The following is a 57,671-nucleotide window of genomic DNA, read 5'->3' as shown; positions in this document are numbered from 1 at the left end:
GACTGGCCCCGCCACAGGAGATCGACGCGGAGGGCGTCGGGGCCCGGCTCCGGTGCCGAGCCCACCTCGGGCAGGCCGAGGACGGAGTGGCCGGGGAGGACGGCCTTGACGTTGCCTCCCACGACGTTGGCGAGCTCGCCCAGGGCGTCCTGGACGTCCTCGGCGTCGAGCACCGGGGGAGCGTGCTCGGCGAGCAGGCAGCGGGCGAGCTGCTCGGCCGTCGAGCGGCCGCAGGTGAGGACGACGGAGCCGCTCCACGCGCCGACGATCTCGACCCACGAGCTGACCGCATCGTCCGGGAGCCCGCCGGGCAGCGGCACGAGGAACTCGTCGTCCCCGATCAGGGCCGACCACGCCTCCTGCGCGATGCTCTGGACGGTCTCCTCGTCGATGAGCTCGGTGATCAGCAGCGGCGCGTCGCTGGTGCGACGCCGATCGCCGGTGTCGGTGACGGACCCGGTCACAGGACGACCTCCTCGGGCAGCAGGCCGAGGAGCGCGAGCTTGTCGCGGATCGCGTCGGCGGTGAACGGCTTGATGACGTACTCGTGTGCGCCGGCGGCCAGGGCGCGCACGATCTGTCCGTGCTCGCTCTCGGAGGTGACCATCATGATCGTCACCTGCCGCCAGGCCGGGTTGGAGCGGACGGCGGAGACGAACTGGAGCCCGTCCATGACCGGCATGTTCCAGTCGACGCAGACCAGGTCCGGGACGTAGCCGCCCTCGAGGACGTCGAGTCCCTCGCGACCGTGGCCGGCCTGCTGCACCTCGTAGCCGAGACCCTCGAGGATCCCGGCGACGATCCGGCGCATGACCTTCGAATCGTCGATCACCAGAGCGCGCACGATCACTTTCCCTTCAGCGGGCGGTAGGCGGAGCTGCGGCCGACGACGACCCGCTCCCAGGAGTCGTCCACCCCGAGCGTCGTCTCTGCCGCACCGAGGAACAGCCAACCGTCGGGGCGCATGAGGTCGCGCACGCGGCGGAGGATCGCCTGCTTCGTGGGCAGGTCGAAGTAGATGAGGACGTTGCGCAGGTAGACGACGTCGAAGGGGCCCATGCGGGGCAGCGGCGCCGCCAGGTTGCACTCCGACGCGGTGACCATCCGGCGCAGCGCCGGCGCGACCTCCCACTCGTTCCCGGCCCGCACGAAGTGCCGGACGAGCATGGGCGCGGGCAGGCCGCGGTTGACCTCGAGCTGGGAGAAGCGCCCCGCCCGCGTCCGCGTGACCATCTCGCGGGAGAGGTCGGTGGCGGTGATCGAGACGCGGGTGGCGGCGTTGGGGAGGGCGTCCTCCAGGAGCATCGCGATCGTGTACGGCTCCTGGCCGCTGGAACAGGCGGCCGACCAGATCTGCAGCCGCTCGTTGGGTCCGCGCGCGGCGAGCAGGGACGGCATCACCGTCGAGGTGAGGGCGGTGAACGGGTCGCCGTCCCGGAACCAGGAGGTCTCGTTCGTCGTCAGCGCCTCGACGATGCGCCGGTTGCAGTCGGCGTCGGGCCGGGTGCGCACCGACTCCACGAACTGGGTGACGTCGGGCATGCCCTTCTCCCGCGCGATGGGCAGCAGGCGCGCCTCGACGAGGTACTCCTTGCCCGGCTGGAGCACGATCGCGCTCTCCTTGTGCACGAGCGCGCGCACCCAGTCGAAGCTGGTCGTCGTGAGGGTCATCGGGCACCGCCTGCGAGGGTCGCGACCGGGCGGGAGGGCGGGACGACGCCGGACAGGTGCCGGGCGATGGCCTCCGGGATGCGCTCCAGCGGCAGCACCTCGTCGGCGTAACCGGCCTGGCTGACGGCCCCGGGCATCCCCCAGACGACGGACGTGTTCTGGTCCTGGACGAGCACGGTGCCTCCTGCGGCGCGGATCTCCCCGGCACCGTTGCGGCCGTCGGCGCCCATGCCGGTCAGGACGACGGCCAGCACGGCGCCGTCGAACGCGGTCACGGCCGAGCGGAAGAGCGGATCGACGGCCGGCCGGCAGAAGTTCTCCGGCGGGCCCTGGTTGAGCCCGGTGTGCAGCGGCTGCCGGCCGCCGCGGGCCGATCCCCGGACGACGAGGTGGTGGTCGCCGGGCGCCAGGTGGACGGTGCCCGGCAGCAGCGTGGTGCCGTCGGAGGCCTCCACCACGCGCAGCGGGCAGAGCCGGTCCAGGCGCTGGGCGAACTGCCGGGTGAACACCGGCGGCATGTGCTGCACCACGAGCACCGGGACGGGCAGCGCGGCGGGCAGCTGGGGGAGCACCTTGGCCAGCGCCTCCGGCCCCCCGGTGGACGAGCCGATGACCAGCACGGCGGGCTTCTTGCCGGGGCCGGTGCGGGGCGCGCCGGGGGGAGGGGGCGGCACCGGCGCGGCGGCGCGGGTGGGGCCCGCGGCGACCGGCCGGCCGGTGAGTGCCTTGATCTTCGGGATGAGCTGCTGACGCACGCTCTCCATCGACTGCCCGACGCTGCCGACGTTGGCCGGCTTCGTCACGTAGTCGTTGGCGCCGGCGGACAGGGCGTCCAGGGTGGCGGAGGCGCCGCGCTCGGTCAGCGTGCTGAACATGACGATCGGCACCCGGCTGCGCATGCCCCGGATGGCGCGGACCGCCTCGATGCCGTTCATCTCCGGCATCTCGATGTCCATCGTGACGAGGTCGGGCTTGAGCTGCTCGAGCTTGCCGACGGCGATCCGGCCGTTGACCGCGGTGCCGACGACCTCGATGTCCGGGTCGGCGGAGAGGACGTCGGTCACGATCTTCCGGACGACGACGGAATCGTCGACGACCATCACCCGGATCGGGTTCACGCGTGTCCTCCAGTTTCCCCGCAGGGCTCAGCCCGGCAGGCTGTCCTGTTCTGTATCGGCACCGGCGAGCAGCCCTTGAGCGGGCGTTCGATGATCCTTTTCCCGGGTGGCGTGGAAGACGCCGTCCGCGGTGCCGTCAGGGAAGAGCTTCGGGTGTGCGCAACCAAAAGGAAAGGGCGACCGCGAACTCGTTACGCAATTCCGCGATGACCGTTCCCGAATGGTCGAGTGAGCAATTCGGCCACGTGTCGACAATGGCGTGCGGTCGCCGGCCCGACACCGCGTCGGCGCAGGTCAGGACGCCGGCCCGCCGAACGGCCGGCGTCCGGGTGTCGCGCAGCGACCGGCGCCCACCGCCGCGGCGATGCGGCGAGCGGACCGGCCGGCTGGGGGAGCCGCGCAGCCGGCGTGGCCCCCGGGACGCTGCGAGGGGCTCAGGCCCCCGTGACGCGGCGCCAGGGCGCCTGCAGGACGGCCTGCGACCCCTCGTCCAGCAGGTCGGCCATGGCGATGCCCTGCACGCAGCCCGCGACGGCGTTCCAGACGCCCGCGGCGCCGTCGTGCCGGTCGAACCCGCCGTCGACGAACGCCTGCACGGCATGCAGCTGCGCCGTCGCGAGGGCGCGGGTCCGGCCCGAGACGTGCGCCGCCCACGACGCCTCGTGCATGGCGGTGGCCCAGGGGCGGTGCTCGGCCCGGCCCTCGTCCACGGCCGTGCGCCAGGCGCCCCGGCCGGCGTCGTCGAGGGTGCGGATGCCGTCGAGCAGGCCGGCGAGCGCGTCGGCGGACGGGCCGAGGTCGGTACCGACCTCCGGCACGCCGGCCAGGCCGCGCTCCACGGCCAGCTCGTAGGGGCCGGTCAACTCGTGGCGGGCCAGCGGCGGGAGGACCCCGGCGGCCCAGTAGCCGACCGCCGCGTCGGCCAGCACGGCGGTGGCCTCGTCCCGCTCCTCGGTGGCCAGCTCGCCGGCGGCGTCGTGCTCCGGGCCCAGCACGTCGTCCCGGAGCAGCCGCTCCAGGGTGGGGGCGTCGCCGATCGTGCCCTGCTCGAGCTGGGCGACCAGCACGGCGGCGCGGTCGCCGGCGGCGGCGCTGCGCAGGTGCGGCACGGAGACGGCCAGCTCCCGGGCGCGCCGGCCACGGACGGCGTGCCCGCCCCGCTCCTCGCGGCTCAGCCCGCGGCCCGGGTGCACGCCCGCGAGGCCGGCGAGCGCACCCGCGTCGGCCCCCAGACCGGTGAGGAGGACGCCGGCGACGGCACGGCCGGCAGGCAGCCGCACCAGGTCGAAGCCGAGCGTCGCGGCACTGACCAGGGAGTAGGGCACGGTCGCCTCCTGAGGTGGGTTCCCCCCATGCTGACGGTGATCGGCCCGGAACGCCATGCGACCGTCACCCCTTCGCGGGAGGGGAACGGCGCACTGGTCGCGTGTTCGGTGTTCCTCCGTGTATGCCTCGTCGCTCTCAGTCATCGGTTTCCCGTGAAACGCCACCGGCCCCCGCCGTCCGCGCGAGGCCGGGGGCGGGGGCCGGGCGGGGCAGCTGGGTCCTCGTTCAGGCGCTGACGGCCTTCTGGACGTCCAGGGCCAGCAGCAGCTGGCCGTGCAGCTTGTAGGCGCCGCGGATCAGGTCGCGGGCCTGGCCCTCGAGCGTGTCCGGCGGCGCCTCGAAGTCGGCCGCGTCCACGTCGACGACGTCGGCGATCGAGTCCACCAGCATGCTGACGGCCTCACCGTGCAGCCGGACGACGATCACGACCGGGTCGGTCCCCTCCGGGCGCGGCGGCCGGCCGAGCCGCTCGCGCAGCTCGATCGCGGTCACCACCTGACCACGCAGGTTGATCAGGCCGGCCACGGCGGTGGGGGCGAGGGGCACCCGGGTGAGCTGCTGGCTGCGCAGCACCTCCTGCACGTGCTCGACCTCGATGCCGTAGAGGTCCCCGTCCAACCGGAAGGTGGCCAGCTGCCCGCTCGTCGCAGGGGCGGGGGCAGGGGCGTGGGCGGGCGCGGTCACGTCAGACCTCCAGCAGTGAGGCGGGGACGCCGTCGGGCGTCGTGGGGGCGGGGGAGGAGTAGAAGGCCGGGTCGGCGGCCAGGATCGCGGCGCGCACGTCGAGCAGCTCGGTGACCTTGTCGCCGAGGACGGCGGAGCCGAGCAGGCCCAGGTCGTCGATGTCGCTGCGGACGGCCGCCTCGCCGTCGACGATGTCGAGGATCTCCTCGACGACGATCGCGACGCTGCGCCCGTGGTCGGCGTAGACGATGACCTCGAGCACCTCGCGGTCGGTCTCGCCGTAGGCGCCGAGGTGCCGGTCGAGCCGCACGATCGGCAGGATCGCGCCGCGGTACTGGACGACCTCCCGGTTGCCCACCTTCTCCACCGCGTCGGTCCGCACCTGCTCCAGGCGGGTGACGGTGTCCAGCGGGATGGCCACCCGCCGGCCGCCGCCGATCGCCGCCAGCAGCATGCGCTGGCGCTCGGTCTCGCTCGCCGCCGCGGCGTGGGCGGCGGCCTTCTGCGACTCCTGGCGCTCGTTGGTCTCCGCCCGCAGGGCCCGGCGGGCCAGGGCTTGGACGTCGAGGATCAGGGCCACGGTGCCGTCACCGAGGACGGTCGCCCCGGAGTAGAGGCCGATCGCCTTCATCTGGCCACCCACGGCCTTGACGACGATCTCCTCGGTGTTGATCACCCGGTCGACGACGAGGCCGAAGCGGCGCCCCTCCGACCGAAGCACGGCGATGACGACGTGCCCGTCGTGCCGCTCGGAGGTCAGCCCGAGCACGTCGGTGAGCCGGACCAGCGGGAGCAGTTCGCCGCGGAGGCGGTAGACCTGCGCGCCGCCGACCTCCTCCACCGCGTTGGCGGCCTTCTCGGCGTCCAGGCTGACCAGCTCCTGCAGGCTGATCTGCGGGATGGCGTAGCGGTCGCCGGCGCACTCGACGGTCAGGGCGGGGACGATCGCGAGCGTCAGCGGGATGCGCAGCCGGCAGACCGTGCCGACACCGGCGTCGGACTCGACCTCGATGGTGCCGCCGATCTGCTCGATGTTGGTCTTGACCACGTCCATGCCGACGCCGCGGCCGGAGACGTTGGTGACCGCGGCAGCGGTGGAGAAACCGGGCAGGAAGATCAGCTGCAGGATGTCGGTGGGGCTCATCCGGGTCAGCGCGTCGGGCGTCACGAGGCCCCGCTGGACCGCCTTCTCGCCCAGCTTGACGGGGTCGATGCCGGCGCCGTCGTCGGCCACCTCGACCACCACCTGGCCGCTCTCGTGCCGGGCGCGCAGGGTGAGGACGCCCTCTGTCGGCTTGCCGGCCTTCTTGCGGGCCTCGGGCGCCTCGATGCCGTGGTCGACCGAGTTGCGCACCAGGTGCGTCAGCGGGTCCTTGACCGCCTCGAGCAGGGTCTTGTCGAGCTCGGTGTCCTTGCCCTCCATCTCCAGGCGGACCGACTTCCCGCACTGGATGCCGAGGTCGCGGACGACGCGCGGCAGCTTCGACCAGATGTGGTCGATCGGCTGCATGCGCGTCTTCATGACGCCCTCCTGCAGCTCGCTGGCGATGAGGTTGAGCCGCTGGGAGGCGCGGATCAGGTCCGTGTCGGTCTGGCGGGCGACGTTCTGGACGATCTGGTTGCGGGTGAGCACCAGCTCGCCCACGAGCAGCATGAGCTCGTCGAGCAGGTCGACGTCGACGCGGATGGTGCTGTCGGCCACGCCACGCCGGGTCTGGCCGTCACCGCCGCCGGAGGGGGTCTCGGCGTCGGCCTGGTCGGCGGCGGGAGCCGGCGCGGCCGGCTTCTCGACGGTGGGCTCGGGCATGACTGCGTTGGCTCCCTCGGGCAGCTCGTCGGCGAGGACGTCCGCGACGGCGTCGTCCTGCGGCCCAGTGGCGGACGCCGCCGGGGTGGTGGCCGCGCGCCGGGTCGCCGGCTTCCGCGCGGTGGTCTTCTTCGCCGGGGCCTTGGCGGTAGTGGCCTTCGCCGGGGCCTTCGCGGCGGTCGTCTTCACCGCAGCCTTGGCGGGGGCCTTCGCCGCAGCCTTCGCGGGGGCCTTGGCCGGCGCCTCGGCCCGGGGGGCCGGGATGGCGGCCGGAGCCGGGGCGTCCTCCATGGCCGCGGTGATCGCGGCGACGACGTCGGCGACCTCGACCCCACCCTCGCCGCCGCTGGCCTCGATGGCGGTCAGCAGGGCGCGGACGGTGTCCACCATCCGCAGCAGGACGCTCGTGCGCATCGGCGTCAGGGCCAGCTCGCCGTCCCGCAGCCGGGAGAGCATGTTCTCGCCGACGTGGGTCACCTCCTCGAGCCGGTTGAAGGCGAGGAAGCCGCTGGTGCCCTTGATCGTGTGGATCGTGCGGAAGATGCTCGACAGCCGCTCGCGCGAGTTCGGGTCCTGTTCCAGCGCGACCAGGTCCGAGTCCAGCTGGTCGAGGTTCTCGTGGCTCTCGACCAGGAACTCCTCGACGATGTCGTCAAGACCGTCCACCGTTGGTGCCTTCTCTCTCACGTCGCGAACCGGTCGGGAACCGGTCCGGTTGGGTCATCGGCCGGTGCCGGGCGGAGTGAAGGTGAATCCGCCCGGCACCGCCGTCGATGCAGTTATCGGCACCCGCGGGGCGGAGCCGACCCCCGGACGGGCGGAATGCGGCCCGTCCGGGGATGTCGCGCTCAGTAGGTGAAGTTGCCGACCGTGGTGCGCAGGTCGGCGGCCATGCGGGAGAGCTCGTCGACCGCGGTGCGGGTCTGGGTGAGCGCCTGCGTGGTCGACTCCGCCGCCGTGGAGACGCCGGTGATGTTGCTGGCGATCTCCGTGGTTCCGCCGGCAGCCTCCTGCACCGACCGCGACATCTCGTTCGTCGTGGCCGTCTGCTCCTCCACCGCCGAAGCGATGGTCGTCTGCCGGTCGGAGATCTGCGCGACGATGGTCGAGATCTCCTCGATCGCCGCGACCGCGGCGGTGGTGTCGCCCTGGATCGACAGCACCCGGCGGGCGATGTCCTCGGTCGCCTTGGCCGTCTCCTGGGCCAGCTCCTTGACCTCGTTGGCCACGACGGCGAAGCCCTTGCCGGCCTCGCCCGCACGGGCCGCCTCGATGGTGGCGTTGAGCGCCAGCAGGTTGGTCTGCTCGGCGATGCTCGTGATCACCTTGACGACGTTGCCGATCTCGGCCGAGGACTCGCCGAGCTTGGCGACGGTGGCGGTGGTCGTCTCGGCGGCGGTGACGGCGCGGGCCGCGACCTCGCTGGCCTCGGCGGCGTTGCTGGCGATCTCGCGGATGGAGGCGCCCATCTGCTCGGCGCCGGCGGCGACGGTCTGCACGCTGCGGGAGACCTCCTCGGCCGCCGAGGACACCACACCGGACTGCGCCGAGGTCTCCTCGGCCGAGGCCGAAATCTGCGCCGACGACGCCGACAGCTCCTCGCTCGAGGCCGCCACGGCGTCCGCCGAGGCGGCCACGCCACCGAGCACGGTCCGCAGGCTCTCCTGTGCACGGCCCAGCGAAGCGGCCATCCGCCCGAGCTCGTCACCCGAGTTCACCTCGGGGGCCACGGTCAGATCGCCGGCGGCGAGAGCGTCCACCGACTTCTGCACCGACCGCACGGTCGTGATGAGCTGCCGCACGACGAGGAACGCCAGCAGCGCTGCGGCGCCGATACCGACCGCGAGGGCGATCCACAGCGTGTAGCGCGCCGATGAGGCCAGTTCCTGACCTTCGGCGGCGTCCGCCCGGGCGTCCACGCCCTGGCGGGCCTGCTCGTCACCGAAAGCGTCCGACAGAGCCCGCCCGGTCTCGGCGAGCGGGCCGCTGACGACCTGCTGGGCGGCAACGAGGTCGCCACTCGCGGCGACCGGGTACAGCTGCTGCTCGACCACGGTGAAGTAGGCGTCCGCCGCGTCCTGGACCGGAGCGAAGTCGCTCGGGTTCCCCAGGGTGTCCACGTAGACCTGCATCTCGCCGGCGAACTGCTCCTGACGGGCCTGCAGGTCCGCCCGCAGACTTTGCTGCACCGTCGCGTCGGACATGCCGAACACGTTGTTCCGGGCGCGGATCCCCTGGAACGTCCGCTGCGCCTCACCGAGACGCTCGAGCGGCACGATCGAGTCTTCGTAGAGCATGTCGCCCGCGTCGGCCAGGGTGCCGATCCGCTGGACAGCCAGTGCCGTCAGCCCGAACGCGACGATGGCGAGCACGGCGAGCGCGGCGCCGATCTTCACGCCGATCGGGCGATCGGTGAACCAACCAGCCCGACCGGAGCGGGTGGAGTTGGCAGGAACGGTCATGGTCTTCTCCAGGAATGGGATGGGCGCGCACGGCGGACGGGGCTTCGTCGCGCCGGAATGGATGTGGCCGGTGCGGCCCATCCGGTGTGCGGGGGAGTAACAGGCCGAAAGGTAGGGCATCACCGAGTCAGGTTCGTCCGATATGGCGCGTGTCGCGAACCCCCGGAAAGATTGGTGGTTGACCGCATTTGTCGTGTCGACATGACGCCATTTGTTTGCGGCATCGAGTCTTGGATGCGCTGTGGGATGAAACTCCCTGGACCCGCGCACCGACCCGCCTCCGGGAATGGAGTCCGCACCTCCGGGGCGCGCCCGCACGCCGCCGGCCATCCGCCCTCGGACCCCGCGAACGACGTCGGGGTGGCGACCGGGGGACCGGTCACCACCCCGACGGGCGAGCGAGGGCAGATCAGTAGCTGAACCTCCCGACGGTGGTGCGCAGGTCGGCGGCCATCCGGGACAGCTCGTCGACCGCCGTACGGGTCTGCGTGAGCGCCTGCGTGGTCGACTCCGCCGCGGTCGAGACGCCGGTGATGTTCGTGGCGATCTCCGTGGTCCCGTCGGCGGCCTCCTGCACCGACCGGGACATCTCGTTCGTCGTCGCGGTCTGCTCCTCCACCGCCGAGGCGATGGTGGTCTGCCGGTCGGAGATCTGCGCGACGATCGAGCTGATCTCGTCGATCGCGGCCACCGCGGCGGTGGTGTCGCCCTGGATGGCCAGGACGCGCCTCGCGATGTCCTCGGTCGCCTTCGCCGTCTCCTGCGCCAGCTCCTTGACCTCGTTGGCCACGACGGCGAAGCCCTTCCCGGCCTCGCCCGCACGGGCCGCCTCGATCGTGGCGTTCAGCGCCAGCAGGTTCGTCTGCTCGGCGATCGAGGTGATCACCTTGACCACGTTGCCGATCTCGGCCGAGGACTCTCCGAGCTTGTCGACCGTGGCCTTTGTCGTCGCCGCAGCGTCCACCGCACGGCCGGCCACCTCGCTGGCCTCTGCCGCGTTCGAGGCGATCTCGCGGATGGAGGCGCCCATCTGCTCTGCACCCGCTGCGACCGTCTGCACGCTGCGCGAGACCTCCTCCGCGGCGCTGGCCACGACCCCGGACTGCGCGGAGGTCTCGTCCGCACCCGACGAGATCTGGGCCGAGGACGCGCTCAGCTCCTCCGAGGAGGCCGCCACGGCATCGGCCGAGGCGACCACCGAGGCCATCACCGACCGCAGGCTCTCCTGCGCGGAGTCGAGGGCGGCGGCCATCTGGCCCACCTCGTCCCGCTGGTCCACACCGGTCGGCTGCGAGAGGTCCCCCTCGGCCAGCCGGGCTGCGGACGCACGCACCCGGACCAGCGGCCGGGTGATGACCCGAGCTGTCACGACACCCACGGCGACCGCCAGCAGCGCGCCTGCGACGAGGACGACGATCAGCGCGGTACGGGTCGACGCGTAGCTGTTCTCAGCCGCGTCCGCGGCGGCCGATGCAGACGTCATCTGGGATTCGGTGAGAGCCTGCAGGTTCGCGACCATCTGCTCGGTGAGCGGTGCGATCTCGGTGGACCGCTTCGTGTTGAACTCCTCGATCCGCCCGGCGGCCATCAGCGCGTCCATCTCACCGGCGAGGGAGAAGTACCGCTCGACGCCGTCGAGCACACCCCGCACGAGCTCCGCCTCCTCGGCCGGGAGACCCGGGAGGTCCAGGTACTCCTGGCCGGCGGCGAGGAGGGCCTCCCGTGCGGCCTCGCGGTCCTCGGTGTAGCCCTGCTTGAGCTCCGGGGTCGATGCGTAGGAGCGGCTGGTGCTCGTGAAACGCACGTTCATGAGCTGGTACCGCATCTCCTCGGCCAGCTGGGTGCCGACGACGTTGTAGCTGTGCATGGCCTCCGTCCGCTCGGCCGCCTTCGACAGCGAGCTCAGGCCCATGACGCCGATGGCGATGGCAACCGCGACGGCGACCGCGACGGCTGAGGTGATCTTGACGGGGACGCGTAGATCGCGGAACCACCGGGTGGGGGTGGCACGGCTCGTGCTCATTGCTCTCTCTTTCCGAGGATTGCGGGTGTGCCGATTCGGTGGGCGCCCGGCCGGACAGGTCACCGATCGATGACCATTCGCGTCGACCGGCCCGGGCGCGACTGCCAGAAAACTAGGAGAGGGATCAGGACTCCCGATCGTCGTTCTCGCCCGTGTCGCGAACGGTGGCGAAAAAGGTCGGCGACCTTCTCGATGCTGTCGACAAGACGATGCCCATCCGGACGCGGGGTGCCCCATTGAATGGTCCGCGCCGCGAGAGTGGGAAGGGTGTTCGCCCGGCCCCCGGTGCGACGTGGATCGGTCACCGCACCGTTGCTGTCGACCTGGCATGACATCCGGTAGCGGCGGGAGCGAATCACCGTGCCCGGCCACGCGCTCCCACGTCACCCACGCCCCCGGGCTCTGGACGTCAGTAGGTGAACCTCCCGACGCTGGTCCGCAGGTCTGCCGCCATGCGGGACAGCTCGTCGACCGCGGTGCGGGTCTGGGCGAGCGCCTGGGTGGTCGAGCCGGCGGCGGTGGAGACGCCGGTGATGTTCGCGGCGATCTCCCCGGTGCCGCTGGCCGCCTCCTGCACGGAGCGCGACATCTCCTGCGTGGTCGCCGTCTGCTCCTCCACCGCGCTGGCGATGGTGGTCTGCCGGTCGGAGATCTGGGCCACGATGCTGGAGATCTCCTCGATCGCCGCGACCGCCGCGGTGGTGTCGCCCTGGATCGACTGCACCCGGCGGGCGATGTCCTCGGTGGCCTTGGCCGTCTCCTGGGCCAGCTCCTTGACCTCGTTGGCCACGACCGCGAAGCCCTTGCCGGCCTCGCCCGCACGGGCCGCCTCGATCGTGGCGTTCAGCGCCAGCAGGTTGGTCTGCTCGGCGATGCTCGTGATCACCTTCACCACGTTGCCGATCTCCGTCGAGGACTCGCCCAGCTTGGCCACCGTCGCGGTCGTGTTCTCCGCGGCCCGGACCGCTCGTCCGGCCACCTCGCTGGCCTCGGCGGCGTTCTGCGAGATCTCCCGGATCGAGGCACCCATCTGCTCCGCACCGGCAGCCACCGTCGCGACGCTGCGCGACACCTCCTCCGCGGCACCGGACACCACCCCCGACTGCGCGGAGGTCTCCTCCGCCGACGCCGAGATCTGGGCCGAGGAGGCGCTGAGCTCCTCCGACGACGAGGCGACGGCCCCCGCGGAGGAGACGATGTCCTCGATCGTCTCCGCCATCGTCTCGGCCGCCGTGTTCAGCGCGGCCGCCATCTGGCCGACCTCGTCGGCGCCCCGGACGGGCAGCCGGACGGTCAGGTCGCGGGCGGCCAGCCGGTCCAGGGCGACCCGCACCTGGCGGACGCCGCGGACGATCCCCCGTGAGACGACCCACGCCAGGGAACCGCCGAGCAGGACGGCGAGGGCTGACACGGTCAGCGAGGTGATGATGGTGTCGGTCGTCGCCTCCGCGACATCGGCCTCGGTCTGAGCGACGCGTGCGTCCACGGACTCGACCAGCTCGACCATCGCCTGGTCCAGGACGTAGAAGACGTCCCACTTGTCGCCGGTGGACAGCGCGTCGCCGTCGTCGAGCCGCCCCTGGGCCCACAGCGCGAAGATCTGGTCGTTGTACTCGCTCATGGCCGTCCAGTTCTCCTGGATGACCGCCAGGCTGGCCTCGGCGTCGGCGTCGAGCTGGCTGCGGTCGATCTCGAAGAGCCGCTCGAAACCCTCGGCGCCGTCCCGGTAGTTCGCCAGGTTGTCACCGTCCGGCGCCGCCGCGGTCTCGCCCCCGACCACCCGGGCGTTCCAGGCGGTGATGTTCTGCCAGTTGGCGGCCCAGAGCAGGTCGTAGCGCGCCTGCTCCACGGTGCGCTGCACGGCGACGGCAGCCGTCGACTCCTCGTGCAGTTCGCCCACCCGCTGGGTGCCCTGGACGCCGGCCACGGTGGCGGCCACCGTGCCAAGCACCAGCGCGGCGCCGATGGCGAAGATCCGGGTGGCGATGCCGCGGTCCCGGTACCAGTGACGGGTCGGGGCGCCTTCTCGGTACTGCGCTCCTCGTGCCTTTGACATGGTGCCCATTTCCTCGAACGTCGGTGCGCCTCCCGGTACTGCCGGGATCGGCGGAACGCGTGGTGCGTCGCGAGGAAATGGTGCAGGCCGTCGGGCGAATTGCTTAGCGCTGAGACATGCGTGTCGTGTTCCCGGGCGAATTCGGTGGGTCACCTTTCTCGGACGGGGGACAAGTCGACGCGAAATGGCGGCACCGAGAACGCGGAGGAGCGCGCGACCCGTCGGGTCGCGCGCTCCGTGTCCGCCGTCCGGCTCAGCGCCGCTGCACGACGCCGTCCGGTGGTGCGCCGGTCAGTAGGTGAACTTCCCGACGGTGGTGCGCAGCCCGGCGGCCATCCGGGACAGCTCGTCGACCGCGGTGCGGGTCTGGGCCAGCGCCTGGGTGGTCGACTCCGCCGCCGTGGAGACGCCGGTGATGTTCGTGGCGATCTCGCCGGTACCGTTCGCCGCCTCCTGCACCGACCGCGACATCTCGCTCGTGGTGGCGGTCTGCTCCTCCACTGCGGAGGCGATGGTGGTCTGGCGGTCGGAGATCTGCGCGACGATGCTGGAGATCTCCTCGATCGCGGCCACCGCGGCGGTGGTGTCGCCCTGGATGGCGAGGACGCGCTTGGCGATGTCCTCGGTGGCCTTGGCCGTCTCCTGCGCCAGCTCCTTGACCTCGTTCGCGACCACCGCGAAGCCCTTGCCGGCCTCCCCGGCCCGGGCCGCCTCGATGGTGGCGTTGAGCGCCAGCAGGTTGGTCTGCTCGGCGATCGAGGTGATCACCTTGACCACGTTGCCGATCTCCGCGGAGGACTCGCCCAGCTTGGCGACGGTGGCGGTGGTCGTCCCCGCGGCGGTGACGGCGCGGGCCGCGACCTCGCTGGCCTCGGCGGCGTTGGAGGCGATCTCCCGGATCGAGGCACCCATCTGCTCTGCTCCCGCGGCCACCGTCTGCACGCTGCGCGACACCTCCTCCGCAGCACTCGAGACCACACCCGACTGTGCCGAGGTCTCCTCGGCCGACGCCGAGATCTGCGCCGATGACGCCGACAGCTCCTCCGACGACGCCGCCACGGCGTCGGCGGACGAGACCACTCCCGACAGCACCTCCCGGAGGCTCGCCTGGGCGGCATCCAGCGCGGCGGCCATCTGGCCCACCTCGTCACGGGAGGTGACGTTGCTGCGGACGGTCAGGTCACCGGTGGCGAGAGCCTCCAGCGCCAGCTTGACCTTGCTGACGGGCCGGGTGATCGACCGCATCGTCAGCCAGCTGACCGCACCGATCAGCCCGAGCCCGGCCAGCGCGATGAGCAGGCTGACCAGCTGAGACTGGGCGATGGCGTCGTCGAGCTTCTGCTGGGCCAGTTCGCTCTCGGCGTCCAGCGCGTCCTTCGCGGCGCTGACCGCTCCGTCGGTGAGGTCGTTGGCGGCCTGGATGTCCTCCCAGCGGAGGAGCGCGCTCGCCTGGTCGGCGACTGCCCCATTCACGAAGGCGCCGATCGCGTCGGTGTACGAGCCGTAGCTCTCGGCCAGGCCGGCCACCGTCTCGGCGCTCTCGCCGGTGAGCTCGATGGTCGCCAGCTCGGCCAGCAGGGCTTCGGGGGTGGCGATGTCGTCGGCGAGCTCCGCGAGCTGCGCGGCGGGGTCGGGGCGGACGATGGCCTTGAAGCCGTCGACCTTCAGCTCGCTGGCGCGGGTGTCGAGCTGCAGGACCAGGGCCTGCGCGTCCTCGAGGTTGGCGAGCTCGGCGCTCGCGTCGCTCACGGTGGCGTTGCCCACGAGCATCGAGCCGAGCATTCCGCCGCAGGACAGGACCACGGCGCCGGTCAGGACACCGAACTTCACTGCCAGCGGCCGGTCGGCGAACCAGCCGGCTCGCCGGCCGGGAGCAGAGGGGGAGGGAGGGGCATTCACGAGGGACCGTCCTGGGATGAGAATTTGTGCGCGTGCCGGATGGCGGGACACCGAAAGTGTGGTCACTCCAGCCACCCGGCGAGGCTTGAGGCCCTATGGTCGAGATGAATCGTGACGACCAGGTCGGGTCAGCGCATTCCGCACCGTGACATGTCGACACGGCACTTTCCTGAGGTGCGCCGCAGAATGGCGCGGGAATGGTCCGACCTGCGCGGATGCCGGGTACGGGGGCGAGATGTCGACCCCGGGGAGACGGTGAGCGCCCGTTCGGGACTTTCGTCCTCTTCCGCCGTCCGCGACACGGCAGGGATCAGTCGAGCAGGTCGGCCAGTCGCTCCAGCACGGCGAGCGCTTCCGTGGTGTCCGCCACCCGGTGGCGCGCGTCGGTCTGCCCGTCGCCCACCTTGACGGTCACGTCGGCGGGTCCGAGCGCGCGGAAGGCGTCCTCGTCGGTGACGTCGTCGCCCAGGTAGAGGGTCGCGGCGGCACCGAGTTCGCCGGCGAGGCGGGTCAGGGCGCTGCCCTTGTCCGCATCGGTGACCGCGACCTCGAGCACCTCCTTGCCCGGCTTCAGCGTCAGTGACGAATCAGTGGCCCGCCGGGCATCCGCGAGCAGGTCCGCTGCCGCCGCGCGGTCGGCGACCTCGCGGACGTGCACCGCCACGCTCGCCGGCTTGACCTCCAGCCGCGCACCGGGCACGGCCGAGACCAGCGGGGCGAGCCGGGCCGCCAGGGCATCCCGCCGGTCGGCCTGGTCGCCGGACAGCGGGCCGTCGAACTCCGCGCCGTGGCTGCCCACCCACCGGTAGGGACCGGACAGCCCGCTGGTGCCCTGCAGGTCGGCCACCCCACGGCCGCTGACCAGCGCCACCGTCACGCCCCCGACCGCGGCGAGGCGGGGAAGCACCTCGGCGACCCCCGGCTGCGGCACGGCAGCCGACGGGTCGCCCACGAGCGGCGCCAGGACGCCGTCGTAGTCGCTGGCGACGAGCAGGGGCCGCCGGCCGGCGAGGGCGACGAGCGCGGCGTCGAGCTCCTCGGACGCCGACGTCATCCCTGCGCCCCGCCGCGACCGGTGGAGAGGGGCGTGGCCGCCCGCCCGACGGCACGGCCGCTGGGCTGACCGCCGTCCTGGTCGCGCAGCGCGTCGAAGAACGATGACGCCCAGTGCTCGAGGTCGTTCTTGGCCAGGTGACGCCGCATGGCCCGCATCCTCGAGGCGGCCTCGCGGGAGTCCACCCGCAGTGCGCGCAGGAGCTGGCTCTTCACCCCCGCGATGTCGTGCGGATTCACGAGGAACGCCTGCTTCAGCTCGGCCGCGGCACCGGCGAACTCCGACAGCACCAGCGCCCCTCCGAGGTCGGAGCGGGCCGCCACGTACTCCTTGGCCACCAGGTTCATCCCGTCGCGGTACGGGGTGACGAGCATGACGTCGGCGGCGCGGTAGAGCGCGGCCAACTCCTCCCGCGGCATCGACTGGTTGAAGTAGTGCACCGCCGGCCCGGCGATGGAACCGAAGACCCCGTTGATGTGGCCGACCTGCTGCTCGATGGTCTCGCGCATGTTGACGTAGTGCTCGACCCGCTCCCGACTGGGCGTGGCGACCTGGACCAGCACGGTGCCGGGCGTCTCCACCTGTCCGTCCTCGAGCAGCTCCTCGAAGGCGTTGAGCCGGACGCTGATCCCCTTGGTGTAGTCCAGCCGGTCGACGCCCAGGATGATCCGTTCGGGGTCGCCGAGCTCCTTGCGGATCTCCTCCGCCCGGGCCAGCACCTCCGGTGAGCGTGCCAGCTGGTCAAAGGCGGCGACGTCGATCGAGATGGGAAAGGCTTTCGCCGTCACCGTGCGGCCGTCGTACTCGATGACGTTCTTGCGTGACGGCAGGTCGTGCAGGCGGCGGGCCAGCTGGACGAAGTTCGCCGCCGCAGAGGGACGCTGGAAGCCGACCAGGTCGGCACCGAGCAGCCCCTCGACGATCGCGGAGCGCCACGGCAGCTGGGTGAACAGCTCGTACGGCGGGAACGGGATGTGCAGGAAGAACCCGATGGTGAGGTCGGGCCGCTGCTGGCGCAGCAGCGCCGGGACCAGCTGCAGCTGGTAGTCGTGCACCCAGACGATCGCGTTCTCCGCCGCCACCTCCGCCGTCCGCTCGGCGAACCGCTTGTTCACCTGGACGTAGGTGTCCCACCAGTTCCGGTGGTACTCAGGCTTCTCGACGACGTCGTGGTAGAGCGGCCACAGCGAGGCGTTGGACATGCCTTCGTAGTAGCGGTCCACCTCGTCGTCGGTGAGGGCGACCGGGATGAGCGACATGCCGCCGGACTCGAACGGCTCCGGTGCCTCGCCGGCGGATCCCGACCAGCCGACCCACGCGCCGCCGCGGCCGGCGACGAAGGGTTCGAGCGCGGTGACGAGCCCGCCGGGGCTGCGCTGCCAGCGGGGCTTCCCGTCGGGCCCGGTGACCTGGTCGACCGGCAGCCGGTTCGCGACCACCACCACCGGGCTGTCGGCTCCGACGCCCGGCTCGGTGTGCTCGCTGTTGTCCGCCATACCGCCCACGACCCTACTGAGCCGCGATCGCTCCCGCCCTCCGGGTCCCGCCGCACCGCCCGTGGGGGATCAGCCGGACATGAGCAGATAGCCGGCCGCCGCGGCCCCCATCCCGACCACGAGGGTCGCCGCCAGGTGGCCCACCGCGCGGACGAGCGTCCGCTCCTCGGCCAGCCGCAGCACGTCCGCGCCGAACGTGGAGAAGGTCGTGAGAGCTCCGCAGAACCCGGTGCCGACCAGCGCGACGACGGCGGGGGCGGGGTCGGCCGAGCCGAGGAGCGCCCCCAGCAGGGCGCTGCCGGCCACGTTCACCGCGAACGTCCCGCGGGCGGGCTCGCCGCCCCGGCGCGCGGCCAGCCGGGTCACCAGCAGCCGGAGCGGAGCCCCCGCCGCCGCGCCCAGGACCACCAGGAGCGGCGTCACCGGACCACCCGTCGCACCGCCAGCGCACCGAGGGCGACGGCGGCCACCCCGCCTCCCACGGACCCGAGCACGTACCCGGCGGCTCCGGCGACGGCGCCGTCCTCGACCAGCTCCACCACCTCGACCGCGAAGGCCGAGTACGTCGTGTAGCCGCCGAGCAGGCCGACCCCCACGAACGGCCGGACCCACGCCGGCTCGGGCGGACGGGCGGCGAGGACGGCGTAGAGGGCGCCGAGCAGGAAGCAGCCACTCAGGTTGACCAGCAGCGTCGCCCACGGCCAGCCCGGAGCGGCGGCGAACCCCTCGGCGACCGACCAGCGCGCCAGCGCCCCGAGGGCGCCGCCGAGCGCCGTCAGCAGGTACGCCATCGGCGGTGCGCCCTCCCTGTGTCCGGGCCGGTCATCACGTCGGGCAGCATGCCCTGCGAGAGGGTCGCACGACGGCGGCCCCGTGCCCGGGAGGAGACCGGCGTGGGACCGCTGCAGGGTGTGCGGGTGGTGGAGTTCGCCGGGTTGGGGCCGGGGCCGTTCTGCGGCATGCTGCTGGCCGACCTGGGCGCCGACGTCGTCCGGATCGACCGTCGCGGGGCCCGCGGGGGCCTGCTCGGGTCACTGGGGGCGACGTCGCTGCTCGACCGCGGCAAGCGCTCGATCGCCCTCGACCTCAAGGAACCCGCCGACATCGCCGTCGTCCGCGCGCTGGTCGAGCGCTCCGACGTGCTGCTCGAGGGGTTCCGCCCCGGCGTCATGGAGCGGCTGGGCCTCGGCCCCGAGGAGCTGCTGGCGCTGCGGCCGTCGCTGGTCTACGGCCGGATGACCGGGTGGGGGCAGACCGGGCCGCTGGCGAGCACCGCCGGGCACGACATCGGCTACATCGCGCTGACCGGGGCGCTGTTCGCCACCGGCCGGCCGGACGAGCGGCCCGCGCCGCCGATGAACCTGCTGGGCGATTTCGGCGGCGGGGGAGTGTTCCTCGCGCTCGGTGCGCTCGCCGCGCTGCTGCACGCCCGGGCGACGGGGGAGGGGCAGGTGGTGGACGCCGCGATCGTCGACGGCACCGCCGTCCTCACCACGATGATCCACGGCATGCTCGACGCCGGGGTCTGGCGTGACCGGCGGGGCGTGAACCTGCTCGACACCGGCGCCCCGTTCTACGACGTCTACCGGTGCGCCGACGGGCAGTTCCTCGCTGTCGGAGCGCTGGAGGATCAGTTCTACGCAGCCCTGCTCGAGGGGCTCGGGGTGGCCGGCGACGAGTCGCTGCCCGACCGGTCCGACCCGGGCCAGTGGGGAGCCCTGCGCGAGCGCTTCACCGAGCTCTTCGCCGCCCGGACCCGCGACGAGTGGTGGGCGGTGTTCTCCGGCACCGACGCCTGCGTCGCGCCGGTCTGGTCGCTCCTGGAGGCCACCCGCGACGGGCACAACCGCGAGCGGGGGGTGTTCACCGAGGTCGACGGGGTCGTGCAGCCCGAGGTCGCACCCCGCTTCTCCGCCACCCCCGGTCGCGTCGGCTCGGTGCCCCACCCCGGGCAGCACGACGAGGAGATCCGCGCCGAGCTCGGCCTCTGAGCGAGCACCCTCTCCTCCCCAGCCACTGGTGAGCCGGCGGGGGGCCCGGGGGACGCCCCCACCGGGCGGCGTCCTCCCTCACCGGACGGCGTCCTCCCTCACCGGACGGCGTCCTCCCTCACCGGCGGCCGTGAGGGAGGACGCGCGATGATCAGGTCAGCTGATCCCCGGTTGCCACCCGGGACCGGCGCCAGACCGGCTCCAGCGCCGCCGTCTCCTCCGCCGTCGCCACCCGGAACGGTGGGTCGGTCGGCGGCCGGAGAGCGGACCTGCCCTGGCCACGCGTGGCCCGCAGGCTGAGCGCGATGGAACCGCCGATGAGCACGGTGACGACCGCCAGGCTCACCGTCGTGGGCACGTACAGGACGTCGACCTTGAGCAGCATCTTCACGCCGACCCAGACGAGGACCAGCGCCAGCCCGGTCTTCAGGTACACGAAGCGGTGGATGAGGTCGGCCAGCAGGAAGTACATGGCCCGCAGGCCCAGGATGGCGAACGCATTGGCGGTGAAGACCAGGAACGGCTCGTCGGTGACCGCGAAGATCGCCGGGATGGAGTCGACGGCGAAGATGACGTCGGTGACCTCGACGAGGACCAGGACGGCCAGCAGGGGAGTGGCCACGAGCACCCCGGCCCGCCGGACGACGAAGCGCTGACCGTGGAACGCGTCGGTCATCGGCACGTACCGGCGGAACAGCCGCAGGGACTTCGACGTCGAGGGATCCAGGTGCTCGTCGCGCTGCCGGAGCATCCGGATCCCGGTCCAGAGCAGGAACGCGGCGAAGAGGTAGAGGACCCAGCCGAAGCTGGCGATGAGCACCGCGCCGCCGGCGATGAACGCGCCGCGGAACACCAGCGCCCCGAGGACGCCGAAGAACAGGACCCGGTGCTGGTACTCCCGGGGAACGGCGAAGAAGGTGAAGATGATCGCCCAGACGAACACGTTGTCGACGGCGAGGGACTTCTCGATCAGGTAGCCGGCGAAGTACTGCTGACCGAACTCGGCCCCGTGCGCCCACCACAGCCAGGCTCCGAAGGCGATCCCGATCGTGACCCACACCGCCGACCAGGCGGCCGCCTCGCGCACGCCGATGACGTGGGCGCGTCGGTGGGCGAACAGGTCGACGGCCAGCATGCCGACGATGAGGCCGAGAACGGCCAGCCACAGCCACAGGGATACGTCCACGCGCGAGTCCTCCAGTCGGTAGGCCAACTGGAGGTCTCTCCCGGCCGGAGCCCGTTCCGCCGGGCCCCGCGGGGAGCCGTAGTGACGACGGAACGCTGGGGGATACTCCCCTCCTGTGCCGACGAGTGAAGCACAGTTCACCTGTCGGTGCCACTGTTCACGACGAAGGGGGAGGGATGGTCACCAGTACTCCGGGGCGCCCCGCGTGGACGTTCCTCACCAACCACGCCCACGTCCTGCTCGCGGTGGCGCGGAACCCGGACGCCCTCGTCGCCGACGTCGCCGCGCAGGTCGGCGTCACTCCCCGCGCGGCGTTGAGCATCCTGCGGGACCTGGAGGAGGCCGGGTACCTGGTCCGGACCCGCCGGGGGCGTCGGACGCACTACGAGATCCGGCCGCACCAGCACTTCCGCCACCCGAGCACCGCGCAGCACGAGGTCGACGGGCTCCTGGACCTCCTCGGCAGGGAACGGCCGTCCTCCCTCACCGCCGAGCGTCCTCCCCCACCGCCCACCGCGAGGGAGGACGCGCCATGATCAGGTGCCCTGATCATGGCGGGCGGGGTCAGCGGCGGCGGGTCTCGGGGAAGAGCAGGTCGACGAACCGCTCGGCGACCGGCTGCGGCTCGTGGTTGGCCAGCCCCGGCCGCTCGTTGGCCTCGATGAACACGTACTCGGGGCCGTCCACGGCGGGGACCAGGAAGTCGATGCCGGTCACCGGGATGCCCAGCGACTCGGCCGCCCGCACGGCCGCCTCGCCGATGTGCGGGTGCAGCCGGTCGGTGACGTCCTCGATGGTGCCGCCGGTGTGCAGGTTGGCGGTCCGCCGGACCGGGATGCGCTCGCCGTTCGGCGGGACGTCGTCCATCGCGTAGCCGGCCGCGGCGACCACCTCGGCGGTCGTGTCGTCCAGCGGGATCCGGGACTCGCCGCCGGTGGCCCGCTCGCGGCGCCGGCTGGTCGCCTTCACCAGGTCCACCACCGGGTGCCGGCCGTCGCCGACCACCTCGGCCGGACGGCGGACGGCGGCGGCCACGACCTGCCGGTCGATGACCAGGACCCGCAGGTCGTCACCGGAGACGAGCTCCTCCACGAGCACGTCGGGGCAGAACTGGAGGGCGTACGCCACGGCCCGCTCGAGGCCGTCGTCGTCGGTCACGCCGACGGTGATCCCGCGGCCCTGCTCCCCCCGGGCCGGCTTCACGACCACCGAGCCGACGTCGGCCAGCAGAACGCGGGCGTCGTCGAGCTCGCCCTCGCGGGCCAGCGCGCCCTGGGCCACCCGGACGCCGGCCCGGCGCATGATCCGCCGGGTGACCCGCTTGTCGTCGCAACGGCTCATCGCCACGGCCGAGGTGAACTCCGACAGCGACTCGCGGGTGAGCACCGTGCGGCCGCCGACCGTCAGCCGCATCTCGCCCCACTCGGCGTCGGTGACCTCGACCCGGATCCCGCGGCGCAGCGCCTCCTCGGCGATGATCGTCGCGTAGGGGTTGAGCTTCTCCAGCCCGGGCGGCCGCGAGGCGAACAGCGGGGTGTTGATCGGGTTCTTGCGCTTGATGCAGACGGCGGCCACCCGCGCGAAGCCCAGTTTCCGGTACAGCGTGATCGCCGCGGTGTTGTCGTGCAGCACCGAGAGGTCGAGGTAGGACCGGCCCCGCGCCACGTACCGCTCGACCAGCACCCGGACCAGCGCCTCACCGGTGCCCGGCGGCGCGTCCTGCTTGTCGGCCACCAGGCACCAGAGGCTGGTCCCGCCCTCGGGGTCGCCGAAGGCCAGGCCGTGGTCCACCCCGGTCACCGTCCCGACGATCTTCCCGGTCCGGGTGTCCTCGGCGACCAGGTAGGTGAAGGTGCGGGTCCGGTGGTTGGCCCACATGGTGGCGGTGTCGGCCATCACCATCCCGTTGCGGGCGTAGAGGTCGTTGATCTCCCCCATCTCGGCCTCGGAGGTGACCGTCCGCACGAAGACGCCGCGGATCACCTCGGGCCGGGGGCGGTAGCGGTGCAGGTAGAGCCGGTAGGTGAGCGAGGGGTCGATGAACAGCTCGTCGGGCGCCATCCCCACGAGCACCTGCGGATCCCGCGGGTAGACGCAGATGTCGCGCCGGCCGGTCTCCTCGCCGCGCAGCACGTCGACGATGCCGCGCTGGTCCCGGAAGGTCTGGCCGAACACCAGCTGCCCCCAGCCGAGGTCGAGGACGACGTCGGCGCCCATGCCCTCGATCTCGTGGGCGGACGGCTCGTGCCACGACCGGCTGGTCAGCACGGGGGTCTGGGTCACCGGGGTGCGCCGGCGGTGGCCGGCGACGCGTGGGGCTGCCACGGCGACCGCCTCAGACCGCGTGGCTCTGCAGCCAGAGCTCGAGCAGGCCGAGCTGCCAGAGCTTGTTGCCGCGCAGCGGGGTGAGCTCCCCGTTCGGGTCGGTCAGGAGCTCCTCGACGTACTCGCGGCGGAACAGGCCGCGGTCCCGGGCGGCGTCGGAGGCGAGCGCGTCGCGCACCAGACCGAGCACCTTGCCCTCCAGGTGGGTGATCGCCGGGACCGGGAAGTACCCCTTCGGCCGGTCGATGACCTCCGGCGGGATCATCCGCCGGCCGATGGCCTTGAGGATGCCCTTGCCGCCGTCGGCCAGCTTCAGCTCGGGTGGGCACAGCGCGGCGAGCTCGACCAGGTCGTGGTCGAGGAACGGCACGCGCGCCTCCAGCCCCCAGGCCATGGACATGTTGTCCACGCGCTTGACCGGGTCGTCGACGAGCATGATCTCGCTGTCCAGGCGCAACGCGGCGTCCACGGCCGTCTCGGCCCCGGGCCGCGACATGTGGTCGCGGACGAACGCCAGGCTCGGGTCCTCGCCGAGGGCATAGCGGTCGGAGACGACCGACCGCATCTGGGCGTGGTCGCGGTCGAAGAACGCCTGCGCGTACTTCTCCACCGCCTCCTCGCGCCCGGCACCGGCCAGCGGCGGGTACCAGTGGTAGCCGGCGAACACCTCGTCGGCGCCCTGACCGGACTGGACGACGCGAATGGTCTCGCTGACCCGCTCGCTGAGCAGGTCGAACGCGACGACGTCGTGGCTGACCATCGGCTCGGCCATGGCGCCGATCGCGTGCCCCAGCGCCGCCGACAGCTCGTCGGAGGTCACCCGGATGCGGTGGTGGTCGGTGGCGAAGTGCTCGGCGATGACGTCGGAGTAGGCGAACTCGTCACCCTCCCGGCCGCCGACGGACTCGAAGCCGATCGAGTAGGTGGCAAGCCCCGCCTGCCCCTCCTGCGCGAGCAGGCCGACGATCAGGCTGGAGTCCAGGCCGCCGGAGAGCAGCACGCCCACCGGGATGTCGGCGACCAGCCGCCGGCGGACCGCCACCCGCAGCGCGTCCTCGACGGCGTCCTCCCAGTCGCGCGCGGTCCAGGTCGCGTGCTCGGGACGGCGCTCGTAGGTGGCGTTCCAGTACCGCTCCTCGCGGCTGGTGCCGTCGGCCTCGACGACCCGCATGGTGGCCGGCGGGAGCTTGCGGACGCCGTTGACGATCGTCCGGGGCGCCGGGACGACGGCGTGCCAGGTGAGGTAGTGGTGCAGGGCGACCGGGTCGATCGAGGTGTCGACGCCGCCACCCCGCAGCAGCGCGGGCAGCGTCGAGGCGAAGCGCAGCCGCTTGCCCGGGGTCTCGGCGAGGTAGAGCGGCTTGATGCCCAGCCGGTCCCGGGCCATGACCACCCGGCCGGTGTCCCGCTCGTGGATGACGAAGGCGAACATCCCGTGCAGGTGCTTCACCACGTCGGTGCCCCAGTGGTGGTAGCCCTTGAGGATCACCTCGGTGTCGCTGTGCGAGAAGAAGCGGTAGCCGTGGCCCTCGAGCTCGGCGCGCAGTTCCTTGTAGTCGTAGATGCAGCCGTTGTAGACGGCGGTGAGACCGAGCTCGTTGTCGATCATCGGCTGGGAGCCGCAGGTGGAGAGGTCGATGACCGAGAGCCGGCGGTGCCCGAAGGCGACCCGTCCGTTGCTCCAGGAACCCTGACCGTCCGGGCCGCGGGGAACCAGCGACTCGACCATGCGGGCGACCGCGGTCGTGTCGGCCAGGGACCCGTCGAAGGTGATCTCGCCGCAGAGGCCGCACATGCGTACTGATCTAACCCTTGCGGCTTTCCGGACGCGACGCCGGGACGGCCGGGGTGGCACAGCTCACCCGCCGGGGCCGGTGTTCCACGTGGAACGCCGGCCCCGGAGGTGGAAGGACGCCGGACCTATCGGATCGGGGCCCTCCCCGTGGGCGGCGGCGGCTCCGCCGCGGGGCTCAGCTGCCGGTGAGGCGGGCCACCGCGGCGACGACGTCGACCAGGCCGGTGCCCTTGTCGAACGACGTGGGGTATCCCCCGGCCGACGCGTAGGGCGCCCCGTCCGCGTACCGGTGCGCGGTCCCCTTCAGCGCCGCCTCGATCTCGGCGGGGGTCGCCGAGGGATCGGCCTGGAAGAGTTGCGCGACGATCCCGGCGACGTGCGGCGCGGCCATCGACGTCCCGCTGATCGTGTTAAACGTGCCGACGTCGAGCAGCCCGGGGCCGTTGCGCGGGTCGAGGCCGGTGGCGCAGATGGGCAGCTGGGGCCGGCAGGCCGAGGTGATGTCCTCGCCCGGCGCGGACAGGTCCGGCCAGGTGGAGGGGTCGGCCGAGTCGCCGCGCGAGGAGTAGTCGCTGACCCCGCCGTCCCGGGTGCCGGTGTCCCGGTCGGAGTAGGAGGCGACCGACAGGACGCCGCCGGTCGGGTCCTGACCGGGCGGGTTGGTCAGCGACACCGAGCCGTCGCCGCCGTCGTTGCCCGCGGCCCACACGGTGACCACGCCCTCGGCCGCCAGCGCCCGCTGCAGCTTCACCGTCGCGGAGTCCGGGTCGAACTCGCCGCCGCCGGAGGGGCCGTAGCTGTTGTTGGTGACCTTGATCGGCGGGCAGGTGCTCGCCGGCACCCCGGCGCCGCACGGGGCCTCGTGGTTCTCCAGCACCCAGTTCAGGGCCGAGTCGGCGCCGACGATCAGCAGCACCGCCCCCGTGGAGACGGAGACGATGCTGGCCCCGGGTGCGGCGCCGGTGAGCCGGCCGCCGTCGGACAGCGTCGTCGGCCGGCCGGCGACGATGCCGCTCACGTGCGTGCCGTGCCCGCCGCCGGAGAGGGTGTCGGTGTCCAGGAACCCCGGCACCGGGAGCACGCAGTCCGGGCTGGTGGTCGTCTCGAGCAGGCAGACGCTCTTCAGGTTGGCCACGACCGCGCTGCCGCCGTCGGCGTCGCGGAAGTACGGGTGCGTGGGGTCGACGCCGGAGTCGATGACGGCCACCGAGACGCCGCTGCCGTCCAGCGCCCGCCCGTCCGCGCCGGTGAGGGTCGCGACGGCCTCGGCGCCGCGGGTGGCGGTGTTCGACGTCTCCTGGGTGAACTCGATCGGGCTGTTGCCCTCCAGGTAGGTCACCCCGCGCTCGGTCCGCGCCGCCTCGATCTGCCCGGCCGTCCCCGACGCCACCGCGACGCCGATCCGCTCGAACTCGGTGACCGTGCGCATGCCCGTCGCCGCGACGGCGTCGCGGGCGGCGGCGATGTCGCTGCCGTGCACCAGCACCGTGGCCTGCGCCGCGCCGGGAAGCCCGGCCAGCTGCGCGGCGAGGAAGTCCTGGACCGGCGCGATCGGGTCGGGCGGGGCGGCGGAGGCGGGGGTGCCGGCGAGTGCGGCGACGACGACCGCCCCACTGGCGGCACCGAGGAGACGGCGGGACGAGCGACGCATGGGCCCTCCAGGCGGGACACGACGATGTGTGCCCTGCGTCAACGACGGCGCAGGCAGAGGGTTACCGCGCGGCACAGGAACCGTCCTCCCTCCCCGCAGCGCGTCCTCCCTCACCGCGCACCGTGAGGGAGGACGCGCCACGATCAGGTCACCTGATCCCGGCGCGGGCCGGGCCGGCCGGGCGGGGCCTGCGGCGGGTCCGGCACGCGAGCGGGAGAGGATGGCCCGGTGATGCGCCCCGTCCACCCCTCTCCCTGCCGATGACGCCGGTCCTCGTCGGCGTCGGGTCCGCGGTCGCCGTCGTCGTGATGCTCTTCGGCTTCGGGACGACGCTGGCGGGCCGGCGGTTCGGCCTGCTGCACGCCGTGGCGGTCGGGCTGATCGAGGCCGTCCTGCTGGTGCAGACGGCGGTGGTCCTCGTCGGCCTCTCCCGCGGGCACGACCTCGCCGACGCCCCCACCTTCTGGGGCTACCTGGCCGGCGTGCTCCTGATCCCGGTGCTCGCCGGTCTCTGGGCATGGACGGAGCCCACCCGCTGGGCCGGCACGCAGGTGGCACTGGGGGCGCTCGCGGTCGCCGTCATGGAGTGGCGGCTGCTCCAGCTGTGGGAGGGCACCGGTGCCTGAACGGAGCACGCTGGGGTCCCCGGCCGCCCAGGGCGCGCCAGGCGCGGGTGCGGTCCGTGCGCTCGTCGTCGTCTACGCCGTCTTCGCCCTGGCGGCCGGCGCCCGGGCCACCGTGCAGCTGAGCACCCGGTTCGACGAGGCCCCGGTGGCCTACCTGCTGTCGGCCTTCGCCGCGGCGGTCTACGTCGTGGCGACCGTCGGCCTGGCCCGGGGCGGCGGGCGCGGGCGGCGGACCGCCCTGGTCGCGATCACCGTGGAGCTCGTCGGCGTGCTCGCCATCGGGACGCTGTCGCTGATCGATCCCGCCGCGTTCCCCGACGAGACCGTGTGGTCGGCGTTCGGGCGGGGCTACTACTTCGTGCCCCTGGTGCTGCCGGTCCTGGGCCTGCTGCTGCTGAGCCGCCGGCCGGCGGCTCAGAACCCGCCGAAGTCCCCGCCCCCGAAATCCCCACCGCCGAAGTCGCCACCACCGAACTCGCCGCCCCCGGAGTAGCCGCCGCCGTCCTCGAACCCCTGCGCGTACGTCTCCTCGTCACCGCCCCCGAACAGGCCGCCGTCGCCCGCCCCGGAGTCGAAGAACGCGTCCGCGACCGCGGTCCCGATCACGAGCCCGCCGATCGTGCCGAGCAGGCTGCCCCCGATCATGCTGCCCATCCCCGGACCGCCCGGACGCCCGGCGTACGCCCCGCCGTACCCGGCGCCCTGGTCCGGCCCGTAGCCCGGCCCGTAGCCGCCGAGGGCTCGCTCGAGGGTTCCCGGCTTGCGCATCTCGGCACGCGTGGCGACCCGTGCCAGGGTCTCCGGCTCGTCGGTGCGCGGGCGCTCGGCCGAGGGCACCGCGGCCGCGAGCTGCGCCAGGACCTGCTGCCGCTGGTCGACGGTGAGCCGGCCGAACGCCTCGGTGTGCGCCTGCTCGATCTGCTCGGGCGGCGCGGTGCGCAGGAGGTACCGGTACCGGGCGATGGCCTGGTCGTCCGGCAGTTGCTCCTGGCGGCCGGACGGCGCGCCCTGCGGCGGGTACTGCTGCTGCCCGTACCGGGCGGAACCGTGCTGGCCGGATCCGTACCGGTCCGATCCGTACCGGTCCGATCCGTACCGGTCCGATCCGTACCGTGGCCCGCGCGGGGGCCGGCCGAAGAGGCGATCGAACAGTCCCATGGTGTGCCCTCCCGCCCCGACCGCGATGTCCCGGTGGCCCACCCCGGTGACGAACGGGGCGGAGCCGTCGTTCCCCGAGCGCGCCTCCGCGACACCACGGCGGGTGCACCCGGGTCATGGCCGGGCAACCGGCCCGCCGCGGCGCGGTTAAATGTCCCGGTGCCGTCCGAGCGCGATCGTCCCGGGTCTCCCCCCACAGCCGACACCGACCTGCTCACCCCCGAGGCCGGCTTCGGGCGCCAGGTCGGCATCGTCACCGCCGCCAGCGCGGTCCTGGCCGACCACGGGAGCGCTCCCCACGCAGGCCTGCCCGGCGTGCTGGCCGACGTGCCCGTCGCGGTGCTGGTCATCGACCAGCGGTCCAGCTCCGTCGTCTACGCCAACACCGCGGCCGTGCGTCTGGCCGGCAACGTCCGGCTGCCGGTGGACGTCGACACCTGGGGAGCCGCGGCGGGGCTGACCGACCTGTCCGGTGCGCCACTGGCGAGCAGCAGCGGCCCGCTGTCCACGGTGGCCCAGGGACGCCCGGTGACCGGCGAGGCCGTCCGGCTGGCCCCGGGCACCAGCACGGAGCCCCAGCGGGCCGGGGCCGCCGGCCTCGACGGGCAGACCGACCAGCTCCTGTGGGTGACCGGCTTCCCGCTGTCCCAAGCCGACAGCGACGAGCAGCTCTCCCTCGTGGTGTTCCTCCACCTCGACACGGCCGAGGAGACCGACGACCCGGACGCGTACCTGCAGGCGCTGCGGGAGCGGGCCGTCATCGCCACCGACATCACCTTCACCATCACCGACCCCCGGCGCCCGGACAACCCGCTCGTCTGGGTCAACCCGTCGTTCACGAGGGTCACCGGGTACGAGGCGCACGAGGTCATCGGCCGCAACTGCCGCTTCCTGCAGGGGCCGGCCACCGAGCGGGCCGCGGTCGCCGCGATCCGGGCGGGGCTCGACACCCGGGAGACGGTCACCACGACGCTGCTGAACTACCGCAAGGACGGCACGGCGTTCTGGAACCAGCTGTCGGTCAGCCCGGTGTTCGACGGAAACGGCGAGCTGGTCAGCTTCGTGGGGGTGCAGACCGACGTCACGGAGCGGGTGCGGGTGGAGCGCGAGCGGGAGGCCGCGTTCGCCGCCGAGCAGGCCGCCCGCCAGGAGGCGGAGCTCGCCCGCTCCGTCGCCGAGCAGGCGCGCAGCGACGCCGAGCACGCCCGGACCGCGGCCGAGCGTGCCCAGGGGCGCCTGACGCTCATGGCCGAGGCGACGAGCGCCCTGATCGCGACCCTGGACATGGGGGAGCTGCTGGACCGGCTCGCCCGGCTGTGCGTGCCCCGGCTCGGCGACTGGGTCTACCTCACGCTGCTGGACGAGTACGGCGACGTCCGCAGTGCCGTGGCCCGGCACCGGGACGGTCGGGAAGCCGACCTGGCGACCTTCACCGAGCTGCACGTGATGCACCTGCCCGTCGCGTCGCCGAGCCGGCGCAGCATGGCCAGCTCGCAGCCGGTGCTGCTGGCGGAGGTGACGCCGGAGATCCTCGAGGAGGCGGTCACCTCACCGGGTGCCCGGGAGGCCTTCGCCCGGCTGGGCGGCAGTTCCGTGCTGACGGTGCCGATGGTGGCCCGCCGCCGCACCCTGGGCGCCATCGCGCTCGTGCGGGGTCCCGGTGGACGCGCCTTCGCGCAGGACGACGTCGACCTCGCCGCCGACCTGGGCGCCCGGGCGGCCCTGGCGATCGACAACGTCCGGCTCTACCAGCGCGAGCACATCGTGGCCGACACCCTCCAGCGCTCCCTGCTGCCGGTGCTGCCCGACGTCCCGGGCATCGAGTCCGCCGCCCACTACGTCAGCGCCTCCTCCGCGGCCGACGTGGGCGGTGACTTCTACGACCTGCTGCACCTGCCCGACGACTCCATCGGCCTGGTGGTGGGCGACGTCGTGGGTCACGACGTCGCGGCCGCGGCGGCGATGGGACACCTGCGCGGGCTGCTGCGGGCCTGCATCTGGGACGCCGAGGACGCCGACCCGGGACGGGTGCTCGCGCGGATCGACCGGCTGGTCCAGGGCCTGCAGGTGGCCTCGCTGGCCACCCTCGTCTACGCCCGCGCGGTCCGGCCCCGGGCCACCGGCGGCCCGTGGCAGCTGCACCTGGCCAACGCCGGGCACCCGCCGGCACTGCTGCGCGCCCCGGACGGCGCGGTGCGCGTGCTCGCGGAGATCACCGGGATGCTGGTCGGGGTCGATGCGGGAGCCCAGCGCTCGACCGTCGTCCTCGACGTCCCCGCGGGCTCGACGCTGGTCGCCTACACCGACGGGCTGATCGAGCGGCCGGGCGAGGACATGGACCAGGGGATCCAGGAGCTCTGCGAGCGGATCGCCGCCGCGCCGGTCGACGCGGGGCCGCGCGAGCTCTGCGACGCCGCCGTCAGCGGCGCGCTGGACCACCGCGACGACGTCGCGCTGCTCGCCGTCCGCTTCGGCTGAGCCGCGCGGCGGCTCAGCCCTCGGCGCGGTGCAGCAGTCCGTACGAGCCGCGGTGGTACAGCAGCGGACGCCGGTCGGCGTGCGACCCGAGGTCCAGCACCCGGGCCACGACGATCGTGTGGTCGCCGCCGTCGTACTCGGCCCACAGCTCCCCGTCGATCCACGCGACGACGTCGTCCAGGACCGGCGAACCGTGCAGGGAGGGCGTCCACGGGACACCGGCGAACTTGTCGGCGCCGGAGCGGGCGAAGTTCTGCGAGACGGCGTCCTGACCCTCGGCCAGCACGTTGATGCAGAACCGGCCGATGTCGCGCAGCCGCGGCCAGGTGCGCGACGTCCGGGCCGGCGCGAACGCGATCAGCGGTGGGTCGAGGGACAGCGAGCTGAACGACTGGCAGGTGAAGCCGATCGGCCCGTCCTCGGTGACCGCGGTCAGCACCGTGACGCCGGAGGGGAAGTGCCCGAGGACGTCGCGCATCACCTGCGGGTCGACGATCGGCGGTGCGCCGTCCGGGGCCGGCACCCCCGTCACGACGCCACGGGGGCCGGGCGGGGGACCGAGCGCCCGCCGGCGCGGTACAGCGAGCTGGGCAGCTCGTGGCCGACGGCGTCCTCGGTGACGCGGGCGGCGGCGAGGACGGCGTCGAGGTCCAGGCCGGTGCGCACCCCGGACTCCTCGAGCAGGTAGACCAGCTCCTCGGTGGCGATGTTGCCGCTGGCGCCCGGCGCGAACGGGCAGCCGCCGAGCCCGCCGACGGAGGCGTCCAGCTGGGTGACGCCCGCCTGGACCGCGGCCAGCGCGTTCGCCTGCCCCGTGCCGCGGGTGTCGTGGAAGTGGACGCCCACGGGGACCCCCGGGCAGGCGCGCCGGACGGCGTCGAGCAGCTGGACGACGCGCAGCGGGGTGGTGGTGCCGATGGTGTCGCCCAGGCAGAGCTGGTCGGCGCCGGCGGTGACGGCGGCCCGCGCGACGTCGACGGTGCGGGGGATCGGCGTGCGGCCGTCGAAGGGGCAGTCCCAGGCCGTGGCGATGATGACCTCCAGCGACCCGCCGGCCCCGTGCGCCAGCTCGGCGATCTCCCCGACGGCGGCGACCGCCGCGGCCGTCGGCCGACCGGCGTTGGCGCGGCTGTGCCCGTCGGTCGCCGACACGACGTACTCCAGGTCGGCCACCCCGGCGTCCACCGCGCGCACCGCTCCCCGGGCGTTGGCGACCAGCGCCGACCAGTGGACCCCGCCCCAGCGGGACAGCTCCGCGGCCACCTGGTCGGCGTCGGCCAGGGCGGGCACGGCCTTGGGGGAGACGAACGACGTCGCCTCGATCCGCCGGACGCCCGTGGCGACCAGGGCCTCCAGCATGGCCAGCTTCGCGTCGAGGGGGAGCGGCGCCTCCAGCTGGAGACCGTCCCGCATGCCCACCTCGCGGATGTCGACCGCCGTGGGCAGCACCAGGTCGAACTCGATCACACCGGACTCCTCCGTTGTCAGTGGTCCCCCGCATCCTCCACCCCACGGCCGACGGCCGCGGGCGGAACCCCCCGGCACAGGTCCGGGCCGCGGCGCGGCCCCGATCCGACGACTCGGAACGGTTCCGTGCGGTCCAACGCCGGGAACGGGGTACCGGTGACGCAGGATGCACGCAGGGGGAGAAGGTGAATGGTGATCGAGGTGGATGTGTCGCCGCCGCCGGCGGACCGGCGGAGCGTGTTCGCCAATGCCCCCATGGGCATCGCCCTGACCACCCCGTCGGGCGTGCTGGTCGACGCGAACCCGGCCCTCTGCGCGATGCTGGGCCGCACCGAGGACGAGGTCACCGGCCGGTCGGTGCTCGACCAGCTGCACCCCGACGCCGCACCGGCCGCCCACGCGGCGCACGCCTCCTGGATCGCCGCCCCCGTCCGCCCGCTGCGGCACGAGACCCGGCTGCAGGGGGCCGGCGGCACCGTCGTGCCGGTGCAGGTCACCGCGTCGTGGGTCGCCGAGAGCCCGGACGGCCAGGCCGCCCACCTGGTGATGATCGTGGAGGACATCACCGAGCGGAAGGAGCTCGAGGCCCAGCTGGTGCACCGCTCCCTGCACGACCCGCTCACCGGGCTGCCCAACCGGCTGCTGTTCCAGGACCGGCTCTGGCACGCGCTCGAGCGGGGCAACCGGGAGAACACGCCCACCTGCGTGCTGATCATCGATCTCGACGGGTTCAAGGCCGTCAACGACGAGCTCGGCCACCCGATCGGCGACCTGGTGCTGGTGACCCTCGCCGAGCGGCTGCGCTCGGTGCTGAGGGCCAGTGACACCGCGGCCCGCCTGGGCGGCGACGAGTTCAGCATCGTGTGCGAGAACACCGAGCTCGCCGACGCGCAGGTGCTCGCCGACCGCGTGCGGGCGCAGGCGACCGAGCCGCTGGTGCTCGACGGGACGACGGTCACGGTGGGCCTGAGCATCGGCATCGGCTCGGTCGTCGGCGGGGTGCAGCCCGGCGAGGTCTACGAGCGGGTCGTCCGCGAGGCCGACGACGCCATGTACGCCGACAAGGCCCGCCGCCGCCGGTCGACCTGACCGGCCGGGGCGCCGGTGCTCACCCGCCGGACGCCCAGCCGCGCACCCGCGGCTGGGCGGCGAACACCGCGGTCAGGATCGGCAACGGCAGCGCCAGCACGACGATCACCAGCATGCCGACCATCGCGTCGCCGTAGAGCGTCGCCAGCCCGACGGCCCCGACCAGCACCAGGACGCCGACCGATGCGACCGCGCCCCGGAAGAGCAGGAACGCCGACCCCCGCCCCAGCAGGCGGGCGGCGCCGACGACCACGGCGGCCGCGCAGGGGAGGCCCAGCAGCATGAGCACGGTCGAGGGGTCGTCGTCGCCCCGGAGGACGGAGAGGAGCACGCCCAGGACGACCAGGAGGGTGAGCCCCCCGGTGACGAACCCGAGGGCGACGGCGGCCGTGGCGACGGCCGGGCGGGCGGGTCCGTGCGGCCACGGCGCGGCGGCCCACGACGGCGGGCCGTAGCCGGGCGGCGGGCCGTAACCAGCAGACGGGGCGTAGCCGGCAGACGGGGCGTAGCCGGCAGACGGGGCGTAGCCGGCAGACGGGCCGCCAGGGGGCGAGCCGTAGCCAGGGGGCGGGCCGTATCCCGGGGGCGGGCCGTAGCCAGGGAACGGGCCGTAGCCAGGGAACGGGCCGTAGCCAGGGAACGGGCCGTGGCCAGGGGGCGACGCGGCCGCCGTCGCGGCCGGCTGGGCGCCCGGCGGGTAGGCGTCCCAGTCCTGCGCTCCGCCGTTCCCGGTCATCCCGCCAGTCTGGCCGACCGTGCGTGGCGATCCCGGCACACCGCGGTGCGACTCACCCGGAGGGGTCGCCTCCGCACCACTCCTCCCTCCGCACCGCGCTGATCACCGCCGCGGTCGCGTCGACGAGCGGATCGGTCCGCGAGCTGGGGCCCGCTGCCGGACCGACCGGCCCGGACACGCACGGAGGCCCGCTCCCACAGGGGGAGCGGGCCTCCGTGCATCGGGGTTCAGCCGGCGGGCGTGGCCACCGGACGGGACGACGCATCGGCCGCGGGGGACGACCCGAGACGCGCACCCTCGACGTCCAGATCCGGCAGCGCCCGGTCCAGCCAGCGGGGCAGCCACCAGGCCGAGCGGCCCAGCAGGGCGAGGACGGCGGGGACCAGGGTCATCCGCACGAGGAAGGCGTCGATCAGGATGCCCACGGCGAGGCCGAAGGCGATCGCCTTGACGATGACGTCCTCGATGGTCACGAAGCTGGCGAACACCGAGAACATGATCAGGGCCGCGGCCACGACGACGCGGGCGGCGTGCCGGGCGCCGCTGATCACCGCCTCGCGCGGGGCGGCGCCGTGCACGTACTCCTCGCGCATCCGGGACACCAGGAAGACCTCGTAGTCCATGGCCAGGCCGAAGAGGATGGCCATGAGCATGATCGGCAGGAAGCTGATCACCGGGCCGGTGCTGGGCACGCCGAACAGGTCGGACAGCCAGCCCCACTGGAAGACCGCCACGACGGCACCGAACGAGGCGGCCACCGAGAGCAGGAAGCCGGCCGCGGCCTTGATCGGCACCAGGATCGAGCGGAAGACCAGCAACAGCAGGACCAGCGCCAGGCCGACGACGACCAGCGCGAACGGCAGCAGCGCGTCGGCCAGCCGGTCGGAGACGTCGATCGCGACGGCGGTCTGCCCGGTCACGGCCAGGTCGGCGCCGGTCTCGGCCTCCAGGTCCGCGGCCAGGTCGCGCAGGTCGCCGACGAGGACGTTCGTCTCCTCCTCCTGCGGCCCCGTCTCCGGGATGACGCTCACGATGCCGGAGCCGCCGTCGGGCAGCGGGGTGGGCTGCGCGTACAGGACGCCGTCCAGGCCGCCCTCGAACTCGCCGGGCGCGCCCGTGGGGACGCCGCCGATCTCGGCCGCGATCTGCTGCAGCGCCTGCTGCCCGGCGCCCGCGTCCAGGCCCTCCACCAGCACGACCAGCGGCCCGTTGAGGCCGGGGCCGAAGTACTCGCTGATCAGGTCGTAGGCCTGCCGCTGCGGGGTCTCCTCCCCGGCGGTGGAGTTGTCGGGCAGCGCCAGCTCCAGCTGCGGGGCGGGGATGGCGAGGACGAGCAGGCCGGCCAGGACCGCGACGACGGTGAGGAGGGGGCGGCGAGTGACCAGCCGGGTCCACCGGGCCCCCATCGAGCCACCCGAGCCGGTGCTCTCCCGGGCGTCGTCCTGCTCCCGCCGCTCGGCCCGCGAACCCGGCTTCGGGGCCAGCCGCCGCCCGGCGAACCCGAGGAGGGCCGGCAGCAGGGTGAGCGCGACGAGGACCGCGACGAGGACCGTGCCGGCGGCGCCGACGCCCATGACGGTGAGGAACGGGATGCCGACGACGGCCAGCCCGGAGAGCGCGATGATCACGGTGAGACCGGCGAACACCACCGCGGAGCCGGCGGTGCCGACCGCGCGCGCGGCGGACTCCTCGGGGTCCATCCCCGCCGCCAGCTGGGTGCGGTGCCGGGACAGGATGAACAGCGTGTAGTCGATGCCGACCGCCAGGCCGATCATCAGCGCCAGCGTGGGGGCCGTCGAGGACAGCGTGACCAGGTTCGAGGTGAGGAGCAGCCCGCCCAGGCCGACCGCGATGCCGATGACCGCGGTCAGCAGGTTCATCCCGGCCGCCAGCAGCGAGCCGAAGGTCAGGACGAGGACGAGGACGGCGACCCCGACGCCGACGAACTCCAGCGGGCCGATGGTGACACCGGTGGTCGTGAACGCGTTGCCGCCGACGGCGACCTCGAGACCGGCGTCCTCCGCGGCCTCCGTGGTCTCGAGCAGGGCGTCGACGGAACCCTCCTCCAGCAGCTCGTTGCCCACGCCGTACTGGACCTGCGCCAGTGCCGCGCGGCCGTCGGGGGAGATCAGCTGGGCGTCGAACGGGCTGACCACGCCCTCGACCTGCGGCGCCTGCCCGGCGGCGGCGACGACCTGCTCGATCGCGCCGGCCACGGCGGGGTCGGCGACCGTGGACCCCTCGGGCGCCACGAAGACGATCTCCGCGCCGGCGCCCGCGGCCCCGGGGGAGAGCTCGTGCAGCCGGTTCAGCGCCGCCTGCGACTCCGAGCCGGGGATCGTGAACTCGTCGTCGAAGCTCCCCCCGACCCCGACCAGCAGGGCGACGACGGCCCCGAGGACGACGAGCCACACCGCCGAGACGATGCCGCGGGAACGGAAGGACGCGCGGCCGAGCCGGGCGAGCAGTGCAGCCATGGGGAAGAGGTCTCCGGGATCGGGGGGCTCAGGAGGGGAGGACGGCGGAACGGAGCAGGAGGAGCAGTGCGGTCCGCTCGAGGTCGGAGGTGTCGTCGGAGCCGACCGGGTCGGTGGCCTGGGCGACCACCAGCCCGTCGTGCAGCGCGAGGATCATGCTGGCCAGCCGGGCGGCGGGGAGGGTGAGCCGGAGGCCGGCGCGCGCGACGCCGTCCTCGATCAGGGCGGTGAGCTGGGCGAGCACACCGGTGGAGTGCTCGAGCAGCGCGGCGGCGGCCTCCGGGTGGCGGGCCGCGTGCAGCCGGTACTCGGTGAGCACCAGCACCCAGCTGCGGTCGGCGCGGAAGCTGGACAGGCAGCGCCCGACGGCGGCGGTCACCGGGTCGGACTCGTGCTCGATGCCCTGCAGCTGCTGCTCGGCGAGGGCCAGGGTGCGTGCCGTCTCGCGCAGGAACAGCGCCCCGAACAGTTCGTCCTTCGTGCGGAAGCTGGAGTAGAAGGCACCCCGGGTGAACCCGCCCCGCCGGCAGATGTCCTCCACGCTCGCGGCGGCGAAGCCCACCTCGGCGAAGGTCTCCAGGGCCGCGTCGAGCAGACGCTCGACGGTCTCCGCCCGGCGTCGCCTGGGGCGGGTCACCTCCTCCACCGTCACGATGCAGGACTGTATTCGATGCACCGATGCATCCGATACAGGGGTGTATCGACCGCCGCCGCCCGGACAGCGCCCCCGCCGCGGGCGCACCGTCCGAGCTGGGCGGAACCCGCTAGCCGGTCGGGCCGCCGACGGGCACCGCCCCGCCGGAGGTGAGGTCGATCAGCACCCGCTGGCCGAGGGGCTCGTCCAGGACGAGCTCCACCGCGTCGGCGCACTGGTCCCCGGTCTCGCGCACCGTCGCGGTCACCTCCACCTGGACCTGCCGTGGCCCGGCGACGAGCCGGCTGATCTCCGGGTCCCCGTCGCAGGACCCGACCGACAGCTGCACCGTGTCGGGCTCGACCAGCGCCGCATCGATGAGCGCGACCGTCCGCCGGTCGTCCCCGCAGCCGGCGCTGGCGGTGACGAGCAGCGCCGCGACGAGGGAGCCGACCGGGCGGCCGGAGGGCACGTCAGCCCCCCAGCGCGGCGGTGACCACGGCCCGGGCCTCCTCCTGCACCTGCGCGAGGTGCTCGGGGCCGCGGAAGGACTCGGCGTAGATCTTGTAGACGTCCTCGGTCCCGGACGGGCGGGCGGCGAACCAGGCGTTCTCCGTGGTCACCTTGAGCCCGCCGATCGCGGCGTCGTTGCCCGGCGCCCGGGTCAGCGTGGCGGTGATCGGCTCACCCGCCAGCTCGGTGGCGGTCACGTCGTCGGCGGAGAGCTTCCCGAGCGCCGCCTTCTGCTGCCGGTTCGCCGGTGCGTCGATGCGCGCGTAGGCGGACTCGCCGAAGTGCTCGGTGAGCTGCCGGTGCAGCTTCGAGGGGGACCGGCCCGTCACGGCCTGGATCTCGGCGGCCAGCAGGGCCAGCAGGATGCCGTCCTTGTCCGTCGTCCAGACCCCGCCGTCCCGCCGCAGGAACGAGGCCCCGGCCGACTCCTCCCCCCCGAAGCCGACCGACCCGTCGAGCAGGCCGGGCACGAACCACTTGAAGCCCACCGGGACCTCGACCAGGGTGCGGCCGAGGTCGGCCACCACCCGGTCGATCAGCGAGCTGGACACCAGGGTCTTGCCGACGGCCGCCCCGGCCGGCCAGCCGGGGCGGTGGCTCAGCAGGTAGGCGATCGCGACGGCCAGGAAGTGGTTGGGGTTCATCAGGCCGGCGTCCGGGGTGACGATGCCGTGCCGATCGGCGTCGGCGTCGTTGCCGGTGGCGATCTGGAACTCGTCCCGGCGGCCGACGAGGGACGCCATCGCCGAGGGGGAGGAGCAGTCCATCCGGATCTTCCCGTCCCAGTCCAGCGTCATGAACCGCCAGGTGGGGTCGACCAGCGGGTTGACCACCGTGAGGTCGAGCCGGTGCCGCTCGGCGATGGCGGCCCAGTAGTCGACGCTGGCCCCGCCGAGGGGGTCCGCGCCGATCCGCACGCCGGCGTCCCGGATCGCGTCGAGGTCGACGACGTCCGGCAGGTCGTCGACGTAGCGGCCGAGGAAGTCGTAGCCCTCGGCCGCGCGGCGGGCCTGCTCCAGGGGCACCCGCCGGACGCCGCTGAGCCCGGCCCGCAGCAGGTCGTTGGCCCGGCCGGCGATCCAGCCGGTGGCATCGGTGTCGGCCGGGCCGCCGTGCGGCGGGTTGTACTTGAAGCCGCCGTCCCGGGGCGGGTTGTGCGACGGGGTGACGACGATGCCGTCGGCCCGGCCGCCGTTCCCGCCGCGGTTCGCGGCCAGGATGGCGTGGCTGACCGCCGGCGTGGGCGTGTACCGCTCGCCGGCGTCGACCAGCACCGTCACGTCGTTGGCGGCCAGCACCTCCAGCGCCGTCGCCCAGGCCGGCTCGGAGAGCGCGTGGGTGTCGCGGCCGAGGAACAGCGGACCGTCGACCCCCTGCTCGGCCCGGTACTCGCAGATGGCCTGGGTGGTGGCCAGGATGTGCGCCTCGTTGAAGGCCGCGTCGAGGCTCGAGCCGCGGTGCCCCGAGGTGCCGAAGGCCACCTGCTGCGCCGGCTCCGCGGGATCGGGCTCGACGGTGTAGTAGGCACTGACGAGCGCGGGGACGTCGACCAGGTCGCTGGGCTGGGCGGGCTGTCCGGCGCGGGGGTCGCTCATGGGCTGATCCTGACCCGCGAGGCTCGCCCGCGCGAGGTCAGCCGGCAGCGGGCCGGCCCGAGCCGCCCGCCTCTTCGAGCGCCATGGCGACCGCCTCGAACTCTGCGAGCGCGGCCGTCAGGTCGTCGGCGATCCCGCGGGCGACTCGATGGTCGAGACACCGTCGTCCCGGAGGACGTTGCGGTAGCTCCACAGCTCGTCGACCGGCTGGCGGGCCTCGGTCACGCGTCTCCTCGGGTTCTGCGGGGTGCTCCCGGCGCCTCGGGTCGAGGCTCGCACGCGACGCTGAGGGCCTGGTCGACGTCGCCGCGTGGCTGCCTCGTGTCGTCTCGTGCGTCGGCTGCGGTCCGCCAAATCCGGCCGCCAGAAGTGCCGGTTCAGGCTTCCGACCTGCACTTTTCTGTCGTACCCCTGCCCTAGGCTCGACGTGTCGACCGGATGGGGAGCGAGGGGAGGGCGTGGTGTCCGAGCTGCTCTCCGCCCTCGACGACGTGACCGAGGCCGACCTCGCCGAGCTGTCCCCTGACGCCCTGCTCGACTTCGTCTCGGGCCTCGTGACCGCGACCAACCGGGTGACTGCCGTCCTCACGTCTGCTGTGCGCGCCGCCGATCGGCGGGAGGCCTACCGCCGCGACGGCGCTGTCTCGATGAAGGCGTGGCTCCGCGGCAGCTGCCGGATGGCTCCCGCCGAGGCGACGGCGACGGTCTCGACCGGCCGCCGGCTGGAGCAGCTCCCCGCGACGGCCGCGGCGTTCGCCGAGGGGGCGATCAGCGCGACTCACGCGCGGGTCATCACCCGCGCCATGACGCCTGGGCGGATCGCCAAGGCGGCAGACGCGGGGATCGATCTCCACGAGACCGACTCGATCCTGGCTGATCTGGCCCGGGCGACGGCTCCGAACGAGACGGCCCGCGGTGTCGCGCAGTGGGTCGCCGGCGTGGATCCCGACGGCACCCTCGAGGACGCCGCCGACACGCGGCGCAGGTTCACCATGGCCTCCGGCCTCGGCGGGCGGGTTCACCTCCGCGGCGAGCTCGATGCCGTCGGGGGCGAGTACCTCCGCACCGCACTCGGCGCGCTGATGAACGGCGACCGCCCGGTCGGCGATGCCCGGTCCCACGCCGAGCGGCAGGGTGACGCGCTCGTCGAGCTCGCCCGTCGGTCCTTGGACGCGGGCGGGCTTCCCAGTGTTCGCGGTGAGCGGCCGCACGTGCGCGTGACCATCGACCTGATGGCACTCTGCGCCGAGCGAGGTGCCGCGGGCTCTGCCGGCGGTTCACTGGGGTGGGCAGGACCGATCAACCCTGAGACGGCGCGACGCCTGGCGTGCGACGCGGGCGTGTCCCGCGTCATCACCGGACCGAGCGGGCTGCCGCTCGACACCGGTCGAGAGCAGCGTGCCCCCAGCGCCGGAATCCGACGGGCGACCGAGATCCGCGATGAGCACTGCGTCTTCGCCGGGTGTGACGCCCCGCCGGAATGGTGCGATTTCCACCATGTCGTGCACTGGGCGCACGGCGGGCCGACGAGCTGCGACAACGGGGCGCTGCTCTGCGAGCGGCACCACACGTCGTGTCACGAAGGCGGATTCGGCATCGCACGCGATCCCGGCACCGGCCGTTGGCACACCTACCGGCCGGACGGAACCGAGATCCTCAGCCGCGCCGGACCCTGACGCGGCAGCGCCTCCCGCCGCCTTGGCTCACCACGACTCGAAGAAGTCCTCGTCCAACTGGTGCAGCGTCACCGTGAGCTCTGGCTGCACGCCGACTCCGTGCCGCGGCATCAGTCGCGCCAACCGGGCGCCGACGATCACGTCGATGCGGACATCGACCCGGTCTGCCTCGGTACGCGCCTGACGAGAAGCTGCTCGTGATGAGGAAGACACCGCAATCGCCTGCGCGTCGTCCCCGTTCTCAGTCGTTCCGCCGGTCGCGACGGGTGCTCAGCCGTGCCGTGACGGGCTCATGACTCTCGGTCTGGTCAACCCGCGCGCGGCGAGTACATGATCACCGCGACGCCCACCAGGCAGATCAGCGCGCCGACGACGTCGTAGCGGTCGGGCCGGAATCCGTCCACGGCCATGCCCCACAGCAGGGACCCGGCGACGAAGACGCCGCCGTAGGCGGCGAGGATGCGGCCGAAGTTCGCGTCGGGCTGCAGGGTCGCGACGAACCCGTAGACACCCAGCGCGACCACTCCGGCACCGATCCAGATCCAGCCGCGGGACTCCCGCACGCCCTGCCAGACCAGCCAGGCGCCGCCGATCTCGGCCAGCGCAGCCAGGGCGAACAGCAGGAGTGACCGGACGACCGTCACTCCTCCACCCGCTCCAGGAACCGACGCAACGTCTCCAGGAAGACCTCCGGCTGCTCCGAGTGCACCCAGTGGCCGGCGTTCTTGATCCGCACGAGGCGGGTCGCGGGGAAGAGGGCGTCCATGTGCGGGCGGTCCTCGTCCAGCACGTAGGTGGAGTTCGCCCCGCCCACCCAGAGCACGGGTCCGTCGAAGGTGGCGCCGTCCGGGGGCTCGGGGAAGCCGCGCAGCTCGCCGAGGTCGCGGTCCAGGAGCTCGAGGTTCAGCCGCCAGCGCCAGTCGGGCCCGTCGCCGGAGCTCTCCCGCGAGAGGCTCTGCAGCAGGAAGCTGCGCACCATCCGGCTGGGGACGGCGGAGCGCAGCGCCTCGTCCGCCTCGGCGCGGCTCGCCAACCCGTCGAGGTCCATCCCCCGCATCGCCTCGATGAACGCGGCGAACGGGGAGGCCTCCTCGTCGGGGTCGTCGGTGCGGCCGCCCTTCAGCGGGTACTCGACCGGCGCGATGTCCACCACGACGAGGGCCCGCAGCAGCTCCGGCCGCCGCAGCGCCAGCTGCATCGCGACCTTGCCGCCCATCGAGTGGCCGACGAGGGTGACCGGCTCCCCGAGGTGCTCCAGCTCGGTGGCCAGCAGCTCGGCCATGTCGAGGTAGTCGACCCGGTCGGTCCAGGGGGAGTGCCCGTGGTTGGGCAGGTCCACCAGGGTCACCCGGTGGTCGTCGGCCAGCCCCTTGGCGATCGTCGTCCAGTTCTTCCCCTGGCCGAACAGCCCGTGCACGAAGACGACGTGCGGGCCGGACTCGCCGATCGTGCGGGTGGCGAGCCGCTCGTCGTCCCCCAGGTCCTCGGCCGTGCCATCTTCCGTCACCCGGCGATTCCACCAGACGTTCCGTCGGTGCCGCCGCTTACCGTGCCGGGGAACGAGGGGAGAGCCATGCCGGGCCGGAAGCGCCGCAGCACCACCAGCCGCACGACCACGAAGAGCCGGACCGCCGCCCGGACCACGACGGCGAGGCGCAGCACCGCGCCCGCGCGCTCGAAGAAGCCCGCACCCGAGACGCCGACGGCCGGCCCGGGCGAGCGGGTGTGGGTGCTCGCCGTGCCCTTCCGCGCCCCCGCTCCGGGAGCGGTCTGGCACGCCGGCCTGCAGGCGCACGTGTGGATCGGCGCGGAGCTGCCGCCCGAGCTCGCGCCGTACGACCCGCCGCCGTACAGCTTCGAGCGCTTCCTCGAGGACGAGCTCAACGAGAAGCCCCGGCCGATCCCGCTGGCCCGGCCGATGACGCCGCGCGAGCAGCAGTGCGACGGCGCCGAGGTGGTCGCCGCGCACGCGGCCGCGGGCGGCCGGGTGTTCCTGCTCGGTGACGACCCGGGCGTGGGCAAGACCGGGACGGCGATCCTCGCGGTGAAGGCGATCGCCGAGCAGCGCGAGGTCCGCACCGTCCTGGTCGTCGCCGACCGGCCGGCGGCGATCACCATCCCGCACTGGACCCGGTCGATCGCCGGGTTCGGCGACGGCGGCCTGCGCTGGTGCGTGACCACGTGGGACCGGCTGGCCAAGGTGTCGAAGCTGTCCTTCGACGTCGTGGTCGCCGACGAGGCGCACATGGTCCGGCACACGACGACGCAGCGCTGGAAGCACTGGAAGGCGGTGTCCGGCGCCGGACGGGCCAAGGGCGCCCCGTTCGTCCTCGCCTGCACCGCCACGCCCGCACACACCCCGCTCGAGCTGCCCTACCTGGCGCCGGAGTTCGCCGTCCGGCACGGGGAGCCGATCCGCGACTGGGCCGACCTCCCGAAGCGGCTCGACGCGCACGGGTTCCACGTGGAACGTGGCCGCTACGGCTGGCAGTGGTCCGACGACGCCGCCGAGCGGCGCACCGACCTGACGCGCCTGCAGTCCTGGCTCACCGACGCCGATCCGCCCGCCACGCTGCACCGCCCGGCTCCCTGGGGGCAGGTGTCGGTGACCGGCACACCCGTCGCACTCACGCCCGCCGAGCGGGCCGCCTACGAGTCGGAGTGGTCGGAGTTCCGGGCGGAGATGCAGCTCGCCCGCCGGTCGCGGCAGAGCGCGAAGGGCCGCGCCGCGATCATGCGGTTCCGGCAGAAGGCCGGGCTGATCCGGGTGCAGGCCACCGTCGACTGGATCCGCGCGCAGGTGGAGGCCGAGCGCCAGGTCGCGGTGTCGGTGGAGTTCGTCGAGACGGCGGCCGACCCGATCCGCGAGGCGCTGCTCGACGCCGGGATCCCCGTCGCGGGGATCTACGGGGGTGCTGGATCAGGGAGGGACGGATCGGGTCGCGGTCTGGGCGACCCCGAGGCCGAGCGGCTGCGCTTCCAGCGGGGCGAGGCCCTGGTGTGCGTGTTCACCGTGACCGCCTCCATCTCGCTGCACGCCGGGGAGCTGCTCCCCGACGGCCGGCCGGCCTCCGACATCCCGCGGGTCGGGTTGTTCCACCAGCCGCGGTTCTCCGGGATCCAGGCGCGGCAGGTCACCGGCCGCACGCACCGCGACGGCAAGGTCTCGCCGTGGCGGATCGCCTTCGCCGAGGACACCGTGGAGGAGCAGGTCGCCCGGGTGATGGTGGAGCGGCTGGCGGTCAGCGGGTCGACCGCCGGCGCCGACACCGCCTCGCTGCAGGAGATCGCCGAGCTGCTCGACGCCGACTGGCTGCCCGCGGCGGCGCTCACCGAGGGCTGACGTCGCCCCGTTCGAGTGCGGCGCGATCCCAGCCGGCCGCATCCGCGGCCACCTCGTAGGTGCGCTGGAGGAAGGCGAGCAGCAGCGCGTCGGGGTCCGGCGCAGTCCGGACCAGCTCGTAGGGGAGGACGAACTCGCCCAGCCCGTCGTCCCAGCGGGCCCCGTCCGGCAGACCGGTGGCGTCGCGGAAGCCGGCCGGCTCCGGGTAGGCGTAGCTGTAGAAGACGCCCTCCTCGCCGGGCGGACCCGGCCAGTAGCCGCAGCTGCTCACCTCGTGCGAGTAGGCCTCCAGCATCACGTGCGGCCCGCAGTTCGGCGCCCCGCCCGGATGCGGGGGAGCGGTACGGCCGGAGAAACGGGTCGTGGCGAGGTCCAGGGCACCCCAGAAGACGTGCACCGGGCTGCTCTTGCCCAGGAACCGGTCGCGGAACTGCGTGAACACCCGCCACATCTGCAGGAGGGCCAGCCAGAAGCGGTGGACGGCATCGGGGTCGTAGCTCGCGTGCGCCCGGTCCTCCGGGAACGGGATCGCTCCGGGGATCTCGACCGGCACGGGCCAGATCGACGTCGCCACGCCGAGCTCGTCCAGGAGCCGCATGACCTCGTCGTGGAACTCGGCCACGGGGCGCGGGCCGAGCGGGATGGATCCCGATCCGCCGGCGGCCGTGACGACGTCCAGCCGGTGATCGACGAAGTCGAGGTCCACCTGGAAGAACGGCCCGGTCGGGTGCGGCATCAGCGACGTGGTCAGCCCCCGCGCCGTCGGGTACAGCGGCACGTTCCACCAGTGGTTGGACAGCCCCGCGTTGGCCATCCGGACCTTCCCGATCACCTGCGTGTAGAGCTGCAGGGTGTCCCGGGTCTCCAGCCAGCCCGCCACCGGGATCGCCGGCCATCGCTCGTTCGAGGGCTGCAGGCCTGCCGTCACGCCGCCCAGCATGCTCCCTGCTGCTCGTCCACGGAGTGCAGGCCTCGACGCGCCCTCCGCGCAGGCAGCGGGTGCCGGGCCAGGGCAGACCGGCCCGCCGCCGTGGCGGGTCAGGCCCCGGGGGTGGCCTGCAGGTCGTCCCGCGGCGTCACGCGATCGGCGCGGAGGGGGTGCTCGTCGGATCCGGTGTCGGTCCACTCGACCTCCACGACCTGCCCCGCGCGCAGATCGCCGCCGGCGCTGGGATCGAGCACGGCTGCCTCCACCCAGCAGTCGCCCGGGAGGTCCGGCGCCTCGACCAGACCCTCACCCCGGCCGCCGTCCCACCGGACGACCGTGCCCACGCTCGTGCCGTTCGTCGCCATCCGTCCACAGTGCGCGGGCCGGCCGGCCGCGGCAAGGCGTCGCCGGTCAGCCGAGTCGCTGCGCCACCCGGACCGCGCCCGGCCCGCTGAGCTCGTCCGCGACCGCCGCCCGGCCGGCGACGGCCATGAGCAGGGCCTCCCCGGTGCCGTGCACCTCCGGGCCCCGGCCGAAGGCCCAGTCCAGATCGGTCGCCACCAGCCGCACGTAGCGGACACGCAGCACGCCGAACAGCACCGGGGAGAAGAGGGCGGTCCGGAGCGCCGGGACCAGCCGGTCCGCCGGGATGGTCCGCGGCTCGTCCAGCGGGCGCCGGATGTCCTGCTGGTGGATGAGTCCGTCGGTCAGTGCGATCGCACCGCCCATTCCTGCCGTCAGGCCCGTGGGTGTGAGATGGGCGCGGAGCAGTTCGACGAGCTCGGCGGGGCTGCGGGGTGTCTCCTGCAGACCGATGGCGTTCGAGCGGTCGACGCCGAACCGCCCGCGCGCGAAGCGGGCCGCCAGCTCCCGCGGGCCCAGCTCCTCGTAGCTGAGCACGTGGGTGACGACGTCCTGCACGGTCCAGCCCTCGCACAGCGACGGCGCCCGCCACTGCTCCGGGGTGAGCCGCTCCACCAGCTCGAGCAGGTCCTCGCGCTCGGCGCGGGCCCGCGCGATGAGGTTCATGCGCCGGGACCCTAGGGCCGATCGCCGCCCGTGTCGCCGGCGGGCGGGCTACTCCCCCGTCCGACCGTCGATCGACTCCCGGATCAGGTCGGCGTGCCCGTTGTGCCGGGCGTACTCCTCGATCATGTGCACCAGGATCCAGCGCAGCGTGGGCCGGCTGTCGTCGTCCCAGGGCGGCACGGTGGCCGCTCGCGCCAGGCCACCGTCGGCCAGCGCCTCGGTCACCGCCGCGCGAGCCCGGTCCACAGCTGCGTCCCAGAGGGCCCGCAGGTCCTCGGGCGGGTCGTCGGCCGCGGAGTGCCAGGCCCAGTCGGGGTCGGCATCCCAGTCCACCGTCTCCCACGGTGGCCCGGGGCTGCGGCCGTGCAGCCAGAGGGAGAACCACAGCGACTCCACGAGGGCCATGTGCTTGAGCAGGCCGCCCAACGTGACCGTCGAGGGGGCGATCGAGAACCGGAGGCCGTCCGCGTCCAGGCCGGCGGTCTTCCACGCCAAGGTCGCGCGCTGGAGGTCGAGGAACCCGAGCAGGGTGGCGGCCTCGTCGCCGTCCAGCGGCGGCTGGGGCCGTCCGTGCTCGTCGACGACGCCCACCGCCGGCCTCAGCCCTGGGTGCCGTGGGACGAGGTGCCCTCGCCGTCGGAGGAGATCGGCACCCGGGTGACCCCGTCGACGCCGCCGGCCCCGCCGAGCCGGCGCAGCAGCGCGCCGACGTCGATGCCGGTGAGGTCGCCGGACAGCTGCAGCCCCTGGGCCACGTTGGCGGCGACCGACTTGCCGAGCGCCCCGGCGCCGTCGGAGGAGATCACGGTCATCTTCTCCACCGCCGACAGCGGCGCGGCGGCTGCGCCCACGACGTCGGGCAGCACCTTGACCAGCATCTCCAGGATCGCCGCCTCGCCGTACTTGGCGAAGGCGTCCGAACGGGCGTCCAGCGCCTCGGCCTCGGCCTGCCCGCGGGCGAGGATCGCGGCCGCCTCGGCGGCGCCCTCCCGCTCGACGGCGTCGGCGATCGCCTGGCGGCGCAGCTTCTCGGCCTCACCCCGCTTGGCGCCCTCGATCGCCTCCGCCTCGGCCAGCGCCGACCGGCGGGCCCGCTCGCCCTCACCGGAGAGCTTGGCCTGCTCGGCGGCGGCCTGCGCGGCGGCGATCGTGGCCTGCCGCTGCGCCTCGGCGGTGAGGATCGCCGAGTTCTTGCGACCTTCCGCCTCCTGCTCGACCTTGTAGCGCTCGGCGTCGGCCGGACGGCGCACCTGGGTGTCGAGCTGGCGCTCGGTCAGGGCTGCCGTCCGCTCGGCCACCTTCTCCTGCTCCATGAGGATCGCCTGGTCCTGCGCGGCCTGCGCCAGCGGACCGGCGGCCGCCGCCCGCGCCGTCGCCGCGTCGGTCTCGGCGGTGATCTCGGCCTGCTTGAGCGCCAGCTGTCGCTGGGAGATCGCGATCGCCTCGTCGGCCAGCAGCTGCTCCTGCTGGGAGGCCTGGCGGGCGCGCGCCTCGGCGATGCTGGCCTCCTTGAGCACCCGCGCCGCCTCGGGGCGGCCCAGGTCGGCGAGGTAGGAGCCCTCCGCCTGGATGTCCTGCAGCTGGAAGGTGTCGAGCACCAGGCCCTGGCCGGTGAGCGAGGACTCGGCCTCCTCGGCGACGGCGGAGGCGAACGCGGCGCGGTCGCGGATGATCTCCTCGATGGTCAGCCGGCCGACGATCGACCGCAGCGCACCGGCCAGCACCTCCGAGGTGAAGGTGTCGATGCCCTCCTGCTGGTTGAGGAACCGCTGGGCGGCGGCGCGGATGGAGTCCTCGGTGCCGCCGACCTTGACGATCGCGACGCCCTCGAGGTCGCACTTCACGCCCTGCTTGGACACCGCGCCCCGGATGCCGACCGGGATCCGGCGGCTGGAGAGGTCCATCGTGTGCAGCTTCTGGACGACGGGCAGCACGAAGACGCTCGCCCCCATCACGACCTTCTGGCCGGACGAGTCGCGGGAGACCACGCCGGAGGAGCTGGTGACCTGCCGGCCCTGGCGGCCGGTGACCAGGAACGCCTGGTTGGGCCCGGCCACCTTGATCCGGGAGAGCACGAGCAGGACCAGCAGGATGACCAGGGCGGCGATGCCACCGATGGCGTAGAGCAGCGTCACGGGGATTCGCCTCCGGGCAGGTTCTGGGGGGCGGTCGAGACGACCTCGACCGCGGTCTCGCTGAGGGTGTCGACGACGTAGACCGGCGTCCCGGCGGGCAGCGGCGCATCGCTGCGCGCGGAGAACTTGAGCTGCTGGCCGGCGAGCGTCAGCCGCACCTCGCCGAAGCCGGGGCTCGGCACCGCCGAGACGACCACGCCCTGCGCACCGACGAGGTGGTGGCGGGTCAGCGTCGGGGAAGTCGGCATGTCCTTCAGCGCGCGGGAGAGCCGGACGGCTCCCCACGCCAGGGGGACGGCGACGGCGAGCCCCACGGCGAGGGCGAGCAGCGCCTCCACGCCGTCCGGCAGCGTCTCGGGCAGCAGGCTGGTGGCGGCCGCGCCGCCGAACCCGATGCCGCCGAGCAGCGCCGCGACGGCCGGCACGGAGAACGGTCCGTCGGTGTCGACGTCACCGATGCCGAGGTCGCCGAGCTCCCCGACGAACAGCGAGACCAGGAGGACGAGCAGACCGAGGGCACCGATGGCGAGGAAGACCGCTGCCACTGCCTGCGCCCTCCTCGTCGATCGCGGAGCCGCAGCCTGTCAGTTGCGGCACGAGGCGGGCAAGGAAATCCACAGACGGGTGAACCGGGGCCGGACCAGCGCTGTTAGGTTCGGGGTGTACGTGGCACGGGGTGTCCCGCCCGGGACTGAGAACACACCCGCCGAACCTGCTCCAGTTCGTACTGGCGAAGGGATGTCACCGGCATGACAGCCGTGGATCTGCGCGCTGCCCGCGAGGCACTGAGCGCGAACGCACCCCTGGTGCACTGCCTGACCAACACCGTGGTGCAGACCATCACCGCCAACGCCCTGCTGGCCGCCGGCGCCGCCCCGGCCATGGTCGACGCCCCCCAGGAGGCCGGTGACTTCGCGGCGGTCGCCTCCGCGGTGCTGGTCAACGTGGGCACGGTGCACGAGCGAACCGCCGAGGCCATGCGCCTGGCCGCCCGGTCGGCCGGCGCCGCCGGCACGCCCTGGGTGCTCGACCCGGTGGCCGTCGGGGGGCTGGCCTACCGCACGGACCTGGCCGCGGAGCTGGCCGGCCTGCGCCCGACGGTCGTCCGCGGCAACGCGTCGGAGGTGATGGCGCTGGCCGGCGCCGGGGCCGGGGGCCGCGGCGTGGACAGCACCGCCGGCGCCGACGACGCGGCCGGCGCCGCCGCCGACCTGGCGGCACGCACCGGCGGGGTGGTCGCGGTCAGCGGCGAGGTGGACCTGGTCACCGACGGGCGTCGGGTCGTCCGGGTGCACGGCGGGCACGTGCTGCTGACCCGGACGACCGGGGCCGGCTGCGCACTGGGGGCCCTGGTGGCCGCCTACCTCGCGGTGACCGACGACCCGCTGACCGGCACCGTCGCCGCGCACGCGCACGTGGCGCTCGCCGCCGAGCGGGCGGCCGCCCTCGCCTCCGGTCCCGGCACCTTCGCCGCCGCCTGGCTGGACGCGCTGGACGCCGTCGACGGCGCGGCCCTGGCCGGAGCGCAGGTGCGGGAGACCGGATGAGGCCGGCGCCGGACCTGTCGCTCTACCTGGTCACCGACACGGCGCTGTCCCGGCCGCGACCGGTCGCCGACGTCGTCCGGGCCGCGGTGGCCGGCGGGGCGACCGCGGTGCAGGTGCGCGACAAGGACGCCTCCCGCCGCGACCTGCTGGCGCTGACCCGGGCGGTGCAGGCGGCGGTCGCCCACCGGCCCGACGTCCCGGTGGTCGTGAACGACGCCGTGGACGTGGCGCTGATCGCCGGCGCCGACGGGGTGCACGTCGGCCAGGACGACCTGCCGGCGGCCGAGGTGCGGCGCCTGCTGGGCGCCGACGCGCTGCTGGGCCTGTCGGTGGAGAGCGTCGAGCACCTGGCGGCCGCGCTCCGGCTGCCCGCCGGGACGGTGGACGTCGTGGGCCTGAGCCCGGTCTGGGCCACCCCGACGAAACCGGACGCCGGGCCCGGCCTGGGGCTGGACGGGGTCCGGGAGCTTGCCGCGCGGGCACGGGCGGGCGGGCTGCGGGCGGTGGCCATCGGCGGCATCGACTCCGGTCGCGCGGCCGCCGTGGCCGCGACCGGCGTGGACGGGATCTGCGTGGTGTCGGAGATCTGCACGGCCGCCGATCCCGAGGCCGCCGCCCGCCGGCTGCGCGCCGCGTTCGACCGGGCCGGCGCCCGGTGAGGCCCGGCCGCACCCCGACCGCGCTCAGCGTGGCCGGCAGCGACCCGAGCGGCGGGGCGGGCGTCCAGGCCGACCTGAAGACGTTCAGCGCCCTCGGCGTCTACGGCACCGCCGTCCTCACCGCGCTGACCGCGCAGAACACCCGCGGCGTGACCGGCGTCCACCCGGTTCCGGCCGACTTCGTGATCCTCCAGCTGCACACCCTGCTGGACGACGTGACCGTGCACGCCACCAAGCTCGGCATGCTCGGCTCTGCCGCGGTGGTGCACGCGGTCGCCGACGTCCTGGCCGACCGGTCGGCCGGCCCGGTGGTCGGCGATCCGGTCATGGTGGCCACCAGCGGCGACCGGCTGATCGACGACGACGCCGTCGCCGCGGTCCGCAGCCGGCTGCTGCCGCTCTGCGACCTGGTCACGCCCAACGTGCCGGAGGCCGCCGTCCTGCTGGACACCGCGCCGGCGACGACGGTCGACGAGCTGGTGGACCAGGCGCACGCCGTCCGTGCCCTGGGCGCGGGTGCCGCCCTGGTCAAGGGCGGGCACCTCGGCGGGACGGAGAGCGTGGACGTGCTGGTCACGGCCGCAGGTGCGACGGTCACCCGGCGGCCGCGGCTGGCCACGACCGCGACGCACGGCACCGGCTGCACGCTGTCGTCGGCGCTGGCCGCGCTCGCCACCCGGGACGACGGGCCGGCCGACTGGCCGCGGCTGGTCGAGGGCGCCCGCGACTACCTCCAGCGGGCGCTGGCCGGGGGTGCGGAGCTGTCCATCGGCTCGGGCTCCGGACCGGTGCACCACTTCGCCGGGATCTGGCCGGCATGAGCGGGTTCAGCGACCGGGCCTGGGCGGCCACAGCGGGGCTGCGGACGGCGATCGAGCAGCTGGCCTTCCTCGGCGAGCTCGGGGACGGCAGCCTCGACCCGGCGGTGTTCCGCCACTACCTCGAGCAGGACGCCCTCTACCTGGGCGAGTACGCCCGGTCGCTGGCGCTGCTCGCCGCGCGCGCACCCGACGCGGAGGCCGCCGCCTTCTGGGCCTCCTCCGCCCACGGCTGCGGCGTCGTGGAGCGGCAGCTGCACGCCGACCTGCTGGGCGCGGAGCTGCTGGCCGCCGGCGGGAACGGCCGGTCCGCCACGGCGTCCCCGACCTGCCTGGCCTACACGTCCTTCCTGGTCGCGACCGCGGCCACCGCGCCGTACGGAGTGGCGACGGCGGCCGTGCTGCCGTGCTTCTGGGTGTACGCCGACGTGGGCGCCCGGCTGGCCCGGGCCGCCCGGGCCGCCCCGGAGCACCCGTTCCGCCGCTGGGTGGCCGCCTACGACGCCCCGGAGTTCCAGGAGTCCGCCCGCCGGGCGCGCGAGCTGACCGACGCGGCCGCCGAGGCGGCCCCGGCCGACGAGCCGGCGATGCAGCGGGCCTTCGCCCTCGCCACCCGCTACGAGCTGGAGTTCTGGCGGGCGGCGCACGCCCGCGAGGCGTGGTCGCACCCGCTGTGACCGCGGTGTCCGACCCGGCACCGACAATGGCGGTGTGAGGCGGGAGGCGAGCGTGCTGCACCTCGACCTCGACGCCTTCTTCGCCGCGGTCGAGCAGCGGGACAAGCCCTCGCTGCGGGGCCGGCCGGTCGTCGTCGGTGGCGTCGGCGGGCGCGGCGTCGTCGCGACGGCGTCCTACGAGGCGCGCGCGTTCGGCGCCCGCTCGGCCATGTCCACCGCGGAGGCGCGGCGGCGCTGCCCGTCGGGGACGGCCTTCCTGGGTGGCCGGTTCGCCGCCTACCGCGCGACCTCCGACGTCGTCATGTCCCTCCTGCGCGAGCTGTCCCCGCTGGTCGAGCCGGCATCGCTCGACGAGGCCTACGTCGACCTCGCCGCCGACGAGGGCCACGACCTCTCGGTCGAGGGCGTGACGGAGATCGGCCGGCGGCTCAAGGAGCGGATCGCCGCGGCCACCGGGGGAGTGACCGGCTCGGTCGGCATCGGCACCTCGAAGCTCATGGCGAAGATCGGCTCGGACCTGCAGAAGCCGGACGGGCTGGTCGTCGTCCCCCCGGGGCGGGAACTGGAGGTGCTGCACCCGCTGCCGGTGACCCGGCTGGGCGGCGTGGGGCCGGCGACGGCGGAGCGGCTGCACCAGATCGGGGTGAAGACCGTCGGCGACCTGGCCGCCAAGTCGCTGCCCGACCTGGTCGCGCTGGCCGGGCGGGCGCACGGCGCGGGGCTGTTCGCGCTGGCGCGGGCCGAGGACGACCGGGCGGTGGTCCCCGACCGCGGCGTGAAGTCGGTGTCGCACGAGGAGACCTTCGAGCGCGACCTCACCGATCTGGACGTTCTCGGGCGGGAGATCGACTCGATGGCCGCCCGGGTGGCCAAGCGGCTGCAGGCATCGGCGTTCTCCGGCCGGACGGTGACGCTGAAGCTGCGCCGGTACGACTTCACCACGCTGACCCGCTCGCAGACGCTGCCGCACTCGACCGACGACAGCCGCACCATCGCCACCACCGCCCGTCGGCTCCTCGTCGAGGCCGGCACCCAGGGCGGGCTGCGGCTGCTCGGCGTCGGGGTGTCCGGGCTGTCGGTCTACGCCCAGGGCGACCTGTTCGCCGAGGACCTCCTCGGGGAGGCCGACCCGGCGCCCGAGGCCACCGCCGAGGAGGCGCCGGAGGCCGTCCCCGAGGTCGAGCTCCCGGTGGAACGGCGCTGGTGGCCCGGGCAGGACGTCCGGCACGAGGAGCTGGGCGCCGGCTGGGTGTGGGGGCGGGGGCTCGGCCGGGTGACGGTCCGGTTCGAGGGCCCGCGGACGGCGCCGGGGCCGGTGCGCACACTGGCAGCCGACGACCCGCTGCTGACGCCGGCGGACCCGCCCGACTGGTCGCAAGCGGGTGGCGGTCCCCTGCAGGAGGACCGATGACCGCCGAACGCTCCTGGTGGGGGTGGGGCACCACCGACCGGGCCCTGCCGGACGACGAGTGCGTGCAGCTCGCCCGGCTCGTCCCCGGGCTGCCGGACCGCCCCCGCAGCGTGCCGCGCGTCGGGGACCTGGCCCTCCCGCCGTCCCGGCTCGCCGCACCGGCCGCCCTTCCGGTGACGACGGAGCCGGCCGTCCGCGCGGCGCACACCTACGGCAAGGCCTACCGGGACGTCGTCCGGGCGCTGTCGGGCGACCTGGCGGGGGCTCCCGACGCGGTGGCGCACCCGTCGACGGAGGACGACGTCGTCCGGCTGCTGGACTGGGCGGGGTCGGCCGGCGTGGTGGTCGTCCCCTTCGGCGGGGGCAGCTCGGTGGTCGGCGGCGTCGAGTACCGGGGCGACCGGCCCTGGCTGTCGCTGGACCTCACCCGGCTGGACCGGGTGCTGGAGGTGGACGCGGTCAGCCGGGCGGCCCGCATCCAGGGCGGCGCCCTGGGCCCGGTGCTCGAGGAGCAGCTGCGCCCGCACGGCCTGACGCTGCGGCACTTCCCGCAGAGCTTCGAGTTCTCCACGCTCGGCGGCTGGCTGGCCACCCGTGCCGGCGGTCACTACGCCACGCTGCACACGCACATCGACGACCTGGTGGAGTCGCTGCGCGTCGTGACGCCGGCCGGCGTCAGCGAGTCGTGGCGGCTGCCGGGCTCGGGAGCCGGTCCCTCACCGGACCGGCTCTTCCTCGGCTCGGAGGGCACGCTGGGCGTGATCACCGAGGCGTGGATGCGGCTGCAGGACCGGCCACGGTTCCGGGCCTCGACGTCGGCGACGTTCGCCTCCATGGTCGAGGCCACGGCCGCCGTCCGTGCCATCGCCCAAGCAGGCGTCCATCCGGCCAACTGCCGGCTGCTGGACCCCGGGGAGGCGGCGCTGTCCGGGGCGTCGACAGCGGGGGAGTGCGTGCTGGTGCTCGGCGTGGAGTCGGCGGGGTTGCCGGTCGAGGGCCGGCTGGCGGAGCTGACCGGGCTGGCCCGGGACCACGGCGGCGTGGTCGCCGCGGCGGAGGACTCCGCGGCCGGGGCCTGGCGGTCGTCGTTCCTGCGGATGCCCTACGTCCGGGACGGTCTGGCCCGGATGAGCGCGATCGTGGAGACGTTCGAGACGGCGTGCACGTGGGACCGCGTCGCGGAGCTGTACGGGACGGTGCAGGCCGAGGTGGGGGCCGCCGTCCGCGAGGTGACCGGCGCGCCGGGCCTGGTCAACTGCCGGTTCACCCACGTGTACCCCGACGGTGCGGCGCCGTACTTCACGGTGATCGCCGCCGGCCGGCCGGGCTCGGAGGTGGCCATGTGGGACGACGTGAAGACGGCGGCGACGGAGCTGCTCGGTCGGCTGGGCGCGACGGTCACCCACCACCACGCCGTCGGCCGGGACCACCGGCCCGGGTACGACCGGCAGCGCCCCGAGCCGTTCGCCCTCGCTCTGCGGGCCGCGAAGGCGGCGCTGGACCCGGCAGGGATCCTCAACCCCGGCGTGCTCGTCGATGCCGTGTAGAACGGGACCGTGACCGAGCCGAGCATGTGGACGCGGATGATCCAGGAGAACCCGGAGCACTCGATCGCCTACATCCAGCGATTCAAGGATCTCGCCGCGCAGGGGATGGACCTGGCCGGCGAGGCCCGGCTGATGGACGCGATGCTGTCGCGCGGCTCCCGGGTGCTCGACGCGGGGTGCGGAACGGGGCGGGTCTCGGGCTTCCTCGTCGACGCCGGTCACGAGGTCGTCGGGGTGGACGGCGACCCGGCGCTGATCGCCGAGGCGGAGCGGACCCACCCCGGCGGACGGTGGCTGGTCGGCGACCTCGCCGAGCTGGACCTGCCCGCCCGGGGGATCGCCGACCCGTTCGACGCGATCGTGAGCGCCGGGAACGTCATGACCTTCCTGGCGCCGTCCACCCGTGGTGCCGTGCTGGAGCGGCTGCGGGCCCACCTGCGGCCGGCGGGCCGGGCCGCCATCGGATTCGGTGCCGGCCGCGGCTACGAGTTCGACGAGTTCCTCGCCGATGCCCGGACGGCCGGCTGGGAGCCGGACCTGCTGCTCTCCACCTGGGATCTGCGCCCGTTCGCGCCCGGCTCCGACTTCCTGGTGGCCGTCCTCCGCCACGGCTGAGCGGCCTGCCCCCCTTACGACGAGGGTGGGACAGGACCCAGAAGGATCTCTCCGGACTCCGGCACCCGGATGACGTCGACCTCGTTCGCGAGGAAGAAGTCGATCTCCTCCCCGTTCACGTCGGGGCTGATGTTCGTCGTGATGTGGGCCCAGCACTCACCGGCGTCGTAGCCCCAGGCGACGTTCCAGACCTTGCAGCGGCGGCCGTCGCTGAGCTCGACGTCCGCGGGCAAGCCGTCCCGGCCCTGGAGCAGTCCCAGGACCTCGAGGTCGCGAGCGGTCGGCTCTCCCGGCTCGTAGCCCCTCGTCACACCTTCACCGTAAGGCGGGGCGGCCCGAGAGCCGTCGGACTGCTCGGGGTGGCGCCAGGCACCGGATCGCGTCGGCACCGCCGCTGAGCTGCGAAAACTGTCGGTGGTCGTACGTATGTTCGGTTCATGCAGTCGACGGCGCAGGCTCCCTCCCGGGTGGAGGCGCGGTTGGCCGACTGGCTGGGCACCTGCTCGGAGCCGACCCCGGTATTGCCGGTCTCGGCCCTGGATGACGCGCAGGTGGCTGCCGAGCTGGGCCGGATCGAGCGCAACCGGGCGCGGGAGACCGCCCGGGAGGCCGAGCTGATCCTGCGGCTGGCCGCGCTGCGCCCCGACGTCGACGACCCGCCGGCCGGGTCCCGGGGTGGGCGCAGCCGCACCTGGCGGCGCACCGCCCCGGAGTTCGCCGGGGTGAGCGAGTTCTTTCCCGACGAGCTGGCCCACGCCCTGAACCTGGGGCGGGGCACGGCGGCCTTCCGGGCCCGCCGCGCCTTCGTGTGGCAGCAGGGGCTGCCGGCCACGTTCGCCGCGCTGCGCCGCGGCGAGCTCGACGAGCGCCGCGCCGGCGTGCTGGCCGACGCCCTGCAGCACGCCGCCCCCGAGCTGGCCCGGGCCGTGGAGGCCGGGCTGCTGGGCGAGGCGCGGGATCTGTCGCCGGCCCGGCTGCGGGCCCGGGCGCTGGAACTGCTGGCCGAGCTCGACGCCGAGGCGATCGGGCAGCGGCACGAGGAGGCCAAGGCCGCCGCCGACGTGCGCTGCCGCGAGGCCGCCGATGGCATGGCGACCCTGGCCGCGGACATGACGGCGGAGGAGGCGGCGGCCTGCTACGACGTGATCGACCAGCTGGCCGCGATGGCCAAGGCCGACGGGGACCCGCGCCCGATCGGGGCGATCCGGGCCGCGATCATGGGGATGCTCATCCTCCGGCCGGCCGATTGCGGGCTGCCCGGGGTGACGGTGAACCTCGCCGTCACCGCCGCCCTCGACGGCCTGGAGGGCGCCTCGGCCCGGGGCGGGGAGGTCAACGGGTTCGGCCTCACCGCCGCCCATCTGCGCGACCTGCTCACCCGGGTGGGCGCCCTGGGCCTGCCGGCTCCCGAGGGCGGGAGGCTGACCTTCGCCCTCACCGACGCCGACGGCCGGCTGCTGGCCACCGCCACCGGCGCCGAGCTCGCCCGCCTGGCCCGACGGGGCTGCCCCCAGCACCCCCACGGCCCCACCGACGGCGACCCCGCCACCGGCCGCGACGCCACGGGCGATTCCGTTGGCGATTCCGCGGCGGGGTGCGGCTGCCCGGTGCTGGGCATGCCACCGGCCACCGACGCCTACGAACCCACCGCCGCCCAGCACCGGTTCACCAGCACCCGCGACCGACGCTGCCGCACCCCCAACTGCGGGCAACGCGCCGGCTGGGCCGACCACGACCACGTCATCCCGCACGCCGACGGCGGAGCCACCACCTGCACCAATCTCTGCTGCCTGTGCCGCTCCCACCACCGGCTCAAGACCTTCGCCCGCGGCTGGACCTTCCGCATGGACCCCGACGGCACCCTGCACGTGACCAGCCCGTCCGGCATCACCCGCACCACCCGACCACCCGGCCTCCGCCCACCCCCACAGCCGGACCCCGACCCACCACCGGACGACCACCCCGACGA

General features: G+C 73.9%; 52 protein-coding genes and 1 riboswitch (1 of these 53 running past the window's edge). Of the genes, 16 read left to right on the top strand and 36 right to left on the bottom strand.

Features of this window, described 5'->3' with window-relative positions; genetic code table 11:
* The 15 genes from BM142_RS20175 to crcB form a co-directional block, all read right to left on the bottom strand.
* Positions 1-464: the 5' portion of a chemotaxis protein CheX gene (locus BM142_RS20175; RefSeq protein WP_092202610.1), read on the bottom strand. Its footprint begins 82 nt before the window's first position; 464 of the gene's 546 nt are visible here — the first part of the coding sequence; the start codon lies at positions 462-464; the stop codon falls past the left edge of the window.
* The gene (locus tag BM142_RS20170) at positions 461-844 is read right to left on the bottom strand and encodes a response regulator (protein ID WP_092202642.1); all 384 of its coding nucleotides are present in this window, start codon (positions 842-844) and stop codon (positions 461-463) included. Before BM142_RS20170 ends, BM142_RS20175 begins: the two co-directional genes overlap by 4 nt.
* 2 nt (positions 845-846) lie before the next feature.
* Positions 847-1,671 (bottom strand): CheR family methyltransferase, encoded by an 825-nt coding sequence (locus tag BM142_RS20165; protein ID WP_092202608.1) that lies wholly within the window; start codon positions 1,669-1,671, stop codon positions 847-849.
* Entirely contained in the window at positions 1,668-2,789 is a 1,122-nt protein-coding gene (locus tag BM142_RS20160; protein WP_092202606.1) for a protein-glutamate methylesterase/protein-glutamine glutaminase, read from the bottom strand. Before BM142_RS20160 ends, BM142_RS20165 begins: the two co-directional genes overlap by 4 nt.
* Positions 2,790-3,223: 434 nt before the next feature.
* Positions 3,224-4,114 carry a hypothetical protein gene (locus BM142_RS20155; RefSeq protein ID WP_092202604.1) on the bottom strand — a complete coding sequence of 297 codons (891 nt, stop codon included), beginning with the start codon at positions 4,112-4,114 and terminating at the stop codon, positions 3,224-3,226.
* 226 nt (positions 4,115-4,340) lie between these two features.
* A complete protein-coding gene (locus tag BM142_RS20150; protein ID WP_092202602.1) occupies positions 4,341-4,799 on the bottom strand; it encodes a chemotaxis protein CheW in 459 nt (152 codons plus the stop codon).
* A gap of 1 nt (position 4,800) precedes the next feature.
* Complete coding sequence (locus tag BM142_RS20145) at positions 4,801-7,272, bottom strand: chemotaxis protein CheA (protein ID WP_092202600.1); 2,472 nt, start codon at positions 7,270-7,272, stop codon at positions 4,801-4,803.
* Positions 7,273-7,454: 182 nt separating this feature from the next.
* Positions 7,455-9,068, bottom strand: a complete 1,614-nt coding sequence (locus tag BM142_RS20140) for a methyl-accepting chemotaxis protein (RefSeq protein WP_092202598.1) — start codon at positions 9,066-9,068, stop codon at positions 7,455-7,457.
* A gap of 409 nt (positions 9,069-9,477) precedes the next feature.
* The gene (locus BM142_RS20135) at positions 9,478-11,091 is read right to left on the bottom strand and encodes a methyl-accepting chemotaxis protein (RefSeq protein ID WP_092202596.1); all 1,614 of its coding nucleotides are present in this window, start codon (positions 11,089-11,091) and stop codon (positions 9,478-9,480) included.
* A gap of 409 nt (positions 11,092-11,500) precedes the next feature.
* Entirely contained in the window at positions 11,501-13,147 is a 1,647-nt protein-coding gene (locus BM142_RS20130; RefSeq protein WP_092202641.1) for a methyl-accepting chemotaxis protein, read from the bottom strand.
* Positions 13,148-13,438: 291 nt separating this feature from the next.
* Positions 13,439-15,046 carry a methyl-accepting chemotaxis protein gene (locus tag BM142_RS20125; RefSeq protein WP_092202594.1) on the bottom strand — a complete coding sequence of 536 codons (1,608 nt, stop codon included), beginning with the start codon at positions 15,044-15,046 and terminating at the stop codon, positions 13,439-13,441.
* Between the two features lie 310 nt (positions 15,047-15,356).
* Complete coding sequence (gene otsB, locus BM142_RS20120; RefSeq protein WP_092202592.1) at positions 15,357-16,100, bottom strand: trehalose-phosphatase; 744 nt, start codon at positions 16,098-16,100, stop codon at positions 15,357-15,359.
* A complete protein-coding gene (locus BM142_RS20115; protein ID WP_092202590.1) occupies positions 16,097-17,596 on the bottom strand; it encodes an alpha,alpha-trehalose-phosphate synthase (UDP-forming) in 1,500 nt (499 codons plus the stop codon). Before BM142_RS20115 ends, otsB begins: the two co-directional genes overlap by 4 nt.
* A 69-nt stretch (positions 17,597-17,665) precedes the next feature.
* Positions 17,666-18,019, bottom strand: a complete 354-nt coding sequence (locus tag BM142_RS20110) for a fluoride efflux transporter FluC (RefSeq protein ID WP_092202588.1) — start codon at positions 18,017-18,019, stop codon at positions 17,666-17,668.
* Positions 18,016-18,387, bottom strand: coding sequence for a fluoride efflux transporter CrcB (gene crcB, locus BM142_RS20105; protein ID WP_092202586.1), 372 nt, complete (start codon positions 18,385-18,387; stop codon positions 18,016-18,018). The genes BM142_RS20110 and crcB overlap by 4 nt, the downstream gene beginning before the upstream one ends.
* Before the next feature lie 102 nt (positions 18,388-18,489).
* Here crcB and BM142_RS20100 point away from each other — a divergent pair, with 102 nt between their 5' ends.
* A complete protein-coding gene (locus BM142_RS20100; RefSeq protein WP_217640817.1) occupies positions 18,490-19,587 on the top strand; it encodes a CaiB/BaiF CoA transferase family protein in 1,098 nt (365 codons plus the stop codon).
* A gap of 151 nt (positions 19,588-19,738) precedes the next feature.
* Here BM142_RS20100 and BM142_RS20095 read toward each other — a convergent pair whose 3' ends face one another.
* Positions 19,739-20,773: a TerC family protein gene (locus BM142_RS20095; protein ID WP_092202584.1), complete on the bottom strand. Its 1,035-nt coding sequence runs from the start codon at positions 20,771-20,773 to the stop codon at positions 19,739-19,741.
* A 176-nt stretch (positions 20,774-20,949) separates the two neighbouring features.
* Between BM142_RS20095 and BM142_RS20090 the strand changes: the two genes are divergently transcribed.
* Positions 20,950-21,309, top strand: coding sequence for a helix-turn-helix transcriptional regulator (locus BM142_RS20090; RefSeq protein ID WP_092202582.1), 360 nt, complete (start codon positions 20,950-20,952; stop codon positions 21,307-21,309).
* A gap of 28 nt (positions 21,310-21,337) precedes the next feature.
* Here the strand turns inward: BM142_RS20090 and ngg are convergent, their stop codons facing one another.
* The 3 genes from ngg to BM142_RS20075 all read right to left on the bottom strand — a co-directional run bounded on the left by ngg (position 21,338) and on the right by BM142_RS20075 (position 26,544).
* On the bottom strand, positions 21,338-23,098 hold the full coding sequence (ngg, locus tag BM142_RS20085; protein ID WP_217640816.1) for an N-acetylglutaminylglutamine synthetase: 1,761 nt from the start codon (positions 23,096-23,098) through the stop codon (positions 21,338-21,340).
* 10 nt (positions 23,099-23,108) lie between these two features.
* The gene (locus BM142_RS20080; protein ID WP_092202580.1) at positions 23,109-24,893 is read right to left on the bottom strand and encodes an N-acetylglutaminylglutamine amidotransferase; all 1,785 of its coding nucleotides are present in this window, start codon (positions 24,891-24,893) and stop codon (positions 23,109-23,111) included.
* Between the two features lie 175 nt (positions 24,894-25,068).
* Complete coding sequence (locus BM142_RS20075; RefSeq protein WP_092202578.1) at positions 25,069-26,544, bottom strand: S8 family serine peptidase; 1,476 nt, start codon at positions 26,542-26,544, stop codon at positions 25,069-25,071.
* 260 nt (positions 26,545-26,804) lie between these two features.
* On the opposite strand from BM142_RS20075, the gene BM142_RS20070 reads away from it, so the two are divergent.
* A complete protein-coding gene (locus tag BM142_RS20070; RefSeq protein WP_092202576.1) occupies positions 26,805-27,170 on the top strand; it encodes a hypothetical protein in 366 nt (121 codons plus the stop codon).
* Positions 27,163-27,663: a hypothetical protein gene (locus BM142_RS20065; RefSeq protein WP_254791097.1), complete on the top strand. Its 501-nt coding sequence runs from the start codon at positions 27,163-27,165 to the stop codon at positions 27,661-27,663. Before BM142_RS20070 ends, BM142_RS20065 begins: the two co-directional genes overlap by 8 nt.
* Here the strand turns inward: BM142_RS20065 and BM142_RS20060 are convergent.
* Positions 27,585-28,328, bottom strand: a complete 744-nt coding sequence (locus BM142_RS20060) for a hypothetical protein (protein ID WP_175527385.1) — start codon at positions 28,326-28,328, stop codon at positions 27,585-27,587. The genes BM142_RS20065 and BM142_RS20060 overlap by 79 nt on opposite strands.
* A gap of 159 nt (positions 28,329-28,487) precedes the next feature.
* Here BM142_RS20060 and BM142_RS20055 point away from each other — a divergent pair, with 159 nt between their 5' ends.
* On the top strand, positions 28,488-30,806 hold the full coding sequence (locus BM142_RS20055; RefSeq protein WP_092202574.1) for a SpoIIE family protein phosphatase: 2,319 nt from the start codon (positions 28,488-28,490) through the stop codon (positions 30,804-30,806).
* 13 nt (positions 30,807-30,819) lie between these two features.
* Here the strand turns inward: BM142_RS20055 and BM142_RS20050 are convergent, their stop codons facing one another.
* Positions 30,820-31,338 (bottom strand): flavin reductase family protein, encoded by a 519-nt coding sequence (locus BM142_RS20050; protein WP_254791096.1) that lies wholly within the window; start codon positions 31,336-31,338, stop codon positions 30,820-30,822.
* Positions 31,335-32,273 (bottom strand): hydroxymethylglutaryl-CoA lyase, encoded by a 939-nt coding sequence (locus BM142_RS20045; RefSeq protein ID WP_092202572.1) that lies wholly within the window; start codon positions 32,271-32,273, stop codon positions 31,335-31,337. Before BM142_RS20045 ends, BM142_RS20050 begins: the two co-directional genes overlap by 4 nt.
* A 189-nt stretch (positions 32,274-32,462) precedes the next feature.
* Between BM142_RS20045 and BM142_RS20040 the strand changes: the two genes are divergently transcribed.
* Positions 32,463-33,362: a sensor domain-containing diguanylate cyclase gene (locus BM142_RS20040; RefSeq protein ID WP_175527384.1), complete on the top strand. Its 900-nt coding sequence runs from the start codon at positions 32,463-32,465 to the stop codon at positions 33,360-33,362.
* 19 nt (positions 33,363-33,381) lie between these two features.
* On the opposite strand, the gene BM142_RS24730 is transcribed toward BM142_RS20040, so the two are convergent.
* From BM142_RS24730 to pgm, 5 genes are all read right to left on the bottom strand, one after another.
* A complete protein-coding gene (locus BM142_RS24730; protein ID WP_175527383.1) occupies positions 33,382-34,098 on the bottom strand; it encodes a hypothetical protein in 717 nt (238 codons plus the stop codon).
* Between the two features lie 227 nt (positions 34,099-34,325).
* Positions 34,326-36,575 carry an MMPL family transporter gene (locus tag BM142_RS20030; RefSeq protein ID WP_092202570.1) on the bottom strand — a complete coding sequence of 750 codons (2,250 nt, stop codon included), beginning with the start codon at positions 36,573-36,575 and terminating at the stop codon, positions 34,326-34,328.
* A 28-nt stretch (positions 36,576-36,603) separates the two neighbouring features.
* On the bottom strand, positions 36,604-37,227 hold the full coding sequence (locus BM142_RS20025; RefSeq protein WP_175527382.1) for a TetR/AcrR family transcriptional regulator: 624 nt from the start codon (positions 37,225-37,227) through the stop codon (positions 36,604-36,606).
* Positions 37,228-37,339: 112 nt separating this feature from the next.
* Entirely contained in the window at positions 37,340-37,681 is a 342-nt protein-coding gene (locus BM142_RS20020; RefSeq protein WP_092202566.1) for a hypothetical protein, read from the bottom strand.
* Position 37,682: 1 nt separating this feature from the next.
* Complete coding sequence (pgm, locus tag BM142_RS20015) at positions 37,683-39,317, bottom strand: phosphoglucomutase (alpha-D-glucose-1,6-bisphosphate-dependent) (RefSeq protein WP_092202564.1); 1,635 nt, start codon at positions 39,315-39,317, stop codon at positions 37,683-37,685.
* A gap of 461 nt (positions 39,318-39,778) precedes the next feature.
* On the opposite strand from pgm, the gene BM142_RS20010 reads away from it, so the two are divergent.
* Complete coding sequence (locus BM142_RS20010) at positions 39,779-40,993, top strand: HNH endonuclease signature motif containing protein (protein ID WP_175527381.1); 1,215 nt, start codon at positions 39,779-39,781, stop codon at positions 40,991-40,993.
* Between the two features lie 308 nt (positions 40,994-41,301).
* Here the strand turns inward: BM142_RS20010 and BM142_RS20005 are convergent, their stop codons facing one another.
* Positions 41,302-41,637, bottom strand: a complete 336-nt coding sequence (locus BM142_RS20005; RefSeq protein ID WP_092202560.1) for a YnfA family protein — start codon at positions 41,635-41,637, stop codon at positions 41,302-41,304.
* Entirely contained in the window at positions 41,634-42,500 is an 867-nt protein-coding gene (locus BM142_RS20000) for an alpha/beta fold hydrolase (protein ID WP_254791095.1), read from the bottom strand. Before BM142_RS20000 ends, BM142_RS20005 begins: the two co-directional genes overlap by 4 nt.
* Positions 42,501-42,566: 66 nt before the next feature.
* Between BM142_RS20000 and BM142_RS19995 the strand changes: the two genes are divergently transcribed.
* A complete protein-coding gene (locus tag BM142_RS19995) occupies positions 42,567-44,336 on the top strand; it encodes a DEAD/DEAH box helicase (protein ID WP_092202558.1) in 1,770 nt (589 codons plus the stop codon).
* On the opposite strand, the gene BM142_RS19990 is transcribed toward BM142_RS19995, so the two are convergent.
* From BM142_RS19990 to BM142_RS19965, 6 genes are all read right to left on the bottom strand, one after another.
* Positions 44,323-45,264 carry a DUF5996 family protein gene (locus BM142_RS19990; RefSeq protein WP_254791094.1) on the bottom strand — a complete coding sequence of 314 codons (942 nt, stop codon included), beginning with the start codon at positions 45,262-45,264 and terminating at the stop codon, positions 44,323-44,325. The genes BM142_RS19995 and BM142_RS19990 overlap by 14 nt on opposite strands.
* Positions 45,265-45,374: 110 nt before the next feature.
* The gene (locus tag BM142_RS19985) at positions 45,375-45,629 is read right to left on the bottom strand and encodes a hypothetical protein (protein ID WP_092202554.1); all 255 of its coding nucleotides are present in this window, start codon (positions 45,627-45,629) and stop codon (positions 45,375-45,377) included.
* 46 nt (positions 45,630-45,675) lie between these two features.
* Entirely contained in the window at positions 45,676-46,293 is a 618-nt protein-coding gene (locus tag BM142_RS19980; protein ID WP_092202552.1) for a maleylpyruvate isomerase family mycothiol-dependent enzyme, read from the bottom strand.
* Between the two features lie 48 nt (positions 46,294-46,341).
* On the bottom strand, positions 46,342-46,884 hold the full coding sequence (locus tag BM142_RS19975) for a DinB family protein (RefSeq protein ID WP_092202550.1): 543 nt from the start codon (positions 46,882-46,884) through the stop codon (positions 46,342-46,344).
* 8 nt (positions 46,885-46,892) lie between these two features.
* The gene (locus BM142_RS19970; RefSeq protein ID WP_092202548.1) at positions 46,893-48,428 is read right to left on the bottom strand and encodes a flotillin family protein; all 1,536 of its coding nucleotides are present in this window, start codon (positions 48,426-48,428) and stop codon (positions 46,893-46,895) included.
* A complete protein-coding gene (locus tag BM142_RS19965; protein WP_092202546.1) occupies positions 48,425-48,973 on the bottom strand; it encodes an NfeD family protein in 549 nt (182 codons plus the stop codon). The genes BM142_RS19970 and BM142_RS19965 overlap by 4 nt, the downstream gene beginning before the upstream one ends.
* 117 nt (positions 48,974-49,090) lie before the next feature.
* A riboswitch (TPP riboswitch) is annotated at positions 49,091-49,184 on the top strand.
* Between BM142_RS19965 and thiM the strand changes: the two genes are divergently transcribed.
* From thiM to BM142_RS19930, 7 genes are all read left to right on the top strand, one after another.
* Positions 49,178-49,975, top strand: coding sequence for a hydroxyethylthiazole kinase (gene thiM, locus BM142_RS19960; RefSeq protein WP_092202625.1), 798 nt, complete (start codon positions 49,178-49,180; stop codon positions 49,973-49,975). It overlaps the preceding riboswitch by 7 nt.
* Positions 49,972-50,634 carry a thiamine phosphate synthase gene (gene thiE, locus BM142_RS19955; RefSeq protein ID WP_092202544.1) on the top strand — a complete coding sequence of 221 codons (663 nt, stop codon included), beginning with the start codon at positions 49,972-49,974 and terminating at the stop codon, positions 50,632-50,634. Before thiM ends, thiE begins: the two co-directional genes overlap by 4 nt.
* Before the next feature lie 29 nt (positions 50,635-50,663).
* Entirely contained in the window at positions 50,664-51,455 is a 792-nt protein-coding gene (gene thiD, locus BM142_RS19950; protein WP_305764374.1) for a bifunctional hydroxymethylpyrimidine kinase/phosphomethylpyrimidine kinase, read from the top strand.
* Positions 51,452-52,129 (top strand): TenA family protein, encoded by a 678-nt coding sequence (locus tag BM142_RS19945; RefSeq protein ID WP_092202540.1) that lies wholly within the window; start codon positions 51,452-51,454, stop codon positions 52,127-52,129. Before thiD ends, BM142_RS19945 begins: the two co-directional genes overlap by 4 nt.
* A gap of 34 nt (positions 52,130-52,163) precedes the next feature.
* On the top strand, positions 52,164-53,540 hold the full coding sequence (locus BM142_RS19940; RefSeq protein ID WP_092202538.1) for a DNA polymerase IV: 1,377 nt from the start codon (positions 52,164-52,166) through the stop codon (positions 53,538-53,540).
* On the top strand, positions 53,537-55,087 hold the full coding sequence (locus BM142_RS19935) for an FAD-binding oxidoreductase (RefSeq protein ID WP_092202536.1): 1,551 nt from the start codon (positions 53,537-53,539) through the stop codon (positions 55,085-55,087). The genes BM142_RS19940 and BM142_RS19935 overlap by 4 nt, the downstream gene beginning before the upstream one ends.
* A 9-nt stretch (positions 55,088-55,096) precedes the next feature.
* Positions 55,097-55,702 (top strand): class I SAM-dependent methyltransferase, encoded by a 606-nt coding sequence (locus BM142_RS19930; protein WP_217640815.1) that lies wholly within the window; start codon positions 55,097-55,099, stop codon positions 55,700-55,702.
* A 14-nt stretch (positions 55,703-55,716) separates the two neighbouring features.
* On the opposite strand, the gene BM142_RS19925 is transcribed toward BM142_RS19930, so the two are convergent.
* Positions 55,717-56,013: a hypothetical protein gene (locus BM142_RS19925; protein ID WP_092202532.1), complete on the bottom strand. Its 297-nt coding sequence runs from the start codon at positions 56,011-56,013 to the stop codon at positions 55,717-55,719.
* A gap of 126 nt (positions 56,014-56,139) precedes the next feature.
* Here BM142_RS19925 and BM142_RS19920 point away from each other — a divergent pair.
* A partial coding sequence (locus tag BM142_RS19920; protein ID WP_139228963.1) for an HNH endonuclease signature motif containing protein occupies positions 56,140-57,671 on the top strand: 1,532 nt, incomplete at its 3' end.

This window comes from Blastococcus tunisiensis, from assembly GCF_900112815.1.
Lineage (GTDB): Bacteria > Actinomycetota > Actinomycetes > Mycobacteriales > Geodermatophilaceae > Blastococcus_B > Blastococcus_B tunisiensis.
This window is presented reverse-complemented; position numbering and strand designations above follow the sequence as displayed.

Bases quoted from the DNA above. Each gene is read 5' to 3' on its own strand.
- BM142_RS20165 (WP_092202608.1), bottom strand. From the start codon at position 1,671: ATGACCCTCACGACGACCAGCTTCGACTGGGTGCGCGCGCTCGTGCAC.
- BM142_RS20140 (WP_092202598.1), bottom strand. From the start codon at position 9,068: ATGACCGTTCCTGCCAACTCCACCCGCTCCGGTCGGGCTGGTTGGTTC.
- BM142_RS20135 (WP_092202596.1), bottom strand. From the start codon at position 11,091: ATGAGCACGAGCCGTGCCACCCCCACCCGGTGGTTCCGCGATCTACGC.
- BM142_RS20130 (WP_092202641.1), bottom strand. From the start codon at position 13,147: ATGTCAAAGGCACGAGGAGCGCAGTACCGAGAAGGCGCCCCGACCCGT.
- otsB (WP_092202592.1), bottom strand. From the start codon at position 16,100: ATGACGTCGGCGTCCGAGGAGCTCGACGCCGCGCTCGTCGCCCTCGCC.
- BM142_RS20115 (WP_092202590.1), bottom strand. From the start codon at position 17,596: ATGGCGGACAACAGCGAGCACACCGAGCCGGGCGTCGGAGCCGACAGC.
- crcB (WP_092202586.1), bottom strand. From the start codon at position 18,387: ATGGCGTACCTGCTGACGGCGCTCGGCGGCGCCCTCGGGGCGCTGGCG.
- BM142_RS20090 (WP_092202582.1), top strand. From the start codon at position 20,950: ATGGTCACCAGTACTCCGGGGCGCCCCGCGTGGACGTTCCTCACCAAC.
- BM142_RS20080 (WP_092202580.1), bottom strand. From the start codon at position 24,893: ATGTGCGGCCTCTGCGGCGAGATCACCTTCGACGGGTCCCTGGCCGAC.
- BM142_RS20075 (WP_092202578.1), bottom strand. From the start codon at position 26,544: ATGCGTCGCTCGTCCCGCCGTCTCCTCGGTGCCGCCAGTGGGGCGGTC.
- BM142_RS20070 (WP_092202576.1), top strand. From the start codon at position 26,805: ATGACGCCGGTCCTCGTCGGCGTCGGGTCCGCGGTCGCCGTCGTCGTG.
- BM142_RS20060 (WP_175527385.1), bottom strand. From the start codon at position 28,328: ATGGGACTGTTCGATCGCCTCTTCGGCCGGCCCCCGCGCGGGCCACGG.
- BM142_RS20040 (WP_175527384.1), top strand. From the start codon at position 32,463: ATGGTGATCGAGGTGGATGTGTCGCCGCCGCCGGCGGACCGGCGGAGC.
- BM142_RS24730 (WP_175527383.1), bottom strand. From the start codon at position 34,098: ATGACCGGGAACGGCGGAGCGCAGGACTGGGACGCCTACCCGCCGGGC.
- BM142_RS20030 (WP_092202570.1), bottom strand. From the start codon at position 36,575: ATGGCTGCACTGCTCGCCCGGCTCGGCCGCGCGTCCTTCCGTTCCCGC.
- pgm (WP_092202564.1), bottom strand. From the start codon at position 39,317: ATGAGCGACCCCCGCGCCGGACAGCCCGCCCAGCCCAGCGACCTGGTC.
- BM142_RS19995 (WP_092202558.1), top strand. From the start codon at position 42,567: ATGCCGGGCCGGAAGCGCCGCAGCACCACCAGCCGCACGACCACGAAG.
- BM142_RS19985 (WP_092202554.1), bottom strand. From the start codon at position 45,629: ATGGCGACGAACGGCACGAGCGTGGGCACGGTCGTCCGGTGGGACGGC.
- BM142_RS19980 (WP_092202552.1), bottom strand. From the start codon at position 46,293: ATGAACCTCATCGCGCGGGCCCGCGCCGAGCGCGAGGACCTGCTCGAG.
- thiM (WP_092202625.1), top strand. From the start codon at position 49,178: ATGACAGCCGTGGATCTGCGCGCTGCCCGCGAGGCACTGAGCGCGAAC.
- thiE (WP_092202544.1), top strand. From the start codon at position 49,972: ATGAGGCCGGCGCCGGACCTGTCGCTCTACCTGGTCACCGACACGGCG.
- BM142_RS19945 (WP_092202540.1), top strand. From the start codon at position 51,452: ATGAGCGGGTTCAGCGACCGGGCCTGGGCGGCCACAGCGGGGCTGCGG.
- BM142_RS19935 (WP_092202536.1), top strand. From the start codon at position 53,537: ATGACCGCCGAACGCTCCTGGTGGGGGTGGGGCACCACCGACCGGGCC.